43 protein-coding genes, 2 tRNA genes, 3 rRNA genes and 2 pseudogenes (2 of these 50 cut by a window edge) are annotated in these 57,671 nt (G+C 39.7%); 34 read left to right on the forward strand and 16 right to left on the reverse strand.

Features of this window, described 5'->3' with window-relative positions:
• The 3 genes from gspM to ACT3S9_RS00275 all read left to right on the forward strand — a co-directional run.
• A protein-coding gene (gene gspM / locus ACT3S9_RS00265; RefSeq protein ID WP_444750594.1) for a type II secretion system protein GspM crosses the window boundary here: on the forward strand, positions 1 to 37 show its final stretch. The gene continues 437 nt to the left of window position 1, outside the view; only the last 37 of its 474 coding nucleotides appear in the window; its start codon lies beyond the left edge, outside the window; the stop codon is at positions 35 to 37.
• Between the two features lie 3 nt (positions 38 to 40).
• Positions 41 to 802, forward strand: a complete 762-nt coding sequence (locus ACT3S9_RS00270) for a type II secretion system protein N (RefSeq protein WP_444750595.1) — start codon at positions 41 to 43, stop codon at positions 800 to 802.
• A gap of 77 nt (positions 803 to 879) precedes the next feature.
• A complete protein-coding gene (locus ACT3S9_RS00275; protein ID WP_444750596.1) occupies positions 880 to 1,476 on the forward strand; it encodes a UPF0149 family protein in 597 nt (198 codons plus the stop codon).
• Between the two features lie 28 nt (positions 1,477 to 1,504).
• Here the strand turns inward: ACT3S9_RS00275 and ACT3S9_RS00280 are convergent, their stop codons facing one another.
• Together ACT3S9_RS00280 and ACT3S9_RS00285 are read right to left on the reverse strand one after the other, a co-directional pair.
• A complete protein-coding gene (locus tag ACT3S9_RS00280) occupies positions 1,505 to 1,708 on the reverse strand; it encodes a hypothetical protein (RefSeq protein WP_441835094.1) in 204 nt (67 codons plus the stop codon).
• Positions 1,708 to 2,067, reverse strand: coding sequence for a hypothetical protein (locus ACT3S9_RS00285; protein WP_444750597.1), 360 nt, complete (start codon positions 2,065 to 2,067; stop codon positions 1,708 to 1,710). The genes ACT3S9_RS00280 and ACT3S9_RS00285 overlap by 1 nt, the downstream gene beginning before the upstream one ends.
• Positions 2,068 to 2,339: 272 nt before the next feature.
• Here ACT3S9_RS00285 and ccoG point away from each other — a divergent pair, with 272 nt between their 5' ends.
• The 5 genes from ccoG (at position 2,340) to ACT3S9_RS00310 (ending at position 6,654) form a co-directional block, all read left to right on the forward strand.
• The gene (ccoG, locus tag ACT3S9_RS00290) at positions 2,340 to 3,770 is read left to right on the forward strand and encodes a cytochrome c oxidase accessory protein CcoG (RefSeq protein ID WP_444750598.1); all 1,431 of its coding nucleotides are present in this window, start codon (positions 2,340 to 2,342) and stop codon (positions 3,768 to 3,770) included.
• A gap of 67 nt (positions 3,771 to 3,837) precedes the next feature.
• The gene (locus ACT3S9_RS00295) at positions 3,838 to 4,812 is read left to right on the forward strand and encodes a serine/threonine protein kinase (protein WP_444750599.1); all 975 of its coding nucleotides are present in this window, start codon (positions 3,838 to 3,840) and stop codon (positions 4,810 to 4,812) included.
• Positions 4,813 to 4,845: 33 nt separating this feature from the next.
• Positions 4,846 to 5,469 carry a thiol:disulfide interchange protein DsbA/DsbL gene (locus tag ACT3S9_RS00300; protein WP_441992838.1) on the forward strand — a complete coding sequence of 208 codons (624 nt, stop codon included), beginning with the start codon at positions 4,846 to 4,848 and terminating at the stop codon, positions 5,467 to 5,469.
• A gap of 35 nt (positions 5,470 to 5,504) precedes the next feature.
• Entirely contained in the window at positions 5,505 to 6,143 is a 639-nt protein-coding gene (locus ACT3S9_RS00305; RefSeq protein WP_444750600.1) for a thiol:disulfide interchange protein DsbA/DsbL, read from the forward strand.
• Between the two features lie 61 nt (positions 6,144 to 6,204).
• Positions 6,205 to 6,654, forward strand: coding sequence for a DUF523 domain-containing protein (locus tag ACT3S9_RS00310; RefSeq protein WP_444750601.1), 450 nt, complete (start codon positions 6,205 to 6,207; stop codon positions 6,652 to 6,654).
• A 14-nt stretch (positions 6,655 to 6,668) separates the two neighbouring features.
• Here the strand turns inward: ACT3S9_RS00310 and trmA are convergent, their stop codons facing one another.
• Positions 6,669 to 7,766, reverse strand: coding sequence for a tRNA (uridine(54)-C5)-methyltransferase TrmA (gene trmA, locus ACT3S9_RS00315; RefSeq protein ID WP_444750602.1), 1,098 nt, complete (start codon positions 7,764 to 7,766; stop codon positions 6,669 to 6,671).
• A 162-nt stretch (positions 7,767 to 7,928) separates the two neighbouring features.
• Between trmA and ACT3S9_RS00320 the strand changes: the two are divergent.
• Positions 7,929 to 8,448: pseudogene (locus ACT3S9_RS00320) on the forward strand (DUF5610 domain-containing protein); the annotation flags it as partial.
• Positions 8,449 to 8,568: 120 nt separating this feature from the next.
• Positions 8,569 to 9,363 carry a glutamate racemase gene (murI, locus tag ACT3S9_RS00325; RefSeq protein WP_444750603.1) on the forward strand — a complete coding sequence of 265 codons (795 nt, stop codon included), beginning with the start codon at positions 8,569 to 8,571 and terminating at the stop codon, positions 9,361 to 9,363.
• Here the strand turns inward: murI and ACT3S9_RS00330 are convergent.
• Positions 9,326 to 9,805: an RNA recognition motif domain-containing protein gene (locus ACT3S9_RS00330; RefSeq protein ID WP_444750604.1), complete on the reverse strand. Its 480-nt coding sequence runs from the start codon at positions 9,803 to 9,805 to the stop codon at positions 9,326 to 9,328. The two genes, murI and ACT3S9_RS00330, sit on opposite strands and share 38 nt — an antisense overlap.
• A 630-nt stretch (positions 9,806 to 10,435) precedes the next feature.
• Here ACT3S9_RS00330 and ACT3S9_RS00335 point away from each other — a divergent pair.
• The 5 genes from ACT3S9_RS00335 to rrf all read left to right on the forward strand — a co-directional run bounded on the left by ACT3S9_RS00335 (position 10,436) and on the right by rrf (position 15,726).
• Positions 10,436 to 11,971 (forward strand): 16S ribosomal RNA (locus ACT3S9_RS00335).
• A gap of 75 nt (positions 11,972 to 12,046) precedes the next feature.
• A tRNA-Ile gene (locus ACT3S9_RS00340) sits at positions 12,047 to 12,123 on the forward strand.
• A 78-nt stretch (positions 12,124 to 12,201) separates the two neighbouring features.
• Positions 12,202 to 12,277 (forward strand) — tRNA-Ala (locus tag ACT3S9_RS00345).
• A 304-nt stretch (positions 12,278 to 12,581) separates the two neighbouring features.
• A 23S ribosomal RNA gene (locus tag ACT3S9_RS00350) occupies positions 12,582 to 15,468 on the forward strand.
• A gap of 143 nt (positions 15,469 to 15,611) precedes the next feature.
• Positions 15,612 to 15,726 (forward strand): 5S ribosomal RNA (gene rrf, locus ACT3S9_RS00355).
• The 16S, 23S and 5S rRNA genes sit together here with 2 tRNA genes alongside, the layout of an rRNA operon.
• Before the next feature lie 389 nt (positions 15,727 to 16,115).
• On the opposite strand, the gene ACT3S9_RS00360 is transcribed toward rrf, so the two are convergent.
• Both ACT3S9_RS00360 and ACT3S9_RS00365 read right to left on the reverse strand, forming a co-directional pair.
• Positions 16,116 to 17,396 (reverse strand): LysM peptidoglycan-binding domain-containing protein, encoded by a 1,281-nt coding sequence (locus ACT3S9_RS00360; protein ID WP_441995344.1) that lies wholly within the window; start codon positions 17,394 to 17,396, stop codon positions 16,116 to 16,118.
• 215 nt (positions 17,397 to 17,611) lie between these two features.
• Positions 17,612 to 18,139 (reverse strand): sugar O-acetyltransferase, encoded by a 528-nt coding sequence (locus tag ACT3S9_RS00365; protein ID WP_444750605.1) that lies wholly within the window; start codon positions 18,137 to 18,139, stop codon positions 17,612 to 17,614.
• Positions 18,140 to 18,316: 177 nt separating this feature from the next.
• On the opposite strand from ACT3S9_RS00365, the gene ACT3S9_RS00370 reads away from it, so the two are divergent.
• The 7 genes from ACT3S9_RS00370 (at position 18,317) to istB (ending at position 27,757) form a co-directional block, all read left to right on the forward strand.
• A complete protein-coding gene (locus ACT3S9_RS00370) occupies positions 18,317 to 19,075 on the forward strand; it encodes a DeoR/GlpR family DNA-binding transcription regulator (protein WP_444750606.1) in 759 nt (252 codons plus the stop codon).
• A gap of 109 nt (positions 19,076 to 19,184) precedes the next feature.
• Complete coding sequence (gene glmS, locus ACT3S9_RS00375) at positions 19,185 to 21,005, forward strand: glutamine--fructose-6-phosphate transaminase (isomerizing) (RefSeq protein ID WP_444750607.1); 1,821 nt, start codon at positions 19,185 to 19,187, stop codon at positions 21,003 to 21,005.
• A 137-nt stretch (positions 21,006 to 21,142) separates the two neighbouring features.
• On the forward strand, positions 21,143 to 21,961 hold the full coding sequence (locus tag ACT3S9_RS00380; protein ID WP_444750608.1) for a TnsA endonuclease N-terminal domain-containing protein: 819 nt from the start codon (positions 21,143 to 21,145) through the stop codon (positions 21,959 to 21,961).
• Positions 21,951 to 24,020, forward strand: a complete 2,070-nt coding sequence (locus ACT3S9_RS00385; RefSeq protein ID WP_444750609.1) for a hypothetical protein — start codon at positions 21,951 to 21,953, stop codon at positions 24,018 to 24,020. Before ACT3S9_RS00380 ends, ACT3S9_RS00385 begins: the two co-directional genes overlap by 11 nt.
• 14 nt (positions 24,021 to 24,034) lie before the next feature.
• The gene (locus ACT3S9_RS00390; protein ID WP_444750610.1) at positions 24,035 to 25,456 is read left to right on the forward strand and encodes an ATP-binding protein; all 1,422 of its coding nucleotides are present in this window, start codon (positions 24,035 to 24,037) and stop codon (positions 25,454 to 25,456) included.
• A gap of 62 nt (positions 25,457 to 25,518) precedes the next feature.
• The gene (gene istA / locus ACT3S9_RS00395) at positions 25,519 to 27,012 is read left to right on the forward strand and encodes an IS21 family transposase (protein WP_443490040.1); all 1,494 of its coding nucleotides are present in this window, start codon (positions 25,519 to 25,521) and stop codon (positions 27,010 to 27,012) included.
• Positions 27,005 to 27,757, forward strand: a complete 753-nt coding sequence (gene istB, locus ACT3S9_RS00400) for an IS21-like element helper ATPase IstB (RefSeq protein ID WP_208835222.1) — start codon at positions 27,005 to 27,007, stop codon at positions 27,755 to 27,757. Before istA ends, istB begins: the two co-directional genes overlap by 8 nt.
• A gap of 336 nt (positions 27,758 to 28,093) precedes the next feature.
• Here istB and ACT3S9_RS00405 read toward each other — a convergent pair whose 3' ends face one another.
• The 8 genes from ACT3S9_RS00405 to ACT3S9_RS00440 form a co-directional block, all read right to left on the reverse strand.
• Positions 28,094 to 29,128 carry a hypothetical protein gene (locus ACT3S9_RS00405; protein ID WP_444750611.1) on the reverse strand — a complete coding sequence of 345 codons (1,035 nt, stop codon included), beginning with the start codon at positions 29,126 to 29,128 and terminating at the stop codon, positions 28,094 to 28,096.
• 20 nt (positions 29,129 to 29,148) lie between these two features.
• Complete coding sequence (locus ACT3S9_RS00410; protein ID WP_444750612.1) at positions 29,149 to 32,211, reverse strand: AAA family ATPase; 3,063 nt, start codon at positions 32,209 to 32,211, stop codon at positions 29,149 to 29,151.
• Positions 32,212 to 32,221: 10 nt separating this feature from the next.
• Entirely contained in the window at positions 32,222 to 33,349 is a 1,128-nt protein-coding gene (locus ACT3S9_RS00415) for an exonuclease SbcCD subunit D (RefSeq protein ID WP_444750613.1), read from the reverse strand.
• Positions 33,350 to 33,356: 7 nt separating this feature from the next.
• Positions 33,357 to 34,625: a GIY-YIG nuclease family protein gene (locus tag ACT3S9_RS00420; RefSeq protein ID WP_444750614.1), complete on the reverse strand. Its 1,269-nt coding sequence runs from the start codon at positions 34,623 to 34,625 to the stop codon at positions 33,357 to 33,359.
• Positions 34,625 to 36,553 (reverse strand): DEAD/DEAH box helicase, encoded by a 1,929-nt coding sequence (locus ACT3S9_RS00425; RefSeq protein WP_444750615.1) that lies wholly within the window; start codon positions 36,551 to 36,553, stop codon positions 34,625 to 34,627. Before ACT3S9_RS00425 ends, ACT3S9_RS00420 begins: the two co-directional genes overlap by 1 nt.
• Positions 36,546 to 39,269, reverse strand: coding sequence for a DNA methyltransferase (locus tag ACT3S9_RS00430; RefSeq protein WP_444750616.1), 2,724 nt, complete (start codon positions 39,267 to 39,269; stop codon positions 36,546 to 36,548). Before ACT3S9_RS00430 ends, ACT3S9_RS00425 begins: the two co-directional genes overlap by 8 nt.
• Before the next feature lie 17 nt (positions 39,270 to 39,286).
• Entirely contained in the window at positions 39,287 to 40,156 is an 870-nt protein-coding gene (locus ACT3S9_RS00435; RefSeq protein ID WP_444750617.1) for a WYL domain-containing protein, read from the reverse strand.
• A gap of 90 nt (positions 40,157 to 40,246) precedes the next feature.
• Complete coding sequence (locus ACT3S9_RS00440; RefSeq protein WP_444750618.1) at positions 40,247 to 40,462, reverse strand: helix-turn-helix domain-containing protein; 216 nt, start codon at positions 40,460 to 40,462, stop codon at positions 40,247 to 40,249.
• Between the two features lie 114 nt (positions 40,463 to 40,576).
• Here ACT3S9_RS00440 and ACT3S9_RS00445 point away from each other — a divergent pair, with 114 nt between their 5' ends.
• The 12 genes and pseudogenes from ACT3S9_RS00445 (at position 40,577) to ACT3S9_RS00500 (ending at position 56,195) form a co-directional block, all read left to right on the forward strand.
• The gene (locus ACT3S9_RS00445) at positions 40,577 to 41,080 is read left to right on the forward strand and encodes a hypothetical protein (RefSeq protein ID WP_444750619.1); all 504 of its coding nucleotides are present in this window, start codon (positions 40,577 to 40,579) and stop codon (positions 41,078 to 41,080) included.
• Positions 41,077 to 42,504, forward strand: coding sequence for a DEAD/DEAH box helicase (locus ACT3S9_RS00450; protein WP_444750620.1), 1,428 nt, complete (start codon positions 41,077 to 41,079; stop codon positions 42,502 to 42,504). Before ACT3S9_RS00445 ends, ACT3S9_RS00450 begins: the two co-directional genes overlap by 4 nt.
• 78 nt (positions 42,505 to 42,582) lie before the next feature.
• Complete coding sequence (locus ACT3S9_RS00455) at positions 42,583 to 44,130, forward strand: TnsD family Tn7-like transposition protein (RefSeq protein ID WP_444750621.1); 1,548 nt, start codon at positions 42,583 to 42,585, stop codon at positions 44,128 to 44,130.
• A gap of 67 nt (positions 44,131 to 44,197) precedes the next feature.
• The gene (locus tag ACT3S9_RS00460) at positions 44,198 to 45,472 is read left to right on the forward strand and encodes a hypothetical protein (protein ID WP_444750622.1); all 1,275 of its coding nucleotides are present in this window, start codon (positions 44,198 to 44,200) and stop codon (positions 45,470 to 45,472) included.
• 73 nt (positions 45,473 to 45,545) lie between these two features.
• Positions 45,546 to 46,514 (forward strand): IS30 family transposase, encoded by a 969-nt coding sequence (locus ACT3S9_RS00465; protein WP_086959932.1) that lies wholly within the window; start codon positions 45,546 to 45,548, stop codon positions 46,512 to 46,514.
• Between the two features lie 3 nt (positions 46,515 to 46,517).
• Positions 46,518 to 46,751: a hypothetical protein gene (locus ACT3S9_RS00470; RefSeq protein WP_444750623.1), complete on the forward strand. Its 234-nt coding sequence runs from the start codon at positions 46,518 to 46,520 to the stop codon at positions 46,749 to 46,751.
• Positions 46,752 to 47,732: 981 nt separating this feature from the next.
• Positions 47,733 to 49,007: a group II intron reverse transcriptase/maturase gene (ltrA, locus tag ACT3S9_RS00475; protein ID WP_086960535.1), complete on the forward strand. Its 1,275-nt coding sequence runs from the start codon at positions 47,733 to 47,735 to the stop codon at positions 49,005 to 49,007.
• A gap of 235 nt (positions 49,008 to 49,242) precedes the next feature.
• Entirely contained in the window at positions 49,243 to 52,770 is a 3,528-nt protein-coding gene (gene hsdR / locus ACT3S9_RS00480; RefSeq protein WP_444750624.1) for a type I restriction-modification system endonuclease, read from the forward strand.
• A gap of 116 nt (positions 52,771 to 52,886) precedes the next feature.
• Positions 52,887 to 53,177 carry a Fic/DOC family N-terminal domain-containing protein gene (locus ACT3S9_RS00485; RefSeq protein ID WP_444750625.1) on the forward strand — a complete coding sequence of 97 codons (291 nt, stop codon included), beginning with the start codon at positions 52,887 to 52,889 and terminating at the stop codon, positions 53,175 to 53,177.
• Positions 53,135 to 54,094: pseudogene (locus tag ACT3S9_RS00490) on the forward strand (HsdM family class I SAM-dependent methyltransferase); the annotation flags it as partial. The gene ACT3S9_RS00485 and the pseudogene ACT3S9_RS00490, both read left to right, overlap by 43 nt.
• A complete protein-coding gene (locus tag ACT3S9_RS00495; RefSeq protein WP_444750626.1) occupies positions 54,094 to 55,470 on the forward strand; it encodes a restriction endonuclease subunit S in 1,377 nt (458 codons plus the stop codon). The pseudogene ACT3S9_RS00490 and the gene ACT3S9_RS00495, both read left to right, overlap by 1 nt.
• 35 nt (positions 55,471 to 55,505) lie before the next feature.
• Entirely contained in the window at positions 55,506 to 56,195 is a 690-nt protein-coding gene (locus tag ACT3S9_RS00500) for a DarT1-associated NADAR antitoxin family protein (RefSeq protein ID WP_444750627.1), read from the forward strand.
• On the opposite strand, the gene ACT3S9_RS00505 is transcribed toward ACT3S9_RS00500, so the two are convergent.
• A complete protein-coding gene (locus ACT3S9_RS00505; protein WP_444750628.1) occupies positions 56,188 to 56,847 on the reverse strand; it encodes a DarT ssDNA thymidine ADP-ribosyltransferase family protein in 660 nt (219 codons plus the stop codon). The genes ACT3S9_RS00500 and ACT3S9_RS00505 overlap by 8 nt on opposite strands.
• A gap of 3 nt (positions 56,848 to 56,850) precedes the next feature.
• Positions 56,851 to 57,671: the 3' portion of a UvrD-helicase domain-containing protein gene (locus ACT3S9_RS00510; protein WP_444750629.1), read on the reverse strand. Its footprint extends 592 nt past the window's final position; only the last 821 of its 1,413 coding nucleotides appear in the window; the start codon falls outside the window, past its right edge; it ends in the stop codon at positions 56,851 to 56,853.

The raw sequence follows: 57,671 nt of genomic DNA on the forward strand, positions 1-57,671 counted from the left end.
CTATGTTCGCGTTAGCCGCTTAGTATTAGAGAAGTAAGTAATGAAAAAAATCATCACACTCAGTGTTATTTTTGTTGTTTGTTTTATTGTATTTGCAGTAATCAAAATGCCCGCTGCCGTGGCTATTAATTTAGCCAGCCCTTATTTACCAAAAGGCATAGAGCTTGGTAAGGTAACTGGCAATGTGTGGCAAGGTCACCTAAGTCAATTACGTTTTCAAAGCGAAGAAGGAATTAATAGTATTAATTGGGATATTTCTGGATGGGCATTATTTTTAGGTAAATTTAAAGGGGATATTAAATTTGGAAATGCACGTCAACTAAGTGATATCTCGGGTCATGGTGACTTTAGCTATGGCTTATTTAATCAAGCCATTACGCTTAATGATGTTGCGTTAAGAATGACTGTTGAGCATGCTATGCCGCGTTTACAGTTGCCCGTGCCAGTTAACGCTAAAGGCCGAGTTATTATTGATTTAGACGAATACAGTTCAGGGCAACCTTACTGCGAAACGCTAAAAGGCGAAATCGCTAGCCCAAACATAGATGTACAGGGGTTATCTGGCTGGTTTAGTATCGGACCGCTGAGCGGTAATTTAAGTTGTAAATCAGGTGATGTGGCGGTGTTAGTTGACCCCGATAATCGCTTAGGCATTGAAGCCGATGCCACACTTAGAGCAAACTATGATTTTAAAGTAGCCGGTTATATTAAACCTGAGGCTTCATTGCCAAAAGAAGTTCATGATGCTGCTAAGTTTTTAGGTCGTGCGGATAATCAGGGTCGTTACCCACTTAATTTTTAAAACGAGTTAACCTAAATTTTGTTTAAGATATTGATTATCCGGAATTTAGGTTTTTTACTAAGGTTAGTTACTTTCTTATGCATATTCCCGAGTCTACCCCGCAACAAGAGGCGCAATTAAGCGCCTTTTTAACTGGCCAAGATAACGCCATGTCACTTGCCGAATGCCAAGGTTATTTGTTTGCCGTTATTTGTGCACCTGAACCTTTAGATGTTCACCAATGGTTAGAGGAAGTCATTCCTAGTATTGATGGCAAGCTACCCGAAGACATACTGTTTTCGTTTATGGCGTTATATCACAAAATTAGTGAGCAAGTGTTTGAGACCGGCTTTAAGCTCCCTTATAGCTTGGGTTCTGAACCACCTGAAAACTTAAATCACTGGTGCAAGGGGTTTGCTAAAGGTGCTACACCGTACGTTGAAAACCTAATGCGTTGCTTACAGTTAAATACAGAGCTAAAAGAAGCGCTTCAAAGTGCTTTTGCGAGTTTGAGCTTTTTTGCTTTAACAGTAGAGCAGCGAAGTCAAATAGCCTTACAAAATCAAATCTCACACACTAATTTAAGCCAACAACAGTATGAGCTAATGGGCGACTTTTCTCTTGGTTTTGCAGAGTTGATTGAAATTGTCGCTGTAGAAAGTGGTTTATATGAAGAAGATGAAGGGTGGGACTAAATAGCCGCCCCACTTCGTTAAACAAGTTTTAAGCAAGATCGAGCTGTATTTCAGTGCACCCTTTAGCACACTTGGCCACGCCTTGACTTTGTTGCTCTGTTTTTAAATCTAACTTTAGTACTTGCTGGCAATGCGGACACTTTACCGTTTTGCCTTTCGCTAATTGTTTTAAGATATTCTTTTGCTGATTAAATGACTCGGCACTTTTTTTCGTTAATGCTGAAAAATCCATTACTTCCCTCGCATTTTTGTTAGTGATTCAGTAACAATACTGCATACCGTATTTAATCGGTCATCATAAAAATACATGTTTAAGTCTTTACTGAGGCAATAGCGGTTATGGAATATTTGTAATTTTTCATCGCTACTCATAGTTTGTTCTAAGTACTCTAACTCAGATTCAGAAAGCGTTAGCGCTGATTTAATTTTGCTTTTTGCTCTATTTGCGGCAAGACTTCGGTTTATTTTGCTAGCTTTATTAAGTACATCGACTCCTTCACCAAGGAGCTTGTCTCTGGGCTCTTTGATTATTGGGTGATCGATTGTAAATAATGTCAGTACTACCAGTACTAATATAATAAATAGCTTCATAAAAGAGTTAACTTTGATCTTAGCGGGTATGTTATATCAACTAGTGTAATAAAATGCAGCTTTTAAAAGCAAGCACGGAATAAATTAATGTTAATCAACTTACACTTTTTTTAATTAGAGTTGGTATAATCAGTAGCAATGATTAGATTTTTCAGAAATCTCTGAACGTTTACTCGCTGTAGCGTCAGTTTTGCTCTATTTTTAGTTAACAGTTAAATAATAAAACGAAAAATCATTAAATTTTATTCTCCAAGCGGCGTTGAGGGACTTCGATGGATAAGCAGATAAAAGTAAAGAATATTCCTAGTGAGGTAAAGATCCAAAAACCGGATCTGAATTCACAAAATGACCAGTTTAATCCGCGTAACCGTATTTATGTGCGCGCAGTAAGTGGTCTGCATCAATTACTGAGGCAGCGTATTGGCTTTCTCGGTATGTTGGCGTTTATGTTACTACCGTGGATTAATTTTAACGGCCAGCAAGCCGTGCTATTTGATTTAATTGGCCAAAAATACAATATATTTGGTTTAACTTTATGGCCGCAAGACTTTACTATTCTAGCGTTTATTTTAATGCTTTCTGCGTTTGCCTTGTTTTTAGTTACCACCTTTTATGGCCGAGTATGGTGCGGTTACACCTGTCCACAGACGGTGTGGACCTTTATTTTTATTTGGTTTGAAGAAAAGTTTGAAGGCACAGCTAATCAGCGTAAAAAGCTCGACCAACGGCCGATGAACTTTGATAAATTTTGGCGAAAAACGGCTAAGCATAGCAGCTGGTGGTTATTCTCATTGTATACCGGATTTAGCTTTGTGGGCTACTTTACGCCCATTCGTGAATTACTCCCTGATCTATTTTTACTTCAAGCTGGCGCATATTCGTATGGCTGTATTTTGTTTTTTGCGGTGTGTACTTACGGTAATGCGGGATGGATGCGTGAAATCATGTGTTTGCATATTTGCCCTTATTCTCGATTCCAATCAGCAATGTTTGATAAAGATACTTTCACCGTAAGCTACGATGAAAAGCGTGGCGAGAGCCGCGGCCCTCGTAGCCGAAAACAAGATCGCAATGAGCTAGAGTTAGGCGATTGCATTGACTGTAACCTGTGCGTACAGGTTTGCCCAACAGGGATTGATATTCGTAATGGCTTGCAAGCTGAATGTATTAACTGTGGTGCTTGTATAGATGCATGTGATGGTGTGATGGATAAAATGAATTACCCTCGCGGGTTAATCTCCTATACCACTGAGCGTAATTTAGAGACGCCAGAGAATAAAACCAACCCATTACGGCCAAAAATTATAGGTTACATAGTTATTTTATTGGTTTTAAGTATGGCCTTAATAGGAAATATCGTGATGCGCCAGCCTATGAGTTTGGATATTATTCGCGATAGAAATCAATTATATCGCGTTGATTTTAATGGCTTGGTTGAAAACACTTATACTCTTAAAGTGATTAACAAAGCCCAAAATGAGCAAGCATTTACCGTGAAGGTAGAAGGGCTTGAAAACTTTAACTACATTGGTAAACAACGCTTTACCGTGGGTGCAGGAGAGTCGTATAACGTGCCACTTTCTCTTGTCATGGATCCGTATGATTTGAAAAGGCCAATGACGGAGTTTAATTTTTTGTTATCACCAGTTGATGACCCCAGTTCAACAGTTTCGCAGTCGAGTAACTTTTTTAAAGCGCGGTAGTTAGATACACTACAGTTAAGAAAATAAAAAGCGGAAATTTTTCCGCTTTTTTATATTGATGAGAGTTATGAGTAAATTTAGTTTTGTTGACCTAACGCCAGATTTGATCTTAGACGCAATTGAAAGCGTAGGTATTTATGCTGAGTCAGGCTTATTAGCACTGAACAGTTACGAAAATCGGGTTTATCAATTTAAAGCCGATGACGATAAACGTTATGTGGTTAAATTTTATCGCCCAGAGCGCTGGAGCCAAGCCCAAATAGAAGAAGAGCATGCTTTTGCTTTTGAACTCGCTGATGATGAGGTGCCTGTAGTGGCACCGTTGAATATTGACGGCAAAAGCCTATTTGAGCACCAAGGTTATTTGTTTACTTTGTTTCCTAGTGTTGGTGGTCGTATTTTTGAAATGGATAACTTAGATCAGCTAGAAATGTTAGGGCGCTTAATTGGTCGTATGCATCAAGCCGCTAAAGCGAAAGATTTTAGCCATCGTCCGGTCATTAGTTGTGAAGAGTTTTTAGATACAGCGAAAGTTCAGCTAAAAGCCAGTAATTTAGTATCACCAGGTTTAGCAACTGCATTTTATACTATTTTAGATATGGTAATAGCTAAAACAAAAGCGCAATATTACCAAGCGAACAGTATGCGTTTACACGGTGACTGCCATGCTGGCAATATATTGTGGGCTGGTAGTAAGTTAATGTTTGTTGATTTAGACGATAGCCGTCAAGGGCCTGCTATTCAAGATTTATGGATGATGCTCAGTGGCGATCGCGCGAATCAACTGTTACAGTTAGACACCTTAGTAGGCGCTTATGAAGAGTTTTGTGATTTTGATCACTCACAGCTTAAATTAATAGAGCCACTTAGAGCAATGCGTATGATCCATTATATGGGATGGTTAGCAAAGCGTTGGGATGATCCTGCATTTGTGCGGAGCTTTTCATGGTTTGCTGATGACAAATACTGGGAGCAACAGATTTTAGCGCTGAAAGAGCAATTATCGGCCTTACAAGAGCCGCCGCTAAAGTTATTGCCATAACATTTTTATACAATAAAGAATCAAGAGAGTTTCATGCTTAAAAAATTAAAACTAAGTTTACTGCTTCTATGTTTACCCTTTGCAGCGATGTCTGCTGATTTTAATGCCGGCGAACAATACGATGTACTTGATATAGAAAAAAGTAAAAACGCGCAGGTTACCGAATTCTTCTCGTTTTATTGCCCACATTGCTTTAAGTTTGAACCGGTTGCTAAAGCAATAGCAAAAAACTTACCTGAAGGTGCTGAGTTTATTAAAAATCACGTTAACTTTTTAGGCGGGTTATCGCCACAAGTGCAAAGTAACCTAAGTTATGCTTATCTAATCGCAAAACAACACGGTAAGGAAGAGCAAGTAACCGACCATATCTTCAAAAGCATTCATGTACAGGGCGAGCCATTACAAAATATTAAAGATGTAAAAGCATTACTTGCAACTAATGGTATTAGTAATGCTGACTTTGATGCTGCAATTGCTAGTATGCCAGTTATCAGCGCAGAAAAAGCCATGCAAGATAAACAAGATAAGTTTTCTGAAATGGGCGCTTTAACGGGCGTACCTACGTTTATCGTTAACGATAAATACAAAATTAATATCAATACCATCAAAAACCAAGAGCAGCTTGATGAGTTAGTCGCCTTTTTATTACAACAATAAGCTATTAAAGCAATAATTTTTGGAGTTAATCGATAATGATCAAATTAGTTAGAGCTGGGTTGCTAGCATTATTATTACCCCTTGCGGGTAATGTAGCAGCTGCCACTTACGAAGAAGGTGTGCACTACGATGTTATTTCTGAGCGTGCTAGCAAAACACCTGAGATAAAAGAGTTTTTCTCTTTTTATTGCCCAGCGTGTAATAACTATGAAGCACTGCTTGCTGATGTGAAGCCAAAGCTCGATAAAAATATTGACTTTAAAAAGAGCCATGTTGATTTCGTCGGTGTACGTAATGAAGAGAATCAGCAAATGATTTCTCAAGCGCTAGCAACTGCGAAAGTATTACCTGAAAAAGATGCCATTATTGCCGCGATGTTTAATCATGTTCATGGTAAGCGCGCTAAATTTAATGAACTAGCAGATGTAAAAGACGTATTTGTAGCACAAGGTGTTGATGGCGATAAGTTTGATAAGCTTTACAAAAGTTTTTCAGTGCGCACTATGAGCTCCAAAATGAAACGCGACCAAGAGTACTTCCAAGATAAAGGTGCACTGCGCGGTGTACCGACTTTTATTGTAAACGGTAAGTACAAGCTCAATCTAGGCCGTGAGTCTGGTGTTACTGAACCAGAAGACATTAGTAAGTTAATAAACTATTTAGCTGCTAAGTAAATTCAGAATCATATTTTTTTAAAAAGCTCCGTACGCGGAGCTTTTTTGTTGGTGTCAATATATGGAAAAAATACTGATTTCAAGTTGCTTACTAGGTGCACTAGTTCGCTATGATGCAACAGGGCAAAAGCTTAGCCATCTGCAAATAACAACATGGCAGCAGCAAGGCCGCATAGTGTCGTTTTGTCCTGAGGTTGCTGGTGGTTTGCCAACCCCTAGAGAGCCCGCAGAAATCATCAATGATAAAGTTATTACGAATATTGGTGATAATGTGACTATTGAATTTAAGTTAGGTGCTGAAAAGGCATTACGGCTTTGCCGGCAGCATGATATTCGGTTCGCTCTATTAAAAGAGTCGAGCCCATCTTGCGGGAGAAATACTATTTACGATGGCACCCATTCTGGAATTAAAATCGCAGGGCTCGGCTTAACGGCCGCATTACTAGAAGAGAACGGCGTCAAGGTATTTAGTGAAGCGCAAATGCCAGTGCTATTAAAAGCGCTGGCTTGAAAACCGTAAGGCAGTTACTTTTTTTGTAAAAACACGCCTGATTCAATGTGGTGGGTGTATGGGAACTGGTCAAAAATTGCAAAACGTTTTACTTCGTGGGTTTGACATAAGTGATCAAGGTCACGCTCTAAAGTCTCAGGGTTACACGAAATATAAATAATGTTTTCATAGTTAGCCACTAAATCACATGTTAATGTATCCATACCAGCGCGCGGTGGATCAACCAAAATGGTTTGGCAATCGTAACTTTTTAAATCAATACCTTCTAAGCGTGAAAATGTACGCTCGCCATTCATTGCTTGCGTGAACTCTTCGCTCGACATACGTACAATATCTAAATTAGTGACATTATTTTTAGCGATATTATACTGCGCTGAATGAACTGATGATTTAGAAATTTCAGTCGCTAACACTTTATTAAATGAACCTGCCAGCGCGATAGAGAAATTACCGTTACCACAGTAAAGCTCAAGCAAGTCATTGTTTAGGGGCTTGCATAAGTCTTGTGCCCACTCAAGCATATCTATATTTACCTGAGCATTTGGCTGCGTAAAGCTATTTTCGACTTGCTGAAAAATAAGTTCCTGGCCATTCACCGTCAAACGCTCTGTGACAAAGTCATTACCTAATACTTCTTTTTGTTTTCGGGCGCGACCAATAAAGTCTATTTTATATTTAGCACTGAGTTTAGATTTTAAGGCTTGTATTTCAGCTTTCCACTGTTCATCTAATGGCTTGTGATAAAGTAAGCTCACTAAAATTTCGCCGCTAAGAGTTGATAAGTAATCTATTTGAAATAACTTACGGCGCAATACTTCATTGCCTTTTAAGTTGCCGATCATCTCTGCCATTACCTCACCAATTATCGGTGCTGCTGGATCAAAGGTGTCGACTCTAATTTTTTCTTTAGTGGCTTGATCAAACATAATGTGGAATAAGTCGTCGCCGTCATGCCACACTCTAAATTCGGCACGTTGACGGTAGTGAATAGGCGCGGAGCCAAATACTTCTAACTGTGCAACACCAAAGCGTTTAAATTGTGCAGTGATGCGTTGTTGTTTTTCATTTAACTGTGCATCGTATTGTGTTGTATCAATCTTTATAACTGCCATTCACTTTACCTTATTCATTGTGCTAAATATCCGCGCTATTGTAGGGGGCAGGGATTATTTGTCTAGTTTTGATGAAATTTAAGTTGTGCTTTTTTTGAACATGATCCTACAGAAAGGCTGAGCATGGTCGATAGTATAGTATGCAAAGGTAGGAGTCGGATTATGAAAATTGGTAACTTTGGCTTTATGCCGAACAACAACCTTATTAAAAATAGCAATAAAGGCTCGCTACAACAGTCGACCATACAATCTCCACAATACAGCTATCAGCAACGTGGTAAAGAGTTTGCTGAAAAAGTATTTGATGACAAAGTCGCACAAGCGCTGGGTTTACCGGTGGCATAGGATAAAAAAGACAAGGCGCTGTTTAATTTTGAGGAGATCGTAAAAAACGTACTCGACTTTGTTGGTAGCGCGGTGCGTAAAGCTAAAGCCTATGGTGCCTATGAAGAGTTAAACGGTACAGGAGTATTAAATACTGACATAGAGCAAGGCATCGAAAAATCCAAAGCCCGTTGCAGTTAATGTGTCGGCAGCAGCGCAATATTTAAGTTTAAGTAATAATTCTGAGTATAAGTTTACTACCGCAGAAGGTGATGAAGTGAGTATCAGCTTTGCTGACGCTTATACGCAAAAGTCGGCTGGTAGTTACCAGCAAAATAGTGATAACGAAAGTTTTTCCCGCGAATCGGTGCTATCAACTGAGCTGGCGTTCAGCATATCAGTGAATGGCGAGCTAAACTTTATTTTCCTATCTTTGCGTGGCAAACTGCGAGTGATAAATTAAGCTGGAGCAAACAATTTGTCATCTCATATCATGGTGTTCGATTCAGGAATTGGTGGTACAACCGTTTTTGAGCATATTCAACAACATTTACCTAACGCCAATTATAGCTATTTTATGGATAACGCGTTGCTTCCTTACGGTGAACAAAGCAAGCAAACTATAATTAAACGGTTATGTGCTCTGGTTGAATTTATCGATCAACGCAATCTAGCGGTTGATACACTGGTTATTGCCTGTAATACCGCATCAACATCGGCACTTGATGTGCTCCGCCAGTTTACTACCATTCCCATTGTTGGTGTTGTGCCGGCTATAAAGCCCGCAGCAGAGCTGTCAACGACTCATCATATAGCTTTATTAGCAACCCCGGCCACGATTGTTAGTGATTACACCAAAAAGCTAATTACTACTCATAGCGCGTCAACAACTGTGCATTTATATAGTAGTGTTAGGTTGGTGGCATTAGCTGAGCAGGGTTTTTATAAGCATAATATCGATCAAGTAGCGTTAAGCAATGAATTGCAAGCATTAGCCATCGATCCAAGAGTAGATATATTAGTATTAGGCTGTACGCACTTTCCCATACTCGCAACGGCAATAAGCTCATTTTATCAGGGACGAATTGGCACTATTGATTCAGGGAGCGCAATTGCAAAAAGGGTGATGAGTATTCAAAAAGAACAGGTAGAAAGCGCAATTGCGGGCAATAAAAAGCCGCTGCAATGTTATGCAACGGCTTCGACTTTCAATAATCAACTACTAGGTAGTGACATTAATCAGGTTGATCTGACTCTGTACGAAAAGAGTTAGTACTACCTTCTTGTTTTTGTTTTGCTTCACGTACTTTCAAGGTGCGCTGCTGGAATTCGCTATCGTTTAGCTTAGCAATAGCACTGTCAGCATCAGCTTCAGCCATTTCAACAAAGCCAAAGCCACGGCGTTTGCCTGTATTCTTATCCTTTAATAAACGAACATTGAATACTTTGCCTTGTTCTTCAAATAATGTACGTACTACACCTTCATTTGCACGATAAGGAAGATTGCCTACATAAAGAGTTTTTGTTTTTACTTCGGCTTCTTCAACACCGCTTGATGACATTGCCGCAATTATCAACCCCCCAATTAATAAACCAACTGCAAATAACAATGCAGAGTCTAATTGTAAGCTTGAAAGTGCGAACTTAACTATAACAAAACCAAGAACAGCAATAATAATTGAAAAGATAAAAGACTTTTGATCGGGTAATTTCATTTTGAGCTACCAATAAACAGGAAAGAAACATTAATTTAACATAGTGAACTTGTTATCTTAACGCGTTAAATGAACATAGCAATGACATTTGTGTGAAAATCTTTAAATTGTATGAATAACTGCTCAAAATATATTCACAAGAGCTGGTTTTGCATGGCTTTTGAATGGTTTTTAAGCGAACAGTTAAAACTTTAAAAAAAACGCTTGATCTGTTTTTGGATCTCCCTATAATGCGACCCCACTGAGACGGCAGAGCGCAACGCATAGCGAGGCCGAAGCTAATCAGAGAGTTAAATAAAACTTAATTTAAAGTAGTGAAAAATATATTTTAAGCTAAGTGTTGACTCGAAATAATAAGGATGTATTATACGCACCCTTAGCGACAACGTCGCAATGTTCTTTAACAATATAAAGCAATCATCTGTGTGGGCACTCGTACAGATTGAGTTCTAACAGCCGATTCTAGTTCGCTAGATGAGGCAAAAAATTTAGAGTCTCAATTGAAACTGAGTGACCAACGGAATAAATTTATTTATTCAGCACAGTCAATTCAATATCGAAAGATATTAAATAAATTCAGAATTCATTGAGCATGTCCGCTCCCTTTATGGGAAGGACAGAAAAAACTTTTAATTGAAGAGTTTGATCATGGCTCAGATTGAACGCTGGCGGCAGGCCTAACACATGCAAGTCGAGCGGTAACAGAGAGTAGCTTGCTACTTTGCTGACGAGCGGCGGACGGGTGAGTAATGCTTGGGAACATGCCTTGAGGTGGGGGACAACAGTTGGAAACGACTGCTAATACCGCATAACGTCTACGGACCAAAGAGGGCTTCGGCTCTCGCCTTTAGATTGGCCCAAGTGGGATTAGCTAGTTGGTGGGGTAATGGCTCACCAAGGCAACGATCCCTAGCTGGTTTGAGAGGATGATCAGCCACACTGGGACTGAGACACGGCCCAGACTCCTACGGGAGGCAGCAGTGGGGAATATTGCACAATGGGCGCAAGCCTGATGCAGCCATGCCGCGTGTGTGAAGAAGGCCTTCGGGTTGTAAAGCACTTTCAGTCAGGAGGAAAGGGTTGTAGTTAATACCTGCAATCTGTGACGTTACTGACAGAAGAAGCACCGGCTAACTCCGTGCCAGCAGCCGCGGTAATACGGAGGGTGCGAGCGTTAATCGGAATTACTGGGCGTAAAGCGTACGCAGGCGGTTTGTTAAGCGAGATGTGAAAGCCCCGGGCTCAACCTGGGAACTGCATTTCGAACTGGCAAACTAGAGTGTGATAGAGGGTGGTAGAATTTCAGGTGTAGCGGTGAAATGCGTAGATATCTGAAGGAATACCGATGGCGAAGGCAGCCACCTGGGTCAACACTGACGCTCATGTACGAAAGCGTGGGGAGCAAACAGGATTAGATACCCTGGTAGTCCACGCCGTAAACGATGTCTACTAGAAGCTCGGAACTTCGGTTTTGTTTTTCAAAGCTAACGCATTAAGTAGACCGCCTGGGGAGTACGGCCGCAAGGTTAAAACTCAAATGAATTGACGGGGGCCCGCACAAGCGGTGGAGCATGTGGTTTAATTCGATGCAACGCGAAGAACCTTACCTACACTTGACATACAGAGAACTTACTAGAGATAGTTTGGTGCCTTCGGGAGCTCTGATACAGGTGCTGCATGGCTGTCGTCAGCTCGTGTTGTGAGATGTTGGGTTAAGTCCCGCAACGAGCGCAACCCCTATCCTTAGTTGCTAGCAGGTAATGCTGAGAACTCTAAGGAGACTGCCGGTGATAAACCGGAGGAAGGTGGGGACGACGTCAAGTCATCATGGCCCTTACGTGTAGGGCTACACACGTGCTACAATGGCGCATACAGAGTGCTGCGAACCTGCGAAGGTAAGCGAATCACTTAAAGTGCGTCGTAGTCCGGATTGGAGTCTGCAACTCGACTCCATGAAGTCGGAATCGCTAGTAATCGCGTATCAGAATGACGCGGTGAATACGTTCCCGGGCCTTGTACACACCGCCCGTCACACCATGGGAGTGGGTTGCTCCAGAAGTAGATAGTCTAACCTTAGGGAGGACGTTTACCACGGAGTGATTCATGACTGGGGTGAAGTCGTAACAAGGTAGCCCTAGGGGAACCTGGGGCTGGATCACCTCCTTATACGATTTAGAACTTATTTGTTCGTAGTGTCCACACAGATGATTGTTATTGTAAAGAGAACAACACTTATTGTTTGGGTCTGTAGCTCAGTTGGTTAGAGCGCACCCCTGATAAGGGTGAGGTCGGTGGTTCAAATCCACCCAGACCCACCACTTCTTATTAATTCTTCGTTGTATATACCTAGTCTTAAAAAGAAGTCGGAATAACAAATAATAAGTACCAGCATATGTGGGGCTATAGCTCAGCTGGGAGAGCGCCTGCCTTGCACGCAGGAGGTCAGCAGTTCGATCCTGCTTAGCTCCACCACTTACTTCTTAAAAATAAATATTCTTTATCGGGTCCTTAAAAAGCCTGAGAATAGAGTGTGTTTAATTTTGAGAAGTTTTTTTATCTCTTGCTCTTTAAAAATTTGGAAAAGCTGATAATAAAATTCTGATAAATACGTTGTATTTATCAAGAGTTTTCAAAAGTAAAAAAGAATGATAGCAGTATCATTCAGTGCCATTTAGTTAACTCTTGTGAGTTGATTGATTGGTATCTACTTTAGTATTCAATATTAACTTCTGGCGAAGTTAAACTGTCACAAAACAAAGACCCGTTTGGGTTGTATGGTTAAGTGACTAAGCGTACACGGTGGATGCCTTGGCAGTTGGAGGCGATGAAGGACGTATTAACTTGCGATAAGCTTAGTCAAGCTAGTAAAAAGCACTTGAGACTAAGATTTCCGAATGGGGAAACCCACCTGCTTGCAGGTATCGTTAACTGAATACATAGGTTAACGAGGCGAACGCGGAGAACTGAAACATCTAAGTACCCGTAGGAAAAGAAATCAACCGAGATTCCGGAAGTAGCGGCGAGCGAAACCGGAACAGCCCTTAAGCTTTTGTTGTGTTAATGGAAGGCGCTGGAAAGCGCCACGATACAGGGTGATAGTCCCGTACATGAAAATGCAATTTAAGTGAAATCGAGTAGGTCGGAGCACGTGAAACTTTGACTGAATATAGGTGGACCATCATCTAAGGCTAAATACTCCCAACTGACCGATAGTGAACCAGTACCGTGAGGGAAAGGCGAAAAGAACCCCTGTGAGGGGAGTGAAATAGAACCTGAAACCGTGTACGTACAAGCAGTAGGAGCCTACTTGTTAGGTGACTGCGTACCTTTTGTATAATGGGTCAGCGACTTATATTTTGTAGCGAGGTTAACCGAATAGGGTAGCCGTAGGGAAACCGAGTCTTAACTGGGCGATGAGTTGCAAGGTATAGACCCGAAACCCGGTGATCTAGCCATGGGCAGGTTGAAGATTGAGTAACATCAATTGGAGGACCGAACCCACTAACGTTGAAAAGTTAGGGGATGACCTGTGGTTAGGAGTGAAAGGCTAATCAAACCGGGAGATAGCTGGTTCTCCCCGAAATCTATTTAGGTAGAGCCTCGGACGAATACTTACGGGGGTAGAGCACTGTTAAGGCTAGGGGGTCATCCCGACTTACCAACCCTTTGCAAACTCCGAATACCGTAAAGTACTATCCGGGAGACACACGGCGGGTGCTAACGTCCGTCGTGAAGAGGGAAACAACCCAGACCGCCAGCTAAGGTCCCAAAGTCATAGTTAAGTGGGAAACGATGTGGAAAGGCACAGACAGCCAGGAGGTTGGCTTAGAAGCAGCCATCCTTTAAAGAAAGCGTAATAGCTCACTGGTCGAGTCGGTCTGCGCGGAAGATGTAACGGGGCTAAACTATGCACCGAAGCTGCGGATTCATCTTAGGATGAGTGGTAGGGGAGCGTTCTGTAAGCGGTTGAAGGTGTGCCGGGAGGCATGCTGGACGTATCAGAAGTGCGAATGCTGACATGAGTAACGATAATGCGGGTGAAAAACCCGCACGCCGGAAGACCAAGGGTTCCTATCCCATGTTAATCAGGGTAGGGTAAGTCGACTCCTAAGGCGAGGCCGAAAGGCGTAGTCGATGGGAAACGGATTAATATTTCCGTACTTGGTATAATTGCGATGGGGGGACGGAGCAGGCTAAGCAAGCATGGCGATGGTTGTCCATGTGAAAGTGAGTAGGTTAGTGACTTAGGTAAATCCGGGTTACTGTTAGACTGAGACACGAGACGAGCCACTAAGGTGGTGAAGTTGTTGATGCCATACTTCCAGGAAAAGCCTCTAAGCTTCAGATTATACCGAATCGTACCCCAAACCGACACAGGTGGTCAGGTAGAGAATACTAAGGCGCTTGAGAGAACTCGGGTGAAGGAACTAGGCAAAATCGTACCGTAACTTCGGGAGAAGGTACGCTCCGATGGGTGACGGGATTTACTCCCTGAGCTAATTGGAGCCGCAGTGACCAGGTGGCTGGGACTGTTTATTAAAAACACAGCACTGTGCAAAATCGCAAGATGACGTATACGGTGTGACACCTGCCCGGTGCCGGAAGGTTAATTGATGGGGTTATCCTTAGGGAGAAGCTCTTGATCGAAGCCCCGGTAAACGGCGGCCGTAACTATAACGGTCCTAAGGTAGCGAAATTCCTTGTCGGGTAAGTTCCGACCTGCACGAATGGTGTAACCATGGCCACGCTGTCTCCACCCGAGACTCAGTGAAATTGAAATCGCAGTGAAGATGCTGTGTACCCGCGGCTAGACGGAAAGACCCCGTGAACCTTTACTACAGCTTGGCACTGAACATTGAACCTACATGTGTAGGATAGGTGGGAGACTTTGAAGATGAGACGCTAGTTTTGTTGGAGTCAACCTTGAAATACCACCCTTGTAGTTTTGATGTTCTAACGTTGGTCCCTGAATCGGGATTACGGACAGTGTCTGGTGGGTAGTTTGACTGGGGCGGTCTCCTCCTAAAGAGTAACGGAGGAGCACGAAGGTTGGCTAAGTACGGTCGGACATCGTACGGTTAGTGTAATGGTAGAAGCCAGCTTAACTGCGAGACAGACACGTCGAGCAGGTACGAAAGTAGGTCATAGTGATCCGGTGGTTCTGAATGGAAGGGCCATCGCTCAACGGATAAAAGGTACTCCGGGGATAACAGGCTGATACCGCCCAAGAGTTCATATCGACGGCGGTGTTTGGCACCTCGATGTCGGCTCATCACATCCTGGGGCTGAAGTCGGTCCCAAGGGTATGGCTGTTCGCCATTTAAAGTGGTACGCGAGCTGGGTTTAGAACGTCGTGAGACAGTTCGGTCCCTATCTGCCGTGGGCGTTTGAGAATTGAGAGGGGTTGCTCCTAGTACGAGAGGACCGGAGTGAACGAACCGCTGGTGTTCGGGTTGTCATGCCAATGGCATTGCCCGGTAGCTACGTTCGGAACTGATAAGCGCTGAAAGCATCTAAGCGCGAAGCAGGCCTCGAGATGATTTCTCACTAGACTTTTAAAGTCTCTGAAGGGCCGTTGAAGACTACAACGTTGATAGGCAAGATGTGGAAGCATGGTGACATGTTAAGCTAACTTGTACTAATTACCCGTGAGGCTTAACCATACAACGCCAAACGCGTTTTATGCGACAGTTTATACAGAAGTTAATATGACTAAAGTAGATAATTACTGAAAGACTTAAAAAATATTATTAGCTATTTCCAAATTTAGTTAGTTTGTAGCGATACGAATTAACGCCCAAATTTGCTTGGTGACAATAGCGTTTTGGACCCACCTGACTCCATGCCGAACTCAGTAGTGAAACGAAACAGCGCCGATGATAGTGTAGCATTTGTTATGCGAAAGTAGGACATTACCAGGCTTCAAATTGTAGAAAGCCCGATTCGAAAGAGTCGGGCTTTTTTACGTCTGAAATAAAGTAAAAACACCCAGCCAAGACCCCGTACCGAACTCAGTAGTCTCGCAAAAAGAAATACAGCAGCCCTAGGCGAGCCTCATGGAATGTCCATTATTATTTGTTCACAAGCCTTGCAGACATTCTATCCGCGGCTAATGTATATAAAGAAACTTCAGAGCTTTGAATATATTGACTTGAAAGTATCAATGCTCCAGGAGAAGACAGTGTTAGTCTTTAGCATGTGTACTATTATGTTTTTTGAACATGAAAAACTAGCTGATATGAATAGAGCTTGTGCCTACGGCGCTTTCACTTTTAGGAAGAGCTTTAGCGCCGAATGAGCATTGGGAGAGCTAACTATTAGATAAGAATACGGTAAGCTTTTCACCTATTTTTAAGCTATTGCGTGAAAGGTTATTCCACTGCTTAAGCTTGGTTATACTAACCTGATAATGTTTTGCTATTTTCCATAAACTTTCGCCAGATTTAACTTTATGCTCAATTTCTTGGTCCGCCAACATCGGCAAAATGAGTTTTTTGCCGATGTGAATACGATTACTTTTTAAGTTATTAAATGCTTTTAACTGACTAACACTTAAGGCGTAGCGCTTGGCAATAACACTTAAGCTGTCACCGGGTTTTATTGTGTAATCTTGCCACTGGCTGTAATCATTATTTTTTTGGTTCGCGAGCATAGCTTGAAACTCTGTTTTTTCATTTGTGGGCACTACGATATGCGGCGCATCAATAACAGCTGGAAAACGGATCACACCGTAATTTAGAGACTCTAGTTGTTGCCACTTTTCTTTATCGGCTAAAATGACTGCCCCAGAAATTGGCACTGCTGTAATAACCTCTTTATTAGCGATAGGTGGAAATGCCATTTTTTGACTTTTTAACAATTGAGCAGCGGCTAGTATTTTAGGAACATAGTGACGGGTTTGCGATGGTAGTTTTAAATTAAAAAAGTCAGTCGGTTTACCTTGCTTTTTATTACGTTTAATTGCTTGTAAGACACGTCCTTCACCTATGTTGTAAGCTGCAATAGCGTGATACCAATCACCATCAAAGCGTTCATACAAATATTCCATAAAGTCGAGTGCTGCGCGAGTGCTATCAATTACATCGTGCCTGCCATCATACCAAGGAGATATTTGTACTTCGAAATATTTAGCTATTGATGGTGTAAGCTGCCAAAGCCCTGATGCATGCTTATGTGAGTAGGCACTGGCGTCAAAGTCGCTCTCAATGAGCGGCATTAAAGCAAGCTCAATAGGTAAGTCACGCTTTTCTACTTCTGTGACGATATGATAAAGGTAGGGTGTAGCACGGATACTTATTTCATCCATATAGTTAGGGTGTGCTAAATACCATGCAATACGTTTTTGCACATCAGGGTGGTTTGAGCTTTTAAAGCTTAGCTGAGTGCGAATTCGTTGCCATACATCATCCAGCTCTTTGGGACTTAATGGTGCTATTTTTTCTACAGGCTCTTTTTGGGTACTAGCTACCGTTCCTATGTTGGCTTTAATAGTTTGCTGAGGATGTGTAGTTACTTCTTTTTCTGGTGTACTTTGACAACCCGACAAAATGAAAACGACGAGAAAAATGCTGAAATATCGATTTAAAAACACGTACTAAATTACTCCGAAGATAAGATTAGCGCTAATGTAAATTAACTTAGCTTAACACAAGGTGAGTTAAAATTGAGCGAGAGATGAAATTAGCAAAGCCTACTGAAAGCGCAACAATTAATTGCGCTAAAGTGATTATTTTTGTAGAAATGAACGTAACCTAAAGTAGCGTCTAGTGGATTAACCTTACTAGGGTTTTCATTTGTGAACCTAACTTATATATCTTTAATTTTAACTGCTGGATTGCCTGCCACAGCACAGCGTGGTGCTACATCCTTGGTTACTACTGACCCTGCGCCCACGACAGCATTATCACCAATTGAAACGCCAGCTAAAATGATGGCACCTGCACCAATCCACACGTTATTGCCTATAGATATTGGATTAGTGAAACTCTCTTTATTGAGTCGCTCAGTGGGGTTAACCGCGTGAGATACCGCTAATAACTGCACATTAGGGCCAATTAAGCAGTCATTACCAATGGTGATAGTACCTTCACTAATAGGTGCATCTAACACAGTACAGTTGATGTTTATAAAAGTACGATCACCAATAGTGATTTGGTTGCCATAGTCGTAGTGGAAGCCTGCCTCAATAATAACGGCCTCGCCAGAGTGAGCAAACAAACTCTTAATACGTTTTAAATTACCTTTGCTGGGGCTTTTTGAAAATAAACGGCAAATTTCATGGGCGGCTTTGCGTTGCTCTAAGTATGTCTTATTAAGGCTGTTGAATTTATTCATGAATTAACGCCGTTATTTATCATTTTACTTAGCTTAACTCGATTGCCAATAAGGTCAACGCTTGGTGGAGTTTATTATCTTTTTATGAAGTGAGCTGTATTTTTATACATTCAGTTGTTATTTATATAGTTTCGTTTACAATGCATTAAATTTCGAATCGAAACTTATTTAAAGCTAATGACTAAACGAAACACACAACAACGGCGTCATTTTATTCTTGCTCAAGTCAATGAATTAGGTGAAGTTGCCGTAGAGCTACTAGCTAAGCGATTTCAAACCTCTGAAGTGACTATTCGTAAAGACTTAACAGCGCTTGAGAAGAGTGGTTTATTACTACGTCGCTATGGTGGTGCGATTGCTTTGCCGCAAGAAATTGTTAGTGATGAAGTTGATTCAAAACGTAAAGTAGCAATTGCCAAAGCCGCAGCTGAACTGATTAAAGATCATAATCGTATTATTATCGATAGTGGTCGTACAACCGCGGCGATGATTCCTGAGCTAAGTAAAAATCGTGGCCTTGTTGTAATGACCAACGCAATAAAAGTGGCTAACCGTTTACTGGCGCTTGAGAACGAGCCAACACTTTTGATGACAGGTGGCACATGGGATCCACATTCAGAATCGTTCCAAGGACAAGTGGCTGAGAACGTTTTACGCTCGTATGATTTTGACCAATTGTTTATTGGCGCCGATGGGATTGATGTAGATCGCGGTACTACCACGTTTAATGAACTGGTTGGTTTAAGCCAAGTTATGGCAGGTGCAGCCCGAGAGGTTATTGTACTCGTTGAATCTGAAAAGATTGGTCGAAAAATCCCTAATTTAGAGCTGCCTTGGCAGCGGATAACCACGGTTATTACTGACAATAACTTAGCGCCAGGTATTCAAAAAGCCATCCAAGCATGCGGTGTAAAGCTTATTTGCGCCGAATTATAAGATAAATTCGTGTTTATTACAGGCCGACAACACCTGTGATGTACATTTTAATATCAAACAACACATAAAGCCCAAAGTAACCGCTTTGGCATGTGCAAAAGGAAAGACTATGTGTGGAATTGTAGGGGTTGTTGCAGAACGCCCAGTAAATAAAATTTTAGTAGAAGGTTTAAAGCGCTTAGAGTACCGAGGATATGACTCGGCGGGCGTTGCACTTTTAGAGGGCAGCACGCTCAATACAGTAAAAGCTGTGGGTAAAGTTGCTAATTTAGAAGCTGCTTTAAATCAAGCCAACGTGAAAGGGACTACAGGCATAGCACATACTCGTTGGGCAACTCATGGCGGTGTAACTGAAGCTAATGCGCATCCGCATATTTCAAGCAGCGAAATTGCGCTAGTCCATAATGGTATTATTGAAAACCATGCAAGCCTACGTGAAGCGCTCAAAGGTGACGGTTACGAGTTTTTGTCAGATACTGATACCGAAGTGATGGTGCATTTAATCCACCAACTTCGCCAACAGCACACCTCTTTATTAGCCGCAGTACAAGCTGCTGTTAAACAGTTTGAAGGTGCATTTGGTACTGTAATATTTGATAAAGCTAACGATAACGAAATTGTAGTTGCTCGTTCAGGCAGCCCATTAGTAATAGGCCTTGGCCTTGGTGAGAACTTTATTGCTTCTGACCAATTAGCATTGTTAGCCGTAACACGTAGCTTTATTTATCTAGAAGAAGGTGACGTAGCGCGTGTAACCCGTGATAGCGTTGAAATTTTTGATGCCGACGGCCAAGTCGTTGAGCGTGAAGTAATTGAATCAAACATCACTCAAGATGCGTCAGGCAAAGGTGAATACCGTCACTACATGTTAAAAGAGATTTACGAGCAACCTCTAGCCGTACGTAATACTCTTGATGGGCGTTTAAAAGACGATCGGGTTGCTACAGATGCCTTTGGCGAAAGCGCACAACAAATTTTTAAAGACGTAAAGCACGTACAGATCATTGCTTGTGGCACGTCGTATCATTCAGGCATGGTGGCGCGCTACTGGCTTGAGCAATTCGCAGGCGTAAGCTGTAATGTAGAGATTGCTTCTGAGTTTCGCTATCGCGAATCTTTCGTGCACGAAAACAGCTTACTGGTAACTATTTCACAATCGGGTGAAACCGCCGATACCTTAGCGGCACTGCGTTTAGCGAAACAGCAAGGTTACATGGCTTCAATGACCATTTGTAACGTACCGGGTTCATCACTAGTACGTGAGTCTGATTTAGCCTTTATGACCAAAGCCGGCGCTGAAATTGGTGTAGCCTCTACTAAAGCATTTACCACACAGTTAGTTGGTTTGTTAATGCTTACTGCGTCTATAGCGCAAGAAAAAGGTCTAGATCAAAGTACTATTACTAACGCGATTAAAACTCTACCAAATAAGCTTGAAGAAGCATTATTGCTAGCTGATGGCATTGAAGACCTAGCAGAAGAGTTTGCTGACAAGCACCATTCACTGTTTTTAGGTCGTGGCTCGCAATACCCAATCGCGATGGAAGGTGCGCTTAAGCTTAAAGAAATTTCATACATCCACGCCGAGGCATACGCAGCTGGCGAGCTTAAGCATGGGCCATTAGCGCTTATTGATGCCGATATGCCAATTATTGTGGTAGCACCAAACAACGAGCTACTTGAAAAGCTTAAATCAAACGTAGAAGAAGTACGTGCTCGTGGCGGCATTATTTATGTGTTTGCTGATAAAGATTCAGCCTTTGCATCAGACGACACTATGCGCGTAATCAACGTAAATCATGTCGATAATGTCATTGCGCCTATTGTATATACAATCCCACTACAGTTACTTTCGTACTACGTAGCAGTAATAAAAGGCACGGATGTTGACCAACCTCGTAACTTGGCTAAGTCGGTTACTGTTGAGTAAAATTAATAAGTTGGTAGTTGTGTGCTGTGCGACTATAATATAGTTTGATGTTTTATAATATAGTCTGATTTTTTATAATATTGTTTGATGTTTTTTCTTCCCTTGTTATTCTAAACTAAGAGCAGGGGGAGAAAAGCATGCATGATTCAGAAAGACCGTTAGATCCAAAAGATGAAAAGCGCCTTAAAACCAGAGGTAAAGGATCTGGTAGTGAGTATGAGCCTTTCATTAAAGTTCATGAAATTAGTAGTCGAGGCGAGAGTTTTCGGATATTTGGCAGAAACTCGTCTCGCCCCCACCATTTACTTTCCCGTTTAGAGCTATCAGCTTTCCTTGTTTTCGATCGTTATCATTTAACTATTGATATTAAGGAGCAATATCCTGTTCCTATTGTTGACTCATTAAATATTTGTCAGAGATTAGGTATTAAACATCCACAAATCGCCGGAAAATTAAAGGTAGTAACAACTGACCTAGTTATAGAAATGAAAAATAAGTTAGGGATAGCTATTGCGGTAAAATATGCAAACGATTTGGATGAGCAAAGAACAGTAGATAAATTGCAAATTGAAAAGTGCTTCTGGGAACAGCAAGGATATGAATGGAAACTATTTACTGAGCAAGAAATAACACCAGCTATTAAAGAAAACTTAGAGTGGCTACATGCTGCTAATCAAAACTCACATGACCTTTATAAAGACTTGCTTATTCCTGATATTCAGCAAGTATTTGAACGCCTAGAAAACTCAAAAAAACGTTTATCTGTGACTTGTTCATTACTTGATGATAGCTATTCATGCGATCCCGGTTTTCATATCGGTGTTATTCGTCAAGCAATTGCAGCCAATATTATCGACGTTCCTCTAAATAAGGTATTTAGACAATGGACATGTGTGGAACTTAGTCTTGTAGAAAACCTTTCTTTGATAAAGGGAGGTATTGAAGATGCTTCTTAATCAAGTTTATATGGATCCGCATTCAGAGCAACTAACTCAACTACGGGTTGTTTTCGAGCATGTTAGTTATTTAATGCTCATTGATATTAACGATGTAAATGCGTGGCCTTATCGAGTTGATATTAATGAATTTGATTCATTAGGGTTAGTTAAAGAGCCTGATCCTATAACTCTAGTGTCTCCTGAACGAAACTCAAAATCTGAGAAAGCTAGAGATCGTGCTTTTAATACTATTTCCCCCTTACTTGAAAATTATCTAGATTTATTTGATAAAAAACTAAGGAATGCTCATATAAAATTACTGATTGTGAGATTAAATGAGCCTCGTCTTTATATTACTCGTCAATTAAGACGTTATTGGCAAAGAGGTATGACACCTGATGCTTTAACTCCTGATTATTCTAAATGTGGTGCTCCCGGTAAAGTACGAAGAAGCACTCAAACAAAATTAGGCAGAAAACGATCTGTTTCACCGGGAGAAGGCATGATTATTACAAATGAAATAGCAGAACTATTTCATTTGGCAATAGAGGGCTTCTACTTGCTAAGAGAGGATGTTGATTTACCAAAGGCTAGGACAAAAGCAATTGGTTTTATAAAATCAAAATACCCCACAATACGCGAAAGTGAATTACCAACAGATATTCAGTTTAGGTATTTTTTTGAGAAAAATTACAGTAAACCAGATGTAATCAAAGCTAAAAGCTCAAACATTGAGTATGAAAAAGATATAGCACCATTAAGAAGTACTTCCGTTACAAATAATTTTGGTCCCGGGGCACGTTATGAAATTGATGCAACTATAGCAGATGTGTACTTAGTATCTGACCAAAATCCTGATCGTATTATAGGTAGACCCATCATCTATAAAGTAAAAGATGTGTTTAGTCGCATGACAGCGGGGCTATATGTAGGTCTTGAAAACCCATCTTGGGCAACTGCATCCATAGCATTAGCGAATACATTTTGTGACAAAGTTGAATATTGTCGGCAGTTTGGTATAGATATTTCTCACGCTGATTGGCCGAGTATTGGCATTCCTTCAACTATTACAGCTGATAGAGGGGAATTGCTTGGTAAACATGGGGATATATTAGTTAATAGGTTTGGGATTACTTTATCAAATACTCGGGCATATAGAGGGAATGATAAAGGAATTGTGGAAAAGTCATTTGATACAATGCATGTAGATATACTCCCTTATGTAGAGGGGAAAGTTCAACCTTTCAATGGAAAGAAGAAGGCCGGTAAACGCAATGAGCTGTTAGCAAATTTAACATTATTTGATTTTACTAAAATGGTAATAGTTTCAGAAATTAACCGTAATACTACTACTCCATTAAAGAGCTATGATTTTGAAAGTGATATGCCAACAGATCTTGCACCTATACCTGTCAAGTTATGGCGATGGGGGATTAAGAATCGAACAGGCCTTCTACGTGAAATTGACCAACATTTAATAACTATTAATTTACTGCCTCATGATAATGCCACGGTTTCTGTTCTGGGTATTTGTTTTAAAGGGCTTTATTACACTTGCTCTGAAGCTGTTAGCCTCGGTTGGTTTCATAAAAATAAATCAGCTAAGAGACCCAAAAATATAGAAGTGGCCTATAACCCTCTAGATACAAATACTATTTACATAAGACCTGATAATCAATTCGATAGTTATTGGAAGTGCTCGTTACAATCTCGTAGTCGTAGATATATAGATATGACTTTTACCGAAGCGGTAAGTATTCTAAGCGAATCCAGAGAAACAATTGCTGCCACCAAACAAGAAGCCGACTACAAAGCCCCTGATGTCCAAGCTGAACTAGAAAAAATAGCTAAAATAGCAGCCGAACGGCAACAAAAAGCTGATTTATCAATTTCATCTCAAAGACTACAAGGTATTCGTGATAACCGTAATAAAGAGAAGGAGTTAGAGCGTCAAAAAAATCGTGATTCACAAAACCAGTTTGGTAGTGATAATAAAGCCACTGTGACATCGATTCATTCAGACTCAAACATAAAAGAAGATGATGGCTTTGATTACCCTGACCTTGATGACTTTTAAGGAACGTACCGTAAATGACTTATTTTGAAAATGCTGTATATATAAATGCTGAAATCACTGAATATGAAGGTCATCCACTAATAAATGCGTTGCCATTAATTAATTCACCACAGGAAACCGCGCAACTGATTCGGCGTATACCAGAAGTGCGTCCAGAAGAGATTATTTTACCCGCGCATATTCGCAGGCATGCTATGTTGCGAATAATGGATGGCTTTTTGTATCCAACAAAAGCACATTTACAACTAGAACAAACAATTTCATCGATGATTAGACAGGGATATCTGAGTCGTAATATCGCAGATAAAAGCTATCAAGAAACCCTTAATAACACAGCTGACTTTCAAAGCAAGAATCGAAATGCCGGTAATGAGGCTCTAGTAAGCTCAGTTATTGGTTGCTCAGGAGCGGGCAAGTCCACAGCTGTTAAAGCTATTTTATCTGGCTACCCTCAAGTTATAATGCACTCGGAGTATCAGCATGTACAATTAGTGTGGCTAAAGGTTGAATGCCCTCATGATGCGTCAATAAAAAGCTTATGCATTAATTTCTTTAGGGCACTTGATAGTGCGTTAGGTAATAATAGTCAATATGAAAAGCAATATGTAAAACCTAGAGCAAATGCAGAGATGTTACTAGGGGACTTTGCGCGGATTGCAGCACTCCACTCAATAGGGCTACTAGTAATTGATGAAATTCAGCATCTTGAACGATCGAATTCTGGTATATCTGAAAAAATACTTCGTTTCTTTGTTCAGCTCACAAATACAATAAAATTACCTATTTTGTTTGTTGGTACACCAAAAGCCTATGAAATTTTTTCGCCAAGCATGCGTTCAGCTAGGCGAGCATCACAATTTGGAAGCATTAATTGGAGCCGATTTAATACAGCTAATAAAACTGGTAAAGGAAGTGATTGGGATCGGTTTTTCACTCAACTTTGGTCACTACAATGGTTTAAATCTCCCCAACCATTAACTGAAGAAATTAAAAATCTTTTTTGGGATTACTCACAAGGAATTGCTCATGTTGCGGTAACACTTTTTTATTTATGCCAAACAAGAGCTGTAACTATTGGCCGTGAAATAATCAACAAACAATTAGTCGATACAATTTTTAATGAAGAGCTTCATATGATTCGCCCGATGATTCGAGCCTTACAAAGTGGTGTTGAAGATGAAATTCAAAAATATGCCGATTTAGAAATACCTAAAGCTAGTCTAGTGCAGAATGATATGGTTTATGTTGAGGAGGCTGTTATTAAAGAAAATAAAAACAGTGAGTTAACTAAGTTGCAGCAACTTATAAGTATGCTCGAACAGATGGGAATTGGTGATGATATTGCTCCTGTTGTTGCAGAGCAAGCTGTAGAGGAGCTCCCTAATGGCAGCATATTTGATTTAATTATTAAGCGACAATTACGGTGGCCGGTCTAGCGACAATTATCTTGGCCGGTTGATCTGATAAGGTTCGGTACAGCAGAACGGAGGAGTTCACTGTGCCGGGAACACGAATCACTGATCAGCAGGTCACTATTTATATGAAACATAGAAAACGTAATAGCCAAGTTATCGCGGCTGCGAAAGCAGGTATTTCAGAACGTTCAGCAAGGCGCATTGATAAACTGGATGAGCAGCCATTGTCTAATAAACGCCAATGGCGAACGCGTATAGATCCACTTGAGTCTATCTGGGACAGTATTGTTGTCCCTCTACTTCAAGGTGATGCAACGTTAACTCCGGTGGGAATTTTTGATCACCTTTGCGAGTTTCACACCGACAAATTTAACCCTAGCTCACGGCGTACATTAGAGCGTCGAATTCATAAATGGCGGGCACTGTATGGCTCAAGTAAAGAGGTCGTATTCCTGCAAACACACGAGTATGGCCTATTAGGTATGTGTGATTTTACACATGTGAAGTCACCCGTTACCATTGCTAGTGAACCCTTAAAGCATATGTTGTTTCATTATCGTATGCCCGCCAGTGGCTGGGCTTACGCCCAAGTGATCTACGGCGGTGAAAGCTTTGCTGCTTTTTCTGATGGCGTGCAAAACGCATTTAAAGCAGCCGGCGGTGTGCCTAAAGAAGTGCGTACAGACAGTCTGAGTGCCGCCTATCGTAATCACACTAATGATAACGATTTTACAGAGCGCTTTAATGAATTAGTCACCCATTATGGCTTTAAAGCGACCCGCAATAACCGCGGTATTGCGCATGAAAATGGGGCTATTGAGAGCCCTCATGGGCATCTTAAATCGCAACTGGAGCAAGCATTAAAAATCCGTGGTAGTTATGACTTTCAGACAAGAGAAGTCTATGAATCGTTTGTTGCCGACATTGTAGCTCGCCGTAATCGCCGTGTAAGTGATAAATACGCAGTAGAGCAGCGACAATTACATGCTTTACCACGGACGATGAGCGTCAATTACACCGAGCATTATCTAACGGTGTCACGTACGAGTACTATTTCATTGAAACGTGTTACCTATAGCGTCCCGTCACGCCTTATTGGTAGCCGATTACTGGTTCGTTTATATGACAACCGTTTAGAGCTGCACTATGGCAGCGATTTAGTTCAAACGTTAGCGCGTGTCTATGCTTCTAAAGGATGCCGTGCACGTAATATTAGTTACTTGCATGTTATTGACGCACTGGTTAAAAAACCATTGGCATTTCGCTACTCACAACTACGTGACGACTTACTTCCAAGCGACAATTACAAAGCTATTTGGGAATACGTTAATGCCCACCTTTTAGCGGATGAAGCGAGCTATTACATGGTAAAACTGCTCCATTTAGCAAAACAAAGTGGGTGCGAACGTCAATTAGGACGATTTGTAGCAGCGTCAATTACTCAGCGACAATTACCGGCCATCCGAGAATGTGAAGCGCAATTTTTAGTGATTGCATCAAACATACCCACAATAACAATAAAGCAACACAGCTTGAGCGCTTATAGCAGCATGATACCGGGAGGTCTACATGGATAACTTCACGGCCTCGTTACCTTTAATGCTGAAACAATTAAAGCTTAGCACCATGCTTCAACAGTGGAATACCCTGGGCAAAAAAGCGATAGAAGAACAATGGAGCCCACAGCAATACTTATCTGAGCTGTGCCATATTGAACTTGCGACACGCGATGATAAACGCCTTCAGCGGCTTTTAAAAGATGCAAAATTGCCCGTGGGTAAACACCTTAGCAGCTTCGACTTTACCCTTGTTGATGGGGTTAGTAAGCCCCTTGTTGCTGATTTAATAAATCAGCCGGATTGGTTGAAGCACGGTGGCAATATATTGCTATTTGGCGCCAGTGGTCTTGGTAAAACGCATATCGCCAGTAGTATCGGTTATGGCCTTATCGAGCAGGGCCATAAAGTTAAGTTTGTTGCCGCGTCAGCGATTGTTCAACAACTCCAGCAAGCAAAGCGACATTTACGCTTGCAAGACGAACTTGTAAAGCTCGATAAATACAGCTTATTAATCGTTGATGACGTTGGTTACGTACGAAAAACGGAACAGGAAACGAGCGTGCTGTTTGAATTGATAGCCCATCGCTATGAGCGACACAGCATGATCATCACATCAAACAAATCATTCGAACAATGGGATGAACTATTTGATGATTCAACGATGACTGTAGCGGCAATAGATCGCTTGGTTCATCATGCAACGATTATTCATTGCGAAGGTGAAAGTTACCGACGCAAAACAGCGCTCAATAAGAGCAAATAAAATTCGGTGTCAACCGGCCAAGATAATTGACGCGGAACCGGCCAAGTTAATTGACGCTAGATAATTTAATAGCACATATTAAAAATTTACAAGAGAAAGAGCTGCCAAAGCCGCAGAAAAAGCAGTCAAAAGTCGTCAAGCTCATCCCTAAATATATTGAAAATGATCTTAGATTAATGGTTAACACAAAAGGAGGATCATACAAATCAATGAAAAGTGAAGGGGTTATTATTAATGTTTCAGATTATATTTGAATATAGGAGCTAACCCTATATTCAAATATACTAGCTCTGGGATATGTTAGAAAATGTCTAGTGAAGGCTTGGAAGTCAGTAATTAGCTAATTGGGGACAATATTTTTTTACTTCCGACTTGTACTTCTTTAATAACGTTATTCGCAACTAAAACACTAGTAATAATCGAACCATATGAACGGCCATTTAGTTTAAGTAATTTGTACACTTTAGACCTTTCAATACCAGGTACTTCGTGAACCTTTTGAATAACCTGATTTAAATCATCTAGACGTTTATCTAAATATTCATATGCTTCAGGTCTTTTCATCATCGAACGGTAATGATTAACCATTTCTAGGTATTCAGGTATTAACCAATTGTCAAAGTGATGCTTTATTGCATAATATTCCCACGTTAGCTCCCCATTGTAAGGAAGTAAGTAATCAAAAAGATGCTCAGCATAAAATTCACAAAGCATATAGAAATGCTTTTTGTATAATGGGAGCCTTTCTTTATCTCTTTCACGGTTAGCTAATAAATAATCATCCCATCCTTTATACTTATCGTCATTGTTTATAACGTCTATTTTTTCTTTTAGTAACTTTATACTTTTAAAAAGCTCAGTATCAGCAGCGATTTTCAGGCTGTTTATTTTTTCTGGCTCAGAGAAAACATCAAAATCAAAGCCGCTTATACCTGCGTCACGGTATAAGCTAGCTAGCGTATGGTCAAAATGGTCATTATCACTGCCTAAGTCTTCTACATCAATCTGAATGGTTTGATTGGGTTTACCGTAAAACACATCTAATAGCTGACTCAGAAATAGTGCAATTATCTCTTCGATATCTTCAATTGCAAAACTCAGGTCAAAGGTAAAATACTTACCTCTTTCACACACCCCTAAGGTAAATTCCTTTGGTACTGAGATTTTAGCCTCACTCAAAAGCTGAATGATATCTTGATCAAGTAAGCACGAAAACCAGATATGCCCTTCCTGTTTTACACCGGGTGCAACCTGTATGGATGCTTCCAGACTTTCACCCTCTTTTCCTTCCTTGTGTATTTCAAACATATTGTTTTGTAGGTCATGTTTTACTAGGCTTCGTTTTATTTTTTTATAGTGGATATATTCCATACTTTTTCCTCTCTAATTTATTAAGCTGCAATAACAGAAATTTTACTGCCAGACCTTCCTGATGTGACATCAACTCTATGTCCCATTTGGCTTTTTAACTCTGTAACATGAGAGATAATACCAATCATGCGACCTGTTGACTGAAGGTCAATTAGAGTACGAATGGCCAAGTCGAGTGATTCAGGGTCTAAACTACCGAAACCTTCATCTATGAATAACGTATCGAGCTTTATTCCGCCAGAGTATGACTGAACGACATCAGATAAACCTAGAGCTAATGATAAAGCTGCCATAAATGATTCACCACCAGAAAGAGTCGCTACTGGGCGAGATTTTCCAGTGTATGCATCATCAACCTCCATTTCTAAGCCTGATGCCTTATTTCCTTTAGCACGCTCTTCTTTCCTAATTAATTGATATCGACCTTTGCTCATGATCGTGAGTCGCTGTGAAGCTTGTATTAAAACGTCATCGAGAAGAACACTGAGTACAAATCGTTGTAGACTCACTTTATCTCCAGTTAAACCATTTGATACCTCATATAAAGTACCAACAGTTTTATACTGTTTTTCTAATTCTTCATTTTTCTTATGTGCTGCAACTAATTTTTTCTGAACAGATACAAGCTGATTGCTGCGTTCTTCTAGGCGTCTCCATTCATCATCTTTGGCTTTAAAAGCTAATTTAGTTTGGGCAAGGACACCTTCAATATGATCTAGTTCAGGTCTTTTCTTGTCTTTTAATTCAGCATCCAGTTGTGACTTAGCACCAGTTAAGGTATCAAGTTTAGATTTATATGCTTCGATATCAGCATTTAGCTGAACTTGGCTTTCATCACTAAGCAAAGAGTTTTTAAATTGATTATCATCTTCAAAAATACTTTCGGATAAGGCTGTGTCCCAATATGTATTGGCCTGAACACTCTGTTTTTCAATTTCAGATAATTGACTGGATATAGACTTATTGGTGGCTTCAGCTCTATCAAATGCTGACTGTTGACCTTCTTTAGATTTCCTAGCAAAGGTAAGCGTATCATTTAAGGAAGTTATTTTTTTAGACAAAGAAAGGGTTTCAGCGTTAAGCCCTTTAATATCTCGATACTCCTCAGGGAGCTGACTTTCAAGTTGGTCAACGTTAGATTTTTTAATAGTTAACTGTTTATCATCAGAAGATGCTCTTTCGTCTAATTCTGCAATAGCGCTTTGGGTTGTTGTTAACTTATCTTTATCTTCTATGAGACTAGCTCTCAATGTTTTTATATTCTCTTTAATAGAGAGAAGGTTATTCACTTTTACTTCTTGGCCTGTGTGAATTGATTTAACTACGTGCACTGACTGAGTAGCAGTTTCGCCCAACTCATCTTTTAGATTAGTGACCAAACCCTCTTTTACTTTTTCATTGCTAAGGGCTTCGTCATGAGCTGACTTTGCCAGATCACGTATTTGAGTTAGTTGAATGACAACACTTCTAGCTTCATCAACATCTTCTTTTGTAGCGATAGAGCTAGACTCATCTAAATTAGCAACATTAGGGTGCTCTAAACTACCGCAAACGGGGCAAGGTTCACCATCAGAAAGTTCTGCGGCCAAAATTGAAGCTTGATTGGCATGCCATGAAAGCTCAAGCATTTTAGCTGACTGTGACTTTTCAGCTAACTCTGACTCCGAATTTTCTAAAACAATTTTTTTCTCAGAGGTTAATTGTTTTAATTTAGATAACTCATCAGCCAATGTTTCTAAATCATTTCGTTTTTTAAGTGTTTGGCTTAATTTATCTAATAAAATTTGCTCATCAGATAACGTATTTATTTCAGTAGATAACTTTTCTAGCTTCTGTTCTTTTTCAGTTATTATACTTCTAATTTCTTCTATAACTTTTTGTTTAGATTCGAATAATGATTTACTCTCGACAGCCTTCGCTTTAATTGCAGAGAATATAGATTTTGCTTGTGCTAAATCATCAGCAAGTTTTGCGTATTGTTCGAGTAGTGTGTGTTTTTTTTGTAATGAATCTATAGCTTTATGTGCTTCTTCTGCTTGAAAAAGATCATTAATAGAACTCTTAAGTTTAGAGTCTAGATCTGATAACTCAGTGCTACTATCTTTAAGCTTTTGCTTTATCTCAGCCAATGTTTTGCTTAAGTTGTTTTTAGTGTTAAACACAGGCTGAATCTTTTGAGCAATTGAAGCAAATTTAAGTTGGCGTTTTTTATCTTCAACTTTTTCACTAGAAAGCTTGTGTTGCTCAAGCTCTGTGTCTTTTGTATTGGCATCTTCAAATTTCTTCAACAATTGCTTAGCTACTTCAATCGTTTTTTCGGAGTTTTTGACTTTAGTATCTGCTGCTATTTTCTCTTCGAGTGCATTTTCTAGTTCCGGCTTGATAGCCTCAATACCTGTTTTAATTTCTTCCTCAGTGTTAACTTCCGCTCCTTCTAAAATTCCTTTAATTTTACTCCGGTGCTCTTCTACGGCTTTTCTTATATCTGCTGCTTGAACTTTTAATGCATCTTCAATTTTTTTATAAATAGATGTCTGAAATAACTGACTAAATATTTTTTCTCTATCTTTTGAATCAGCTAATAAAAGTTCTCTGAACTTACCTTGAGGTAATACCATTACCTGTCTAAATTGCTCTACGTCTAGTCCAATTAGTCCCTTAATTTCAGTGTCAGCATCCTTGACGCTCGAAGACACTATCAAACGATTACTATTAGTGCCATTAAGCTCCCACAATGTTGCTTTCGAATTCTGAGATGTAGTACCTTCACCCACGCTTTTTGCTCTTTCTTGCATTGGAATACGTGTTATACGGTAACTTTTTTCACCTAAGCTAAAATCTAATGTAACCTCGGTTAATAATTTAATATCAGCAAAGTCACAGCGCATTTGTGAAGCTGAACGTTCAGCTCCAGTTGTTTGGCCATAAAGTGCAAAACAAATTGCATCTAATATCGAGCTTTTACCCGCTCCGGTAGGGCCATTAATCAAAAATAAAGGATTCGATCCTAATTCATCGAATTTTATGTGCTCAGTTCCAGCAAAGGGACCAAAGGCTTGAACTGTTAGTTTAAGTGGTTTCATGTGTATTCCTTTATTTTGTTAATCCATCAATTAATCCAGAAACCAATTTGCTTTGTTCCTCTGACATTTCTTGACCTGCAATTTGAGAATAGAAATCTTTAAACATATCTAACTCACCTTGCTTTAATGACTCTTGATTTAACTGACTAGTATTAGTTTCTAGCATACCTGGTTTCTCTAAATGCAATACATTGGGGTATACGGCTCTCAATTTACCCATAGGATCCAAAATGGCATGTTTATCAGTTAGTCTTACTAGCAAGTAATCATCGTTGTTAGGGTCTACTTTTCCTTGTTCTAGAATCGTCTCTAACTCATCCTCTATAACCCTCATATCTCTTAAAGGTTTTAACGGTAAATGTGTTTGCGAAACAAGCCCAGTTTTATCTACTTCAACAAGGGTAATGCCTTTTTTCTGGTTTTGCTCTGAAAAGCTATACTTCATAATTGAACCAGAATATCGAATATGCTCCATCCCTTTGTACTGAGGGCTATGAAGATGGCCTAAAGCAACATAATCAAATTCAACACAGGGTTGATAACTAACCCTATCTGCACCGCCTATTTGTAAAGGTCTTTCAGAGTCAGACTCTGCTGCACCATCGATGAAACAATGACTAATCAAAACATTTACTTGCTGATCAGACATAACATTTTTTATTTCATCAACTAAGTAAGTATGAGCATCATCAAAGCTTTTAACCTCAACATCGAAAGTATCTCTAACCATTAACGGCTCACAGTAAGGAATACCATAAAAAGCGACTTCAACTCCCTTTACTTCGATAAGTACAGGTTCTATTACTTCATTTAAATTACCAATAATATGCAAGCCGGACTCTTTCATTTGTTTAGCGCCAAACCTAACTCGCTCTGCACTGTCGTGATTACCCGGTATTAAAATTATTGGGATGTTTAAATCCATACAAATAGATTTCAAAACGTTATCAAGCAATTCAACGGCGTTCGCAGGAGGTAATGACCGATCATAAATATCACCAGCAATAACTAAAGCATCAACGTCTTCATTTTTGATATATTCAATCAATTGATTAAGTACATGCATTTGATCTTCAAGTAATGAAACATTGTGGAATTGACGGCCAATATGCCAATCTGAAGTATGTATAAATTTCATAATATCCTTATCTAAACTCTATTTTATTCGTTGTTGAGTTATATCTGTAATTAACAATCTGCCCATTTACTATTAGCTCAATAGCGGTATTTATTTGCTCGATTGGTACGCTGAACCACTCTCTCGGTTTACACATGTTGCCCTGTAGATCTGCTATTTCAACTTCAATACAAACATCTTTAAATACGGTATGGATTAGATTTTCAAATTTTTGCGTGTTCATGTTGTAACACTCATACTCAGCTACAACATTTACGGGAGCCATTAAGTACGTTGGTTCATTTTTGGCGTTGGCAATTCGCTTCCCAACAGGTGTTGTTGAATAGCCAATTTTAAATAAGTTAGCAATTGAATTAATGCGAGGGTCTTTACTTTGGCTTGATAATATATAAATAAAGCCTGCCGACTCATCGTCGTCATCAACACTTTTAATACCAGAGAAATGATCGCCTTTTGGTGAAACCATTTTTCCATCAGCATATAAAGACTTAGCAATAGAGCGATAAAGCATGTTCGACTCTGTACCATTTTCAAAAATACACCGAGTCCTTCCATCCTTTCTGAAACGCTTTCCATCCACAGTTTTTGCTTCACTGGTGATATCTATATGTTCGAGATACATCAGCACTCCACTTAACACATAATATTCACCAGCTTGAAGCTTTTCACCTTTATCATCAAACTCAATAATTTTACGTTGTCCGCTATTTAGCTCTTGCTGAACAACAGGAAAAAGGTCTTTGTATTTGGCAAAGTCCTTACATGACTTACGCCTAGCAACCATGTCACTTTCAGCGCGTTTATCTGCCTTCACATGTTTTATATTAAAAATGCTATCGTCAGAATCACCCAGTAAACCAAAGTCATCATCAGCGAATATGTCTTCAACAGAGTTAATCTCTTTTACCACTGGCTTTGGTTCAGGTTCTGGCTTGTATTCTGCCGCAGGCTCAGCTACTTCATGCGTTAATGGCAATAAATTAAATTCATCAAAATCAACTAATGCATGGCATTGGGTATCATTACCTCTGATTGAATCCAAACGCTTAAACAACATTAACTCACTAATGTTAGCCATAGTGTTTTCAGGCAAACGGCCATTAGTTTTATAGAAGTCATTTATCTCTTGAAACTTAGCAACTAAGTGCTCATCAGCCGTTGGTGCTTTCGATTTAACCTTTACCGCTGTAAGCCCTAATTCGTCATCATCATTAATGAAGGTTAACCAGTCGTCCATTTCCATCGACTTTAATTTTTGCCATTCTTCATTTTTCATTACGCTTGCATCCTTTTGCGCTTTTCTTGCTTGATGTAGATTAAGCATTCAGCCAAACGTTTTTCGGTAAAGTCAGACGCGTTTAAATCAGGTTCACGGCCATTTTCATGAACAAACTGTTTAACTTTAGGCCATAACAATTTAGCTTCATCAAAATCCATTTGAATACGTGTGGTTTGAATCGATTCTTGAATAAGTTTAAGTACGTCAGTGGTTACTGATTTTGACAATATCTCAAAGGCTTTTTGGAATGGATTAATTTGATCAATTAAATCGATACTTAGTTCATCAATATTAATAAATTTATCGGCTAACCGAACAAACTTTTTACCGCCTTGTTCACTAACTTCTGCAGTACTTACTGCTGAATCAACGACTACTTGTTGACGAACTTCCTCAACTTCAGCTTCTGTTAAATCAGGGTATTTACGCTGAATTATCTTAGGGATAAGTATTTTATTAACGACTTCTGGGTCAACTTTACCTGCTGATGCAGCAATTACTTTGTCATCCTGTAAAATTGCCGCTTTTAAATCAGCTAAGTCAGATTCAATAATGTCTTTAGTACGCTTAGTACTTGGCTCTTTAAAGCCGCCAATTTTCATTGTACCCGGTGGTGCTGGCTCAAAGTCATCATCTTTTTTGGCTTTAAACTTAAAGTTGGGTGCTAATACTTGCTCCATTAGCAATGAACAGGTAATTGCTTTAAGCATATTATTTACGGCAATCGTTACTTGGTCATTTTCCGCATCAGGCTGAGCAATTAGGTTAGTAAACTGCGCATGCTTTTTGTTTACACTATCACGAGTACAGCGACCAATTATCTGAATGATCTCCGTTAACGAACTTCTGTAGCCCACGGTTAAAGCATGCTCACAATACTCCCAATCAAAGCCTTCTTTTGCCATACCAAGTGCGATGATCACATCCATATCATCAAGGTGTTTAATATTACGCAGGTAGTTTTGAATGACATCACGGTCATTTTCTTCAACCAAATCGGCCACTTTTATCACGGTGCCATCTGGTCTTGTTACCGGAATAACGCCAGTTTCTGGGTCGCGTTTACCTGCTTCACCTAGCACCTCAAGAATGGCATCTACTTCATCATACTTTTCTTTAGTTGATTCACCAGAATTAACGTTAGGGATATGAATGATGGTTTTCTTACCATAGTTTTCTTCAGAGTTAAGCACCTCATGAATAACCTCAGTATATTTACCTTGGTAGAAGTGATAACCAATACCGAGTGATTTAAGGTAGTTATAACCATTAAGTTGTTCGTAATAGTTAAATGATACTTTGTCGAACTGAGCTTCAAGCTCAGGTGTTAATACAGGTACACTATCACCACGAAAATACGAACCTGTCATAGCAACAATATGAGCACTACTGTTAGCCATAATCGAGCGTAAAACATCACCTAATACATTTTCACCATCAGCAGACACATGATGAAATTCATCAATAGCTATCAAGCAATCATTAAAATCGGTATCTTCTACTTCTTGAAAGGCAAAACGTAGCGTTGCATGTGTACAAATAAGTACTTTATCGTCACCAGCCATAAAGCGTTTAAACGCTTTAGTTCTACTTGGTTCACCACCAGGAGTACAAAGGTTATTATCTTCTTCAACCTCCCAATCACAGAAAAAACCGTGTTTGCTAAGCTCAGTGGTACTAAACGAACCACCTATAGAGCGTTCTGGCACAGCTACAATCGCTTTTTTAACGCCTTGGTTATGAAGTTTATCCAGTGCCAAAAACATTAATGCTCGCGATTTACCAGATGCAGGAGGAGCTTTTAATAGCAAGTATTGGCTATTTCTTCCTTCATAGGCACGAGACTGCATTGCTCGCATGCCCATGTCATTGGTATTTGAACTGGCACCACTTTGGGCATATTTGAATTCCATTAAATTACGCATTTTGACCTCCTGTCATTACATCATATAGATTAATTAAGCACTCCAACCGTTCGTCATCGTTGTTAAAAGGAAGGCTTTGATAAATTTCATCAACAGAAGTATCTAATTTTCCATGGGCAACTCGAAGATCTTCTGGCATTTTATCTGGATCATATAATTGAGCAATAGTGTTTGCCGAGTAACTTTCTCTAACCTCTAAAATATTTAACGTTGCTGAGAAAATGTCATTTTTTTGCTCTTCGGTTAGCTTTGGTATTGGATAGTTGTTGTAAATTAAAGCTACAGAATATCTATAATCTGTTTTGAGTTTACCTCCAATAGCTTTAACCCATGCCATGTGCATTTTTGAATGAATTACACCAAAGATATAAGGTTCTGGGTTATATATGACATTATTAGGTGCATTTACAATATCCTGTTCTGTAAAGAAGCCTATTGGAATATAAGGTCTTCTTGACGATGAAACAGTTGGGATAAGTAGTTTGCTCGTGTGTTCAGTTCGAATTTCTACAAATCTGTATGGGTATTCAGAGAACTTTTGTGTTGCAGCTTTAGGACTAGCAAGCCTAGATTGAGCTACTTTCTCAAAACGGTCACGCAAAAAAATGTTTTCATTTGCTTCGGGATAATCAGTTTCATCGACCCATAAACACCATCTCTTTTTACCTTTAATAAACTCTTCCGAACCTACAAGATTTCTCACAAACTTTGAGCAATCAGGATATTCCTCAAGAAATTGATCTTTCTCATCTTTGGATAAAAACAAATTGCCACCATCTTTAGCCATGTCCCCCAATGTCATTGGTGGTATATTTGAAATTGGAGAGCTACGTTTTTTCACAAAAACATCACTACCTGCGGTTAGGTAGCAATTGATATGTTTAACTTTTCTCTTGAACCCTTCATTTACTAAAAACTTTTCTTGATTGGATTTATTTGACAACCCGATAATTGAACAATATACACCTGCAACATGCTTTGCGTTATTAGCCCATTTAAAAGAAGGGATAGCGAAACTTATTTCAATTTTATCATTTAGAATTGTTGGCCACATCAGTGCAACTTGCTCGCCCTGACAAATTGAATTCGTTGTAACAAAGCTAAATTTTCCATTGGTATTTTGAATAAATTCCGAAGCCTTTTTAAACCAACAAGATATGTAATCTAGTTTAATAGGCTTACCCCAAACCTTTTTTATTTCGGCTTTTTGTTCTTGAGATTGTTGGGAGAATCCTAAATATGGAGGATTACCAAAAACCATTATCTCTCCATCTTTAGGGCATATAGATTCCCAAGCCAGCAGGGTCGCGTTACCACACATAATTTGACCACCATTCTGCAATGGTAATGTAGGCTCACACTCACCAAACTCGGCTTTAAACTCAACATTCATTTGATGCTCGGCTAACCAAAGCGAAAGAATCGCAACCTCGTGAGCAAAGTCATCTAGTTCAATACCATAGAATTGAGATAGCTTAATACGTGAAAAGGATGAATCTAAGCCAACATCACCAAACAGATCATCTTGATTTTCATTTTGATCTAACTCTTGTAATCGTTTGATGATTTCCATTTCAAGCTTGCGTAGTTCTTTAAAGGCAATGATCAAGAAGTTTCCTGAGCCGCAAGCGGGGTCGAATAGTTTAATTTGAGCAATGCGATCATGGAGTTTACGTAAACGGCTTGGTTTTAACTTAGCATAAATATTGTCTTCAATATTTTCAAATTCAGCATAAAGTTCATCTAAAAACAGTGGTTCGATTACCTTCATGATGTTAGTGACCGAGGTATAATGCATACCCATACCACCACGCTGGTCTGGGTGAACTACCGCTTGGATCATCGAACCAAAAATATCAGGGTTAATATCAGACCAATCTAGTTCACTGCCACACTCAATGAGCATTTTGCGTGATTTAGTCGAAAATCTTGGTGACGAAATAGTATCTGCAAATAAACCACCATTTACATATTCGAAGTTTGCTAAGTAATCCGGTAAGTCACCACGGCTTTCTTTACTGGTATTTAAAACTTTAAATAAACGGTTTAAGTAAGTATCAACATCTGAACCATCTACCTTAGTATGTGATTCAAGCTCAGCGCTGAATTGGTTTTGTTTGAATATGCCAGTATCTTCGGCAAAGAAGCAGAAAAGTAAGCGCGTTAAGAATACGTTTAGGCTATGAAGTGCGTTGGTGTCATTTTTACTTTCTTCGTTAAAATTATCGGCTTTGATTAAGTCGAATAACTTAGCCATTTTTTCAGCGGCTTTAACATCAGCAGGGTTTTCACCTTGGTAAACGGCTTTTTCCATTCCCGCCCAAGGTAAGAAAAAATCGAAATGCTTACCTAACTCGGTAAATTCAATGTCTAAGGTATCGTGGGTACGGGTATCTAGGGCAACAAACTGATTAAAGTCAGTAGCAATAACAAAGCGAATTTTGTCACGAGCAACAGATGGCTCTTTCTTCATGTTATCAATGTCTGACAACACACAATTACTCTGACTTTGCTTAAAGTAAATATGGCGTTTAGCTCTTACTTCACCTTGAAGCTTAGCTAAGTTACGCTCACCTGATTTTATACGACCAATAGTTGTTTTACGGTGACCGTAAGCCGCCATTAGCTCGTAAATAAACTCATCTTTGTTAACTTGGTTAGCTATAACATCTGACGCTAACTTTTTAACGACTTCTTCTATTTGGGTAATATTCATTTAATAATCCATCATTTTTATAATTCTTTATAACCGGGTGCAATTGCGAGATTTTCTGCACCATATAATGTTTGTATATTTTTTAAATAAAGTTGATATTCAGGGCCTGAAAGTGAGCCCTTTTCAGAACAATCCACATTCCAACGTCTTAATAAATAACCTGCCATTGCTGCACGCACATTAACTTCTAACATGCCTTTTTCCATCCCAAAATCGAGCTTAATAGCGGTTGGATGCTTAACGTTATTTGGGTGTGGAATAATTTGTAAAGGCACCATACGCATCCATTGACGATCTTCTAACTTATCTTCTTCAGGGGATGGTGTTTGTGGCAATATTGTTATTTGAGTAATTCGCGTTAAAACGAAGTCTCTGAATGATTTTGATTTCCGATCATACGCTCTTAAATGCCAACGTAAGCCATTATCTACAATTGAATGAGGCACTAACTCTCTTGCACCTGAACCACTGCTTAAAGACGTGTATATAACACTAATCGGCTTATTGTTGATAATTGCTTGGGATAGCTTAGCGATAATATCAATATCTGGTACGTTTAACTGGCTTGGTGATTCAATAGGAAATGAAGTATCACCAATCGAATCAAAGCCATCACTAATGTTATTCGCTAACTTAATAAGCGTGCGGCGAGCATCATGTTTAAATATGGGTTTGAATTGCGTGGTGATGAAGTATTTCTTTTCTACGTTGTCATACGCCATATTCTCAGGCGCATTATCTTTGTAGAACTTTAAATCTCGGGTTGCTGCGGCAAGCCCTAACTCGAAATGACTAACTATTTCACTGCGAGTTACCATCCCAGTAAAATAGAGCTTAAAGTCGACATAAGCTAGGCGCTGCTTCTGTGCAAAACTGAATTCATCCATGCAATAAAGTCATATTATTGAAGTAATATATTATCAGTGTGTATCTTTTTGATTCATACTTCAAGTGGTTTAGAGTAATGCTCTTTGGTTTTAATCTTCAGTGAATAAATCATCAATTGAGATTTCAAGGATTTGTGCAAAGCGCTTCACTTCTATATCGGTAACTCTTCTAACATTAGATTCTACTTTGGCTAATGTGCTTCGAGTTATTTCCCACTGCTGTACCTGACATTTAGCGACTAGAACCTCTTGTGTCCATGACTTACTCTCTCTAATTCGCTTTATATTCTTTCCGATAATATTCATAACATCATTTGCTCCGCATTCGGAGCTTGATTGTTACAAAAAAACGCACTAGAATTGCTCCGGCTTCGGAGCAGTTAAATTAAATCAGAGGTTTTCTTGAAAATAGACGTTCTTATGGCACAAATTATTAAAGCGCCAAATTTTGACAACTTTACAACCAGTGAAGTCCGATCGTCTTACATTACACTAAAGAATGATCCCTCCTTAGACCCTGTCGTTGTTAGAAAAAAGTTATATGCTGAGCTTCTAAAACTTGTGAATAAAGGTTGGTTACTTAAGAAAAATACCAATAAAAAAGCTCGGACACGTTTTAGTAAAACTAAATTATTTGATGCTGAATACTTTAATTCTCTACAAGCCACACAACCGGTGAAAACAAACTTAGAAGAAAAAACACATAGAAATTTAAATGCAAAACTAAACCACTATAAAGCGGAGTTACTATTGAACCTCGGTGAGTCAGAAGCTTACAAAGAACTATATTTAGAATACCCCGAATTAGTTGAAGAAATACAGCCTCTTTTTAATACAGCTAAAGATAATAATACCCGAATATTAGGGAAGATACGGGCCATTGAAGGGCTACTTGAGCATAATAAATCTGTAGATAAACTATGAAATTAAGACAATGGCAAGCTGAATGTATTGATGTGGCGCTAACCAAATATATAAACGGTGCAACTCATTTTTTAGCATTAGCAACCCCAGGAGCTGGGAAAACGGTGATGGCTTCAGAATTAGCAAATCAATTATTGGATAATAACCTTGTTGATTTAGTTATATGTTTTTCCCCTTCATCTTTAGTTGCTAGAGACTTCGGTGAAAGTTTACAAGGAATTACACAGATGCAATTCGATGGAAAAATGGGCGCTAAAGGTAACTCTCTAACATATCAAAGCTTACAATATCTTGACGACACATTTTGGCAATTATTCCATCGGTTTAGGGTATTCGTCATTTTTGATGAAATTCATCACTGTGCAGGCTCTAACCTTGAAAATGCCAATGCTTGGGGAGAGCAGATAATATTAAACATTCAAAATAAGGCAAAGTATACCTTAGCATTAACTGGAACCCCTTGGCGTTCAGACGAAGCTCCTATTGTTCTTTCTAACTATTTTCACCCCACTAATAAAATATCATGCGATTTCGTATACGGGCTTGCTGACGCTCTTAGAGATGATGTTTGCCGAATACCGCAGATTATTGCTGTGGATAATAGCAATATCTCTGTGGTTAATGATGAGGAGATTAAAACATTTGGTAGTTTTAAGAGCTTACTCGCCCAATCAACAATTTCTTATCAACATATAATCGAGAATGAAAAAGTCATTAAATATGTTATTTCATCTGCTCATAAAGAATTAAAAAATATAAGAACTTTTAACCCGGATGCTGCGGGATTGATAGTTGCTTCATCTGTCGACCATGCTACAAAAATAGCAGCGCTCATGAAAACTTATTTTAACGAAAACAGTACTGTAGTGACTTATAGAGAAAGTGACTCGACAAGTATTATTCAGCAATTTAGACATTCAGCAAGTAAGTGGATTATTTCAGTTGGGATGATCAGTGAAGGTACTAATATTCCTCGATTACAAGTTTGCTGCCACCTAACCAATATAAAAACAGAAATGCACTTTAGACAAACTTTAGGTCGTATATTGAGAATAACCAATTCTACAAATCAAGAAGCTATCATGTATATGCCTGCTGAGCCTAAGCTATTAGAGTATGCCTATCGTGTCAAACAGGACATACCTTTTGAAGCTGATGTGGTTAAGTTTGAAACTATGAAGGCAGAAGTTAATGACTGCATTAATGATAATGAAACGCTAACTATTTTATCAGGTGGTACTAATTTAAGCTCATTTAAAACAAAGCTTCAACTAAGTGAACTGGATTATGTACCTGCGGACTCGGAGCAGCTAAATGAAGTACCGGATAAACACTTTTTGACAACTTCTTATGAGCAAGTAGTGAACATATTTGGTCGGTTTAAACAAGAAGCAATAGCATTGGGGCTAAGTGAATTAAGGTGATAGCCGTTAGACTCGTACAACTCTTTATTCACGCTTCAAACTAATAGCAAATCATTCCTTAAGTACATAGGTGCTATTATGATCATGCAATTTCCGATAGCGCACAATGATGAGTTGCTCGTAAGTATTTTAGCTCGCTTTGTAGCAAGGCAAGGGCTAAAAAATGACAAGGCTGCGTTAGAGCTATTATTTAGCACTAGAAATATTGTACCTTCAGCATTACTGCAAGGTCATATACAGCCTTTATTGTCGAATGTTGGGCATTTATGGCCTGTTAGTGAGATTGATGTAATCAATCGCCACTCACTACTGCCTTTTTTTCAGTCATTTATAGAGCCGCAAAGAGTTGAAGCCGTACAGAATAGTTTGATATATAGTGAAAAATCAACGGCTCTGACAACCATTGGGAAAAACGCTTCAAACGTTCATTGGCCTATGTATTATCGGTATTGTCCGAAATGTATTGCCGAAGATAATAAGCTATTGGCTTATTCGTACTGGCGTAGGTCATTTCAACTTCCGGGATTTGTTGTTTGCCCTAAACATTTTGTTTATTTACAAAATAGTCACTTCAAACTGCTTCCAAGCAGAAGGCATGGATTCTGTGATGCTTCTCAGGTTAATAATTCAGATAAGTTAATACATATAGATGTTGATCCAAACAATAAACTGTTAAAACTCGCAGTTCATTTACAGCAGTTACTACAGATAAATACTCCTTATGTTTCACCTTTACAATGGACAATATTTTACCAAAAAGCGATCAGAAATATTGGGCTTGTAAATGGCGCAAGGCCCGATCACCTTGAGGTTAAAGAAAGGGTTATATCTTACTGGGGTATTAAATTTTTATCATCATATGGTCTTGGGCTACATAATGAAAACAACTGGCTGTTAGCGTTTTTTCGTAAACACAGACGACACTATACAGCGTTACACCATATAGCTTGTATGATGGCTTTGTTTCCTTGTCAGCCTATTCTTGAGGCGATAAACGAGGCATCTCTGATTATACCTGAAAAGCAGCAAAGGAAAGTGCATTTCAATAGCAAGCTTGTTGATAAAGTGGATGAATACCGCACTAATTGGTTACAGATATATTCCCAGTTTAATAGTTTGAAAAGTATTCGAGAGACGAGGGAAGGTGCGAGACTATATTCATGGCTTTTTCGGTTTGATAATGCTTGGCTACAAAAAAAACTACCTAAGCGTATTTGTAATAATATAGTAAAAGTTAATTGGGTGAAACGCGATAGAGAGTTAGTTAAGAAACTGATTTTAGTTCTAAATAAAAGCTATGAGAATTTAAGTTTACCTAGAATGACTCAAACTTGGTTTATTGCTCAAACTAATATTACATGGGGGGTTGCCAGTCATTTAGAGAAACTACCTCTTAGTAAGTGCTTTTTCATTAAGTATACAGAATCAATTGATGAGTGCCAAATTCGTAGAGTTCTGGCTATTATAGTGAATTGTATAAATAAAAATGAGCCTTTGCCCAGAACTTATGAAATCGAACGCCTTGCCGGACTTAGCAAACAGCGTAGTCGCGAGCCTGTCAAATACATTCTCGAAATGGGTTTCGAAGAAATTTCCTGCTTTAAGAACTCTACGAGAAAATATTGAACTTAAAGAAGTGAATGGCGTTTTCCGTTCAAAGAGCCTATTTAAAAGTAAGCGCCTATACATAGGCGTGCAATGGCAAGATGGAAAGTATTCATCTTTACCTATTGAAATGGCAAATTTGGCCGCACCGGGAAGAATGTTTACGGGAAAGAAAATATCAAAAGAATCAGAGTGTGAAAGGCTTGTAGTCACTATTTCACAAGTAAATGGGATTGATAAGTCATCTACTAATTATAGATACCTTTATCATACGGATAAGGGGATTATTTCTATAACGGGGTTTGAATTAGCGAGGACATTATTTTTTCATAATAGGCATCTGGTAAACGCAGCTTACATGGCTAACGGTTTGTCTCAATTTGCCTTTATTAATAAAGTTTCTTCTCCTATAAAAATCAGCTTCCCAGAATCTACGACGTATCCTGTTAGTTATTTAAGTACTAAAAAAGCAAGGGCACATATTACGTGGCTTCTACTGGATAAAAATGCAAGAAATAGCCTTTTCTCGATTTATCAAAGTTTTCTAAAAAACTCAAACTCAATAGCGTTCGACTTTACTCCGCCATGCTTAAAAAAATGGCAGGTTGAATTGTCAGTCATAAGAGATAATAAATCTGGAAAATTACTCGTGCAGAGGATTGAGTCTATAGTTCATGCGCATATTGATGATGAATATTTCGGAGTTGAGATTAGCCACCCTAAAAGAAAATTTGAAGCAGAACTACCGAATAAAGAAAAGATAAAGTTTGCTAAAACACCTAGTGTCGACATAGATCCTGAACTAGATATAGGTGTTATTCCGGGTTTTTCTAAGCGGTTACATAGTCGTAATTCAAGTGGTTTCTCATTTAATGTACCGGGTATCCAAGGGGCGACTCTATCTGGTGGTAAAAAGGTCATAGAGCGCTCAATAGCCGTTGATGATAGTAATAATTTCACTCTAGAAAAAGCCGGTGTTGGTGCGCCGGAGGCTGAAGGAAGTGCTCAAGAGTTCGACCCTGTAATAAATCAAGATGATGGTTTTGAAGAAGCCAAAGAATTACCTCAAAAGTTTTTAATGTTTGAGCAAGTTGTAAATGAGCTAGGTAATAATAAGAGGGTGATACTTGAGACTATTAAGTGTGGTGTATTTCCGCCCCCTAAAAACGGAAGCCGAGTGGTTTTTCAAACTAAAGATCAGCAAATCTTAAGGTTTTTTGTAGCGATTTTGGAAATAAGCCAAACAAAAATTGTTATGTTAGAAGCAGATACTACAAGTTTAGTTAAGGCAAAAGGAGCGAGCACTTTAATTTTAGGGCTTAAAGATGATGCGAGTATCCATTTTAAACCTAAATTCGGATAATAAGTGCAATTTCTCAGATTAGATGGCCAGCTGTTATAATTCGGCCATTTTCTCGCCAAAGGAAATTGCTTTAATGAAATATAAACAGCTGACACAAGAAGAAAGATACCAGATTTACGCGTTAATAAAAGCAGGAAATAACCAAAAGCAGATAGCTGAAGAACTAACTCGTTCACCGTCATCTATTTCTAGAGAGCTAAAACGCAATAAAGGACTTAAAGGCTATCGGCCTAACCAAGCCAATAACTTTGCTGAACAAAGACGTAAGTCATCTTTCAAAGCAAGTAAGTTAACAGAGGACGTCACTCACTGGATTAATAAATTGTTGCATGACGGACTTTCCCCTGAGCAAGTGGCAGGCCGCTTAGCTTTAGAGAAACAGGTCGTTTTACATCATGAAACAATTTATCAATATATTTACAGAGACAAGGCTCGTGGTGGCAAGCTACATAAGACACTCACTCGTGCATGTAAAAAGTATAAAAAACGCTATGGAAGCTATGATAAACGTGGACAGATAGTTAATCGAGTCAGCATTGATGAACGCCCAAGTATTGTGGATTCAAAGTCTAGGATTGGTGATTGGGAGGGCGATACAGTGATAGGTAAAGGGCGTAAAAATGCGCTTGTCACAATGGTTGAACGTAAAACGTTATATACAGTCGTTCACAGAATTGAAAGCAAGCATGCGAAAATAACAGCCGATGCGCTGATCACGTGTATGACACCATATAAAGGTAAGGTTATTACCGTGACGTTAGATAATGGAAAAGAGTTTGCTCACCATGAGCATGTTGCACAAAAATTAGAAGCTGATGTGTATTTCGCTCATCCCTATTCATCATGGGAGCGGGGCATAAATGAGAATACCAACGGCTTACTTAGACGCTTCTTCCCCAAGGGAACTGACTTTATGGCGCTAAGTGAAGCAGAGATACAGGCGGCAGTTGATAAGCTCAACCATCGGCCAAGAAAAACAAGAGGGTATAAAACCCCTCATGAATTATTTACGGGGCAATCAGAAGTTCTGGTGGCTGCATAATGATTGCACTTAATACTTGAATTCAAGAAAGAAATTATTCAGCATTTTTCTGATAATGGAGCTCAATGGCAGCATCAATATATTAAAGAAAGAGCTAACTTATTTAGTACTTGTAATCATCCAAGATTAAAACACAAAGGTAAGGTGCTAAGCGAAGATGAGTACAAGAAAAAATGGGTGATTAGTTTGCAGGAAAAGCTAAATCAACTTACCAAAGAGCTGCTAGGAACTATTTAAAAATATCAAACTTTATTATAGATTCTTTGGTTGTTGAAAAAGAAAAGTTATCAAACTTTAGCTAATTTATTGCTTTTAAATTGTCATATCCTTATCAAACTTTATTATAATCGCACATGTGCACGTTAAATAATGTTCGAAACTGAGTTTAATGTGCGCCACTAGAAATAAAGAACGAAACAAACGAGTTCAATTCTAAAAATAAAGTATGCAACTAAAACGGCCAAATCAAATGGCCGTTTTTTGTTTGCCCAGCGAAGCTGGCAAACCCGATAGGCTGAAAGATGCCTTATCACCCTGACTAAGGGGAAGATAATCTGAATGGCAAGGGCGTCACTGGCCAACGGTGGGGTCTGAAGGAAGCCATAAGAAGTTAGAGGTACACAACTAACCGTAACCTGTTTCGGCAGTATTGGTGGGTCAGCGTGCAAAATAGCGCAACGCCCTATACTTAGTCAGACCAATACTGTGCTTGAGGGTGGGATTTCTAACAGGGAGCCAGTGCAGTAACTGGGGAAGCCTGGCATCTAAACTTAATGAGAGTAAGTGGCCTAAATTCAAGGTGAAAGCCAAGATTTAGTGTCGGTGTGAGGTGGCAGATGAACCCGTAGTAGTGAGTAAGGCTAGGCCGATGAAAGCCAGTAATGGTGTGGAGGGGAAAACCAAGCCGACCATCAACATTATGTTTGATGGGGTCAACTTTAGCCAAAAGCTTTAATTGATTGCGAAGGGGGGAAGTATTCTTTAAGCGTATGAAAGACGGGAACTTTTGTTTATCGGCTCACAAGTATTTCGACGGAAATAGCCAAAATATGACGGCCAAACAGGAATGTAGACGCTGAGAATTGAAGGGCGAGCAATGGAGTAATGACTGACCACTTAGGCAGATTGCCAAAAAAGGCTAGCACACCTAATGTCATCATGAAGAATCAGCGATAAGTAGAGTGACACGAGCAGACATACCGCAAGCAAAGGCAGAAAATGACAGTTTACTACAGCTTGTACGGACAATTATTAGACATTAATAACCTGTACAAGGGATTCAAAAAAGTGAAAGCAGCTAAAGGAGCGGCCGGAATAGATAGGCAGACCGTAGGCGCATTCGCCCTGAATTTAGAAGCAAACTTAAAACAACTGCAACTTGAGCTGCAAACCAAGCAATATAGGGCACAACCTGTCAAACGGGTGGAAATACCCAAAGATGATGGCGGTGTCAGAATGCTAGGTATCCCCGCAGTTCGAGACCGAATAGTGCAACAAACACTATTGAACATACTCCAACCGATATTCGACATCGACTTTCACCCATCGAGTTATGGGTATAGGCCGAAACGAAGCTGTCATGACGCTATCAGTAAAGCAAGTGTATTTATCCGTAAATACCATCGCGACTGGGTCGTAGACATGGATTTGTCGAAGTGTTTTGACCTGCTTGATCATGCTTTGATAATTAGGAGTGTTAGACGCAAAGTGACGGACGGTAGTATTTTAAAACTGATTAATCAGTTCTTAAAAAGCGGAGTAATGATAGGTGAACACTGGGAGGCTAGTACGATAGGAAGCCCACAAGGTGGCGTAATTAGCCCGTTATTGGCCAATATCTACCTAGATGCTTTCGATCAAGAAATGAAAAAGCGTAATCACCGAATAGTGAGGTATGCAGATGATATCTTGATTTTGTGCAGCACAGAAAAAGCAGCGCAAGAAGCACTTAAGGCATCCACCCAGATACTAGAGCGAGACTTGAAATTAACCGTGAACCAAAATAAAACCCATATTGCTCATAGCAGCAAAGGAGTGAAGTTTTTGGGAGTAGAGATAGGTAGCCAGTGGACACGGATACAAGCATCAAAACTCATCGGGTTTAAACAAAAAGTGAAGCAATTAACAAAACGTAACGGCGGCATAAATTTAGCAGAAGTAATAAAACGGCTAAATCCAGTTGTGCGCGGTTTTGTAAATTATTTTAGTATAGCCAATTGTAAACGAGAGCTAAAAGCCTTGGCAGGTTGGATCAGACGAAGACTAAGGGCAATACAGCTGAGGTTGTGGAAGAAGCCATCAAGGCTACATCGACGACTAAAGCAGTTAGGAAAAAAGCCACCGTTTAAGTTCATTAAGATGAACTCGTGGCGTAACTCACTAAGCCCTTTATCTTGTGTATCGATGCCAAACCAATGGTTTGAGGAGCTTGGTTTATATCCAATAGAAAAAGTGAATACGGGATGGCTTGCTTTATCGGCGTTTAGGAAATAAGTTGATAAAATGTGAAGGGTACAGGAGCCGTATACGAGGTCCGTACGTACGGTTCTGTGAGAGGGATGAGGCATAAGCCTCACCCTACTCGATGTATGTATATCTTTTTGATTAAGAATGTATAATTTTTAACTTATATTGGTATTATGGCTGAAAGTAATAAGCTTAATGGTATTCAACAATAAAAATATAAGTTGAATAAGTAGATGCCCAATAAGTTAGAGCAAGTGCTGAAATGGAGTTAGCTGTGGATAATAAAACGGGAAATTTTTACTTTCTTTCTGAACACGACGACCTTTTTGTCGAGCTAGCGGGTGCAGCTGAAAAAGCGTTTGCTAGTGACCCTAATACCACGTTAATTAAATTGAGACAGCTAGGCGAGGCGATTGCGCAACACATTGCTGTATTGGTAAGAGTTAACTTTGAAGACAATACATCGCAGCTTGAATTAATACACAGAATCAGTAGAGAGCTTCAATTAGATCAGGTTGTTAAAGACCTTTTTCATACGCTAAGGGTTGAAGGGAATAAAGCAACTCACAAATTTAGAACAAAACATAAAGAAGCCATCAATGGCTTAGTTGTCGCACGCAAGTTAGCAATCTGGTTTCATCAGTCATTTGGTAAGCAGGGTACATCATTTAAACCGGGAGCTTTTATTCCCCCTCATGACCCCAGTGAGCAATTACGCAGCCTACAAAGTGAAATAGATAACTTAAAAGTCGACCTGCAAAAAGCAAATCTCGATCTTGACTCCAGCCAACAGCTCAACGAACTAATAAATAAAGAAAAAACAGAATATGAATCGCTAGCTTTTGAAATGGACCAAGAGTCCAAAGATCTAGCTGAGCAAGCTAAAGAACATGAAAGAGCGCTTGCTGACCAAAAGCAAAACTACGAAAAGAAGATAGCAGAGTTACAAACTAAGCTTTCAAACTTAGATGACGAATCAAACACTTCATATAAGCAAAAGCTAAGTACAAGTTCAAAAGCTGCAACTCAGCATATTGTCTTGGATGAAGCGTTAACACGTATTCTAATCGACCAACAGTTACAAGAATCTGGCTGGGAGGTTGATACTGAAGTACTTACCTATAAAAATGGCACTCGCCCAGAGAAAGGAAAAAACATCGCCATTGCCGAGTGGCCAACTGAATATAAAGGTAAAAAAGGACGTGCTGATTACGTAATTTTTGCAGGCCTTTCACCTATTGCGGTGGTTGAAGCTAAAAAAGAAAACACCAATGTTGCAGGTAAAATTTCACAAGCAGAGCGATACAGTAAAGGCTTGAATGTTCAGCCTCCTTTAATACCTGCCTGGGATCTACAAGGGTTGACCATAGCATGGCCAGATGAAGATGATGGCCACTACAAAGTACCGTTTGTTTATTCCTGTAACGGTCGCCCGTATGTACCTCAACTTGCTGAACAATCAGGTACGTGGTTTCGTGATGTACGCGAGCCTGCGAATATTAAACGCGCTTTGCCAAAGTTTCATACCCCAGAGGGGTTGCTTGATCTACTTAAGCGCAGCAAAGACGCCGCCCAACAAAAACTAAAAGATGAGCCTTTTGGCTACTTAAAAGTGCGTGATTACCAGCAAAAAGCGATTATCGCTGTTGAAAATACCTTAGCGAAAAATATTCGTCATGCTTTGCTAGCAATGGCAACAGGCACCGGAAAAACCCGTACAATTATTGGTTTAATGTATCGCTTTTTAAAAGCTGAACGCTTCAAGCGAATTTTATTTTTAGTCGACCGAACAGCTCTAGGGCAACAAGCAATAGACGCTTTTAACGAAGCTCCACTTGAACAAAATCACACATTATCAAAAATATACAATGTGGCAGAACTAGGTGATATGGCGGCCGAGGCAGAAACCCGCGTACAAGTTGCAACAGTGCAAGCTATGGTTAAGCGTATTTTTATGAGTGATAATCCGCCACCGCTAGATCAGTTTGATTGCATCATAATTGATGAAGCCCACCGAGGTTATACACTCGATCAAGAAATGACAGAGGGTGAATTGGCTACTCGCGACACCAGCCAATACTTGTCGAGCTATCGCCGTGTCTTAGATTATTTCGATGCAGTAAAAATCGCACTTACGGCTACACCGGCAAAACACACGAGTGATATTTTTGGCAAACCTGTTTATACCTATTCATACAGAGAAGCAGTAGCTGACGACTGGCTAATAGATCACGAGCCACCGATTCGTTATGAAACCTTATTGACACAAAATGGCATTACTTTTACCAAAGGTGAGGAAGTTAGCGCTATTAATACGCAAACCGGTGAAGTACAAAGTGCTGAGCTCGACGACGAACTAAGTTTCGAAGTTGATGCGTTTAACCGCCGAGTTATTAACGAAAACTTCAACCGTGTTATTTGTGAGCAACTTGTTCAAGAACTCGATCCTTTTGGTGATGAGAAAACCATGATTTTTTGTGCCACCGATTTGCATGCCGACATGGTTAAACGCTTACTCGATGAGGCTTTTAAAGATCTTTATAACGGTGAGTATAATCAGGCTGCCGTGGCTAAAGTAACTGGCCAAAGTGATAAGGTAGAACAGCTTATCCGCCAATATAAAAACGAGCGATACCCCAATATTGCCATTACCGTTGATTTATTAACGACCGGTATTGATGTGCCTAAAATTTGTAACTTAGTGTTTATGCGCCGAGTAAAATCGCGCATTTTATACGAGCAAATGGTTGGGCGTGCAACTCGCCGCTGTGACGACATAGGTAAAACCGTATTTCGCATTTATGACCCGGTAGATATTTATGCTGCACTGCAAGATGTTAATACTATGAAGCCCTTGGTAAGAGACCCGAATGTTACGCTCGACCAATTAGTGGATGAAATTACCAATCCAGATCTACTTGAACGAGCGCTTAGTGCTCCTGGCGATACACCCGAACAAAGCCATGCTGATGTCGTGCTGAGTCAACTAAGCCAAAAGGTGATGCGGGTATTGCGTAAAGCACAGAAAAAATCAGAAAATAAACCAGCCCTTAAGCAAAAGTTAGATGAGTTACAAGAGTCATGGGGTGTTGAACCAAAAAGCTTACACACCCATTTAAACCAGCTAGGGCCAAAACAAGCGGCAACGTTTATAAACCAGCACAGTGGTTTATTAAATCAATTAGCAGAAGTAAATAGCTTGCTAGGCAGCGAACGACAACCTGTTATTTCAGAGCATCACGATGAAATCCGCGATCGCAGCCAAAGCTATGGTGCGCATCAAAAACCAGAAGATTACCTCGATAGTTTTAATCAGTTCGTTAAAGAACAATTAAATCAAAATGCAGCGCTTGCAGCGGTTGTTAACAAGCCGCGCGATTTAAATCGCACCCAGCTCAAAGATATTAAGTTACTACTTGATAGCGCAGGTTACACCGAGCCCAAGCTGCAAAGTGCAGTGCGTAACCAAACTAACCAAGATATCGCAGCGAGCATTATTGGCCATATTCGTCGTGCGGCATTAGGAGAGGCACTGGTTCCGTTTGAACAAAGAGTTGCGCAGGCTATGGCGCGCATTTACCAAAGCCATCAGTGGAGCCCTAACCAGCGCAAGTGGTTAGACCGGTTAGCTAAGCAACTCGTACATGAAGTCATTATTGACCGTGACTTTGTTAATAACCGTTTTGGTGAGCATGGCGGCGCAAAGCAATTTGATAAAGTATTGAATAATCAACTTGATATAGTGCTAGAGGAGCTTAGTGAAGCCATATGGCCAGCTAAAACAGCTTAACAATAAAGTATATAAATAAATGGAATTGCTATACATGTTATATAGCTTATGTATAATTTTCTAAACAATTTATACATAACCAAACAGACATGTATAAAAAAGGATAAAAGTTATCTATGTCGATCTATATTGAGCCTTTACCTCTCCCTAACATTGAACAGTGGGAAACCCGTGCAGTTTTAAAAAGAACCGCCACAGCACACCGTCATTTAGCAGAGCTAAAAGGCGTTGCCGCAAGCATACCCAACGAAGCCATACTGATTAATACACTCGCCCTACAAGAAGCAAAAGATAGCTCAGAAGTAGAAAACATCGTAACAACACACGATGAACTTTATAAAGCTAACTTGTTTGAAGAAGCAGCAAGCAATCTGAATTTCAAAAAAACGACGCATTTGTGGGTGTAGAGCTTGTACCTAACACGCGCCGTTTAGCATTAATGAACTGCTTATTACACGGTATGGAAGGCGGCTCTTTAACGGCTGAAAGCTCCGAAGGAGTAATACATTTAGGGAACGCACTGGGCGATGCCGGTAAAGCATTAAAGGGCGCCGATATAATTTTGGCTAATCCGCCGTTTGGTACCAGCAAAGGGGGCGAGGCCAGCAATACCCGTGACGATTTAACCTATAAAACAGGCAACAAGCAACTGGCGTTTTTACAGCACATTTATCGCAACTTAAAACCCGGTGGCCGTGCCGCTGTAGTATTGCCCGACAACGTTTTGTTTGAAGCCGGCGTGGGCACAGATGTACGCCGTGACCTGATGAATAAGTGTAACTTACACACCATTTTACGTTTGCCAACCGGCATTTTTTACGCCCAAGGTGTTAAAACTAACGTGTTGTTCTTTACCAAAGGCAGCGCGACCGACAAGCATCAGCAAGAAAATTGCACCGAAAACGTGTGGGTGTACGACCTGCGTACTAACATGCCAAGCTTTGGCAAACGCACCCCGTTTGGTGATAGTCACTTAGCGCCGTTTGAAACTGTTTATGGTGATAATGCTGACGGTCTCAGCCCTCGTACCCAAGGTGAATATAGCTTTGGTGCCGAACAAATCGCGGTAGACAAACAAGCCGCAGTTGAAAACGAAAATGTTGACGACAAGCTTTTACACAGCCGCTGGCGCTGCTTTAGTCGCGAGTGGATAGCCAATATCAAAGACGACTCGCTAGATATTAGCTGGCTAAAAGACAAAGACAGTGTTGATGCAGCGGATTTGCCAGAACCTACGGTACTAGCGATGGAAGCTAAAGGCGAACTCACCGAAGCGTTAAATGAAATTGACGAATTACTGGCGGCGTTGGAAGGGGAGAATTAATGACTGAAATTAATCTGCCTGATGGCTGGCTTGATGCCTCACTTGATGATGTTTTATTGTCGATTGTCGGTGGTGGAACACCTAGCAAATCAAATGTTAGCTATTTCGAAGGAGCTATTCCTTGGATGAGCGTCAAGGATATGAACAAGAATACTCTTGAGGATACAGTTGATCATATTACTCAAGAAGCTGTTGAAAACAGTAGTACTAATGTTATACCTGCTGGCACTCCAATTGTTGCCACACGGATGAGCTTAGGAAAGATCGTGGTTGCCAATTTTGATTCGGCCATAAATCAAGACTTAAAAGCTCTGTTTCACGCAACTGGGATAGAAAGAGATTATTTAGTTAATTGGTATCGATCAAACTCGAAGTTAATTGAAAGCTTAGGGACAGGCACTACCGTTAAAGGTATTCGCTTGGAAGTACTTAGAGCTCTAAAGTTCCCACTCTCCCCTTTAGCCGAACAAAAAGTCATTGCTGACAAACTCGATAAACTACTGTCACAGGTGGAAACCACCAAAGCCCGCCTCGACCGCATCCCCCAAATCCTAAAAACCTTCCGCCAATCCGTCCTCGCCGCCGCGGTGAGTGGGAAGCTGACGGAAGAGTGGCGAGAAGAAAACGACGTTTCAATTGAAAGTTGGGTGTCAACTAATATTGGAGCATTGGCGCAGGTAGCTACAGGTAAAACCCCAAAAAAAACAAATGTAGAATATTGGGATGGAGGTGATGTTCCTTGGCTAACAAGCGCTGCAACAGGGGTGGCATTAACATTCAAAGCTGAGCAATTCGTTACAAAGCTGGCAGTTAAAGAATGCACTTTGAAGCTATTTCCAATAGGCACGCTCTTGTTGGCAATGTATGGCGAAGGTAAAACGCGAGGTCAAGTAACAGAGATAAAATTAGAGGCTACATGTAATCAGGCATGTGCAGCAATTCTTGTAGATGAAACTAAAGTAAGCAAAGAGTTTATTAAATTGCGCTTACAAGAGAATTATGTAGAAACAAGAAAGGCGGCTGCTGGTGGGGCTCAGCCAAACTTAAACTTGAATAAAGTTAGAGAAATCACAGTAGATCTGCCAAGCGAAACCGAGCAAACCGAAATCGTCCGTCGTGTCGAAGAATTATTCGCCTTTGCTGATAGCATCGAACAAAAAGCCACTGCGGCACAAGAACGGGTCAACAACCTCACTCAATCTATACTAGCCAAAGCGTTTCGCGGTGAACTCACTGCCGATTGGCGCGCGCAAAACCCCGAGTTAATTAGTGGTGACAACTCCACAGAAGCTTTGCTCGCGAAGATTAAGACTGAACGTGAGGCGCTTTCAAGTAAAAAAAGACCCAAGAAGAAAGCTGTGAAAAAGGCAAAATAAAAACAATATGAGAATATTAAAGGAAACAATACACAATGGCCAGTAGACCAGTTTTCATCCCGTCAAAGGGGTTCCCATTTGTTAAGGAGGTTATGGTTGAGTTTAAGTGGCATGCTGGCTTTGCCGTTTCGCAGAAACAAAAGTCAATTGTGGAGTTTCATGAAGCTATTGATGCATTAGGGCTAGGAAAATCGTCATTAGAGATTTCTTCGAAAAGTAGTTTGGAAATAGGCACTGCCCTTAGTGCATTTAATTTAAAAGTTGAATTAGGCAGTGGACAATACGTGGCCGTAGAAAACATTTTTCAAGCAGCAAAGATATTTGAACAGGGCGGTCCGTTTAAAGATTTGTTAAAAACAACACCACTAGAGGCGAAACGTGATATTCGATTAAAAGAATCAGGTGATATGGTCGGTTTTAGAGGAAAAGAAGGTGTGTGGCCTTTAGAGCCTAAAACCTTATTTTATGATTGGATATACATAAACGCATTACATCGTCAAAGTGAATTAGCCTCAGCCGTTTTAGCGTTTGATAGTTTTACCGATATTGAATTCAATCCGGCTAAAAGCTTTAACTGTCAGGCTCGCTCTGTTGCGCTGTATATTGCTCTATTTAACTCAGGTCAATTACAATCCGTTTTAGAAGACTCGAATAAATATAAGCAACTGATGATGCAAGACTTAGGAGAAACTATACAGAAGCCTGTACAAAGGAATCTTATCTAAGGATAGGCGCAGTAAATAATGGTTCGTTTACTGCGAATAAGTCAGACTTTAAAGAAAGTAAATTAAATGCTGCTTGGTACTGTTTTAATTTTTTTTCGCTTGGGAGATGAACAGTTTTAATGTTTTGAATCGAAATTTGATCTTTGACTAACACTTCCGCTTGAATATCAGTGGTGAAATGCGACGGTAGGTTTTGTCTACTATATGTTTTAGATGGCGTTTTAATTTGCTCTTTGTACATGTTGTCGAACGCATTTAGCCCTGGATTAATACCATAATTTTTTGATGCATTTGAAGCTGCATTACAGACTGAAAACAAAGTGCTTGGCCGCAATAAAGGTTCAGTGTTTAATTGTAAAATACACCAATCAAAATGTTTTAATTCTGGGCGTTTAGAATACTTATTTAACAAATACCAATGAGGGCGAGATAGGCTTAAGTTAATGTAGTTTCTTAAACCATCAAGCCGTTCAGGGTCCATATGATCAACATAATCCCCAGTGTAAAACCCATCATTTGTTAGTTTAAGTTGATCAATTAAGGTGCGGGAATAAATAAATTCCCGCTCTAAAATACTAAATAGATTTTCAATAGTAGTGAAATGATAGAGACTATCGATTTTTCTTTCGTTAATACGTTGTGTGATTGTCATTAACTATTGCAACTCAATCAAACCAGGGTCAATCTCAGCGATATATCGAGAGGGTTTGCCGGAATAGGTAATGAGTAATGATTTCATTGCTCGTGTCATACAGGTATATAGTAAGCGTCTTTCAGTCGTTAAGTGAAGGTCGTCGTCAGGCTCGCTAAAGCCTGACAGAATAGGCAAATTGTCGTCATTTAAATCTAAAATAATGACATGGTCAAATTGTAGCCCTTTGACTCCCTGCATAGTTAACGCTTTAACTACGGAACTATTGCTATCATTAGCTTTTACTTTTACTGCCTCAATGTTAAACCCAGCTAATTGTCTAACTGCATTATCTACACCTCTATTGGTGCGATGTAATATACAAACTGTTTCATTGGGTGAGTTACGTGTTATTTTTTGAATGCTCGCAGCAATAAATGCGTATTCTTCAAATAAGCTATTACATTTTTTAATAACCGGTTTATCACCCCCGGTCGTATTAACTTCTACACTCGTAAACTCTTCAGAGTCATTGTCTTTGGCTAATAATGATAATGCCGCTTTGGCTACAGGTTGGGGGTTACGATAATTTATTTTAAATTCGACTGTTCGACCACCAGCCACATTTAAACCTATTTCTTTCCAGGTAAAGCCACTTTTATAAATACGCTGGGCTGCATCAGCAATTATTGTGATGCTATTAGTGGTTTTAGATACAATTTTAACTAATACTGCCATTTGAGCTTTATTTAAATCTTGCGCTTCGTCTATCACTAAATGAGTGAAAGGGGGCTCAAAAGCACTGCCTTTTTCCTTGATAATATCAAGAACCAACAAGGCATAAT

This window comes from Pseudoalteromonas sp. AOP31-A2-14 (assembly GCF_052378035.1).
GTDB lineage: Bacteria > Pseudomonadota > Gammaproteobacteria > Enterobacterales > Alteromonadaceae > Pseudoalteromonas.

What these genes read in the sequence shown, in the direction of transcription:
- ACT3S9_RS00310 (WP_444750601.1), top strand. Translation starts at nt 6,205, where the DNA reads ATGGAAAAAATACTGATTTCAAGTTGCTTACTAGGTGCACTAGTTCGC.
- ACT3S9_RS00455 (WP_444750621.1), top strand. Translation starts at nt 42,583, where the DNA reads ATGATCATGCAATTTCCGATAGCGCACAATGATGAGTTGCTCGTAAGT.
- ACT3S9_RS00270 (WP_444750595.1), top strand. Translation starts at nt 41, where the DNA reads ATGAAAAAAATCATCACACTCAGTGTTATTTTTGTTGTTTGTTTTATT.
- ccoG (WP_444750598.1), top strand. Translation starts at nt 2,340, where the DNA reads ATGGATAAGCAGATAAAAGTAAAGAATATTCCTAGTGAGGTAAAGATC.
- ACT3S9_RS00425 (WP_444750615.1), bottom strand. Translation starts at nt 36,553, where the DNA reads ATGCGTAATTTAATGGAATTCAAATATGCCCAAAGTGGTGCCAGTTCA.
- ACT3S9_RS00500 (WP_444750627.1), top strand. Translation starts at nt 55,506, where the DNA reads ATGGCCAGTAGACCAGTTTTCATCCCGTCAAAGGGGTTCCCATTTGTT.
- ACT3S9_RS00275 (WP_444750596.1), top strand. Translation starts at nt 880, where the DNA reads ATGCATATTCCCGAGTCTACCCCGCAACAAGAGGCGCAATTAAGCGCC.
- ACT3S9_RS00385 (WP_444750609.1), top strand. Translation starts at nt 21,951, where the DNA reads ATGCTTCTTAATCAAGTTTATATGGATCCGCATTCAGAGCAACTAACT.
- ACT3S9_RS00285 (WP_444750597.1), bottom strand. Translation starts at nt 2,067, where the DNA reads ATGAAGCTATTTATTATATTAGTACTGGTAGTACTGACATTATTTACA.
- ACT3S9_RS00430 (WP_444750616.1), bottom strand. Translation starts at nt 39,269, where the DNA reads ATGAATATTACCCAAATAGAAGAAGTCGTTAAAAAGTTAGCGTCAGAT.
- ACT3S9_RS00295 (WP_444750599.1), top strand. Translation starts at nt 3,838, where the DNA reads ATGAGTAAATTTAGTTTTGTTGACCTAACGCCAGATTTGATCTTAGAC.
- istB (WP_208835222.1), top strand. Translation starts at nt 27,005, where the DNA reads ATGGATAACTTCACGGCCTCGTTACCTTTAATGCTGAAACAATTAAAG.
- ACT3S9_RS00420 (WP_444750614.1), bottom strand. Translation starts at nt 34,625, where the DNA reads ATGAAAAATGAAGAATGGCAAAAATTAAAGTCGATGGAAATGGACGAC.
- ACT3S9_RS00390 (WP_444750610.1), top strand. Translation starts at nt 24,035, where the DNA reads ATGACTTATTTTGAAAATGCTGTATATATAAATGCTGAAATCACTGAA.
- trmA (WP_444750602.1), bottom strand. Translation starts at nt 7,766, where the DNA reads ATGGCAGTTATAAAGATTGATACAACACAATACGATGCACAGTTAAAT.
- ACT3S9_RS00445 (WP_444750619.1), top strand. Translation starts at nt 40,577, where the DNA reads ATGGCACAAATTATTAAAGCGCCAAATTTTGACAACTTTACAACCAGT.
- ACT3S9_RS00405 (WP_444750611.1), bottom strand. Translation starts at nt 29,128, where the DNA reads ATGGAATATATCCACTATAAAAAAATAAAACGAAGCCTAGTAAAACAT.
- ACT3S9_RS00300 (WP_441992838.1), top strand. Translation starts at nt 4,846, where the DNA reads ATGCTTAAAAAATTAAAACTAAGTTTACTGCTTCTATGTTTACCCTTT.
- ACT3S9_RS00365 (WP_444750605.1), bottom strand. Translation starts at nt 18,139, where the DNA reads ATGAATAAATTCAACAGCCTTAATAAGACATACTTAGAGCAACGCAAA.
- ACT3S9_RS00435 (WP_444750617.1), bottom strand. Translation starts at nt 40,156, where the DNA reads ATGGATGAATTCAGTTTTGCACAGAAGCAGCGCCTAGCTTATGTCGAC.
- ACT3S9_RS00505 (WP_444750628.1), bottom strand. Translation starts at nt 56,847, where the DNA reads ATGACAATCACACAACGTATTAACGAAAGAAAAATCGATAGTCTCTAT.
- ACT3S9_RS00415 (WP_444750613.1), bottom strand. Translation starts at nt 33,349, where the DNA reads ATGAAATTTATACATACTTCAGATTGGCATATTGGCCGTCAATTCCAC.
- ACT3S9_RS00450 (WP_444750620.1), top strand. Translation starts at nt 41,077, where the DNA reads ATGAAATTAAGACAATGGCAAGCTGAATGTATTGATGTGGCGCTAACC.
- ACT3S9_RS00305 (WP_444750600.1), top strand. Translation starts at nt 5,505, where the DNA reads ATGATCAAATTAGTTAGAGCTGGGTTGCTAGCATTATTATTACCCCTT.
- ACT3S9_RS00410 (WP_444750612.1), bottom strand. Translation starts at nt 32,211, where the DNA reads ATGAAACCACTTAAACTAACAGTTCAAGCCTTTGGTCCCTTTGCTGGA.
- ltrA (WP_086960535.1), top strand. Translation starts at nt 47,733, where the DNA reads ATGACAGTTTACTACAGCTTGTACGGACAATTATTAGACATTAATAAC.
- ACT3S9_RS00380 (WP_444750608.1), top strand. Translation starts at nt 21,143, where the DNA reads ATGCATGATTCAGAAAGACCGTTAGATCCAAAAGATGAAAAGCGCCTT.
- ACT3S9_RS00495 (WP_444750626.1), top strand. Translation starts at nt 54,094, where the DNA reads ATGACTGAAATTAATCTGCCTGATGGCTGGCTTGATGCCTCACTTGAT.
- ACT3S9_RS00330 (WP_444750604.1), bottom strand. Translation starts at nt 9,805, where the DNA reads ATGAAATTACCCGATCAAAAGTCTTTTATCTTTTCAATTATTATTGCT.
- ACT3S9_RS00280 (WP_441835094.1), bottom strand. Translation starts at nt 1,708, where the DNA reads ATGGATTTTTCAGCATTAACGAAAAAAAGTGCCGAGTCATTTAATCAG.
- ACT3S9_RS00440 (WP_444750618.1), bottom strand. Translation starts at nt 40,462, where the DNA reads ATGAATATTATCGGAAAGAATATAAAGCGAATTAGAGAGAGTAAGTCA.
- ACT3S9_RS00465 (WP_086959932.1), top strand. Translation starts at nt 45,546, where the DNA reads ATGAAATATAAACAGCTGACACAAGAAGAAAGATACCAGATTTACGCG.
- ACT3S9_RS00485 (WP_444750625.1), top strand. Translation starts at nt 52,887, where the DNA reads ATGTCGATCTATATTGAGCCTTTACCTCTCCCTAACATTGAACAGTGG.
- ACT3S9_RS00370 (WP_444750606.1), top strand. Translation starts at nt 18,317, where the DNA reads ATGACTAAACGAAACACACAACAACGGCGTCATTTTATTCTTGCTCAA.
- hsdR (WP_444750624.1), top strand. Translation starts at nt 49,243, where the DNA reads ATGGAGTTAGCTGTGGATAATAAAACGGGAAATTTTTACTTTCTTTCT.
- glmS (WP_444750607.1), top strand. Translation starts at nt 19,185, where the DNA reads ATGTGTGGAATTGTAGGGGTTGTTGCAGAACGCCCAGTAAATAAAATT.